Source organism: Avibacterium sp. 21-586 (assembly GCF_026226775.1).
In the GTDB taxonomy this organism is placed as follows: Bacteria; Pseudomonadota; Gammaproteobacteria; order Enterobacterales; family Pasteurellaceae; genus Avibacterium.
Map to the genome: position 1 here is coordinate 1,150,858 of NZ_JAKKOD010000001.1, position 57,671 is coordinate 1,208,528.

Below are 57,671 nucleotides of genomic sequence, written 5' to 3' on the forward strand. Positions count from 1 at the left end.
AATTTGTTGTACATTGATTTTCAACACCTTGCCGTTAAGTTTGCGTAAATAAATTTCGCTATGTGCGGTGCGTTTTAACAAATAATTTAGCAAGGATTCCAACGCCCCGTTGAGCCATTGTGGCAGCATTAATTGTTGCAGGAAGTTCATTTTTTGCTCGCTTAAAATTTATAACCACGGTGCAACGCCACGATGCCCGCGCTGAGATTGTAGAAACTCACTTGCTCAAACCCCGCTTGCTCCATCATTGTTTTAAGATCTTCTTGTTTTGGGTGCATTCGGATCGATTCGGCTAAATAACGATAACTATCGCCGTCATTTACTACCACTTCGCCGATTTTCGGCAAAATATTGAAAGAATAAAAATTATAGATTTTGCTTAGCGGATCTAAAATCGGTTTGGAAAATTCCAACACCAACAGCCGTCCACCGGGTTTTAGTACGCGAAACATTGAACGCAATGCTTTATCTTTGTCTGTGACATTACGCAGCCCAAAACTGATAATCACGCAATCAAAAGTGTTATCAGCAAAAGGCAAGGTTTCCGCATTGGCTTGCACATAATTGATATTGCCAATCACGCCAAGGTTACGCAATTTTTCTCGCCCTACATTGAGCATTGAAGAATTAATATCTGCCAAAATCACTTGCCCAGTTTCTCCCACCATACGAGAAAACTTGGCACTGAAATCCCCCGTTCCCCCTGCCAGATCAAGCACTTTCTGCCCTTTGCGCACGCCACTGCAATCAATGGTAAAGCGTTTCCAAACACGGTGAATGCCAAAAGAAAGCAAATCATTCATCAAATCATATTTGCCTGCCACAGAATGGAACACGTTGGCTACAAGCTTTTGTTTTTCTGCTTTCGGCACGGTTTGGAAGCCAAAATGGGTGGTTTCTCGCACATTATCCAAATGCGCTTGTTCAATGTTCGTTTGATCCATATCCATTTGCTCAAAGTGCGGTGTATTTTCTTGCTGTTTTTTTGGGGTAGTCATAGCCCTTGTCCGAGAAAAATGTGAATTATCCTAGAATAACAAAAAATAGCGGAGTTCTCCGCTATTTTGTTACACAATTACTGATTATTTTTTTCATCAACCTTATATAATTTCTGCTTATAGGCATAACTCCCCCATAATGCATAAGCCAACGCTTCCTTTTTCATCGTTTCAGGAATATCTGCCGGAATTAACTCATTTGATTTTGAATCATAATGAAACCCCTGCACCGGTTGATTTTGCTGTAAAATTGCTACTTTATCACCTTTGCGATATGCCATTGTTCGATCAAACTGCATTAACGCTCGGTTAGGGTCCTGCGGTTGGGTGAGATCATAGCCTAACATAGGATAATTACCACTAGCACCAATTAAAGAAAGTAGCGTTGTTGGCATATCAATTTGGCTCACTAAACGGTTATCACGGTGTGGTGCAATACCTTCCCCTAAAATCAGGGCTGGAATATGGAAATGCTTGATTGGCACTAAAGTACTGCCGTTTACTCGCGAATCGTGATCAGCTATCACCAAGAAAATGGTGTCTTGCCAATAATTAGATTTTTTCGCTAATTGGAAAAAATACCCCAAGGCATAATCGGCATATTTCGCGGCATTGTTACGGGTTTGCTTAGGCTGTTCATAAAGTTCAATTTTGCCATCCGGAAACTCAAAAGGATCGTGATTACTTGAAGTAAACACTAGGCTGAAAAATGGTTTTCCGCTTACTTGCCATTGGCTAAATTGCTCATTAGCTTTGGCGAAAAGATCTTCATCGCTCACGCCCCAAGTTGCCACAAAACTTGGATTTTTATAATCTTTCTCATCAATAATGGTTTCAAAGCCATTTCCATAGAAAAAACTTGCCATATTATCGAAATGTTTTTCTCCGCCATAGATGAACGAAGTGTGATAGCCTTGCTGCTTTAAGAAATCAGCAATGGTAAAGAAATTATTTTGCGAACCTGATAATTTTACCACCGAACGAGCAGGCGTTGGTGTAAACCCTGCTGTTACGGCCTCAATACCTCGAACTGATCGAGTACCTGTGGCATATAAATTTTCAAACAGCCAGCCTTCTTTCGCTAATTCATCAAAATAAGGAGAAAGTGGTTTGCCTCCCAAGGTATGAATAAACTGAGCGCCGAGGCTTTCCTCCAAAATAATCACAAGGTTTTTAGGTTTGCCTTGATAGCTCGCCACGTTTTTTGTCATTGTTGGCAAGCTGTCAGAAATATAGTCGCTTTCAGGGCGATCTCTCATTTGTTTCAACGTAGCGACCACTTCGTCTAGTGGCATTTTGCCGTAAATTTCAGAAGAGCGATCTTCATCTTTCATTTGCTGAATGGCAAACATTACGGAATAGCTGGAGTTCAATACCAAAGAATTCACTAAGGGATCGGAAGAAAATGCTACCATTGCAGGGTTAATACCGCGATGCTGAAAACTTGATCTCGCACCAATAAAGGTGAGTGCGCCGACAAGCAAGAACACCAGTGGCCGCCAATACCATTTTGGATAAGACAAATTTTTCCATAAATTAGCTGACAGTCGCCAGAAAGCATAAGCAAAAAGTGCGGTCAAAATTGGAGTTAAAATTAACGCCACAAAATGCCCGTTTGCTAGCATTGTGAAGACTTCTTTAGGGGTTACTAAATATTCTACAAATAAACGGTTTGGGCGGAAGTCATAGGTTTCAATGAAGGCCGGCGTTGCAATCTCCATGAAAATAATAAATACGCTACTTAGCACAAGCCATAAACGGATAAACGTATTAACTACTTTGCCTATCAAAGCATTACTAGAAAAAAAGCAAGTGAGTAAAATGGGTAAGGCAAACAACCAGCATAAGCTTGCTATATCAATTCTAACACCCTGCAAAAATAATGGAAACCAGCCATCAACCGCAGAAATACGTTGTGCTTGCCATAGGCCAAGCAATAATCGGCTGATTGATAACAGGGCTAAATTGAGCAGAAAGAAAACAACCAGTGGATAAAAAATGCCAAGATATTTTTTAAATATATTCATCGTTATTTAAAATAAAAGAATCAATGTCCATTAGAAAGGTGAGAATAAATAAAGTTCAATGTCTTTAAATCTATACTCTACTGATTGGTAAAATAACTGCAAAAACAACGCTTTTTTTAACTTTCACAATTATTAGGATAATTAAGCAGCTACTCCTAAATTACCAATTTTTACGCCTAAAAATCCTAATGCTACAGGATCAAGGTATTCGCCTAAAAATTTGAATAACTCGGTTAAATCAGTAAAAGTGCGGTTAATTTTTACTTGATCTTCCACTTTACGGGTGAATTCATAGGTAATTTTTTTACTATCAATATGGGCATCAAGAGTGATATAAATTTTCTCAAAAAAATGACTTTGTGCCCCCTCCTCACCTGGATCGCTGATTCGTACGTTCCATTCATTGCTAAATAAACGTTCTGTTCTGATTGACATAATGATCTCCTCCATTTGTTATTTTTGTTAAGAAAAACCCGATTATAAAATCTCTGTTGCCAAAAACTTGATAATCGGGCTTTTCAAAATATTTCCCTTGATGCTTTGCCTTACGCTGATAACTGCCTTTGCCTTTTCGTTTCTTCTCAATACGTTGACGAAATAATTTGTCGGATAATAATGCCTGAATGGCGTTATCTCGAATTGTCCCTTTGTTATGCTGATAGGTGGTGCAACCTTGCACGTCAGCAACGGACGCAAAAGATTTTTTCTTTTTCATCATTGCCTCTTAATTAATAAGTAAAAAATAATACCCGCTCAATGATTATGACGGAGCGGGCATTATTATAGCGAATAAATTATAAAATTGCTAAAACACTTTCTGGTGGGCGTCCAATTTGAGCTTTTTCACCATTCACCACGATAGGGCGTTCAAGCAAAGCAGAATGCTGTGCAATAGCTTCTAGCAACTGGATTTCCGTTACTTCAGGCGCATCTAACTGCAAAGTGCGGTATAAATCATCTTTGTTTCTCATCATTTCTCGCACACTGTTAAGCTGTAACTTTTGTGCTAGCTGTTGCAAGAACTCAACGGAATATTGCTTTTCTAAATAAAGCTCTATTTCTGGCTCAATCCCTTGCTGTTGTAACAAAGCCAGCGTTTCGCGACTTTTGGAACAACGGGGGTTGTGATAAATTTTAACTGTCATAAAAAATTCCTTTTATTAGGGGTTATTAGAGGCTGTTGATAATTCATTTTACATTTGAGCTGGTAGCTATTTTTTTGAGAATAAGGCGAACGTGGTAAAGTTTAGCCATTCTAAACAAGCCTCGTTCAACACAATTATCAGCAAAAATAGCCCCAGCCCTTTGGGTTAGGTTTAAAATTAGCACACTCTTTGTTATCGTTCTCATCAAGAAAAGTATTCTTGACTTGGAACACCACTACGATTGTGCTAATTTTAGACGATAACTTAAATATAAAATGAATTATCAATAGCCCTTAATATAAATCCCCCTGATTTTACCTTATAATCGGCAAAAATTCTCATCGAACGGAGGTTTTATGTTAGAAATGTTGAAAAATTGGTACAAGCGTAGGTTTAGTGATCCTCAAGCGATGGCTTTGTTCGCTATTTTATTATCCGCTTTTACTGCCCTTTATTTTTTTAGTGATCTACTTGCCCCACTTTTAGTTGCTCTTGTCCTTGCCTATTTATTAGAAATGCCAATTCGATTGCTAAATAAAAAACTTAAATTTCCACGCTTGCTCGCTATAATTATTGTACTTGGCGGATTTCTTGGCATTATGCTGATTATTGCTCTCGTTCTCATTCCAACATTAGTCAATCAAACGATTAAATTATTTGGTGAATTACCTCATATGTTTAACACACTCAACGATTGGCTACTTTCACTACCGGAACACTATCCAGAAGTTGTTGATTATCAAATGATTGACAGTTTTTTTACTAGTGTAAAAAGTAAAATTTTAGGAGTTGGAGAATCCGCATTAAAGTTCTCTATATCTTCCATCATCAGTTTAGTGAGCTTAGGTATTTATGCTTTTCTTGTTCCGCTAATGCTATTTTTTCTATTAAAGGATAAACAAGAATTACTGATCTATATCAGTAGATATTTACCGCGTAATCGCAAACTGGCCTATAAAGTTTGGCAAGAAATGCAAAAACAAATCGCCAATTATATTCGAGGCAAAATAATTGAGATCATCGTAGTTGGAGTGATTAGTTATGCAATATTCCTGTTTTTCGATCTACGTTATGCCCTATTACTTGCCGTTTCAGTGGGGTTATCCGTACTGGTGCCTTATGTGGGAGCTGTATTAGTCAGTATTCCCGTCGCATTAGTCGCGATGTCACAATTTGGCATTACGCCAACCTTTTGGTCTTTAATCGCCGCTTATGTGGTAAGCCAAATCTTAGACGGAAACTTGCTTGTGCCATTTTTATTTTCTGAAGCCGTAAACCTTAATCCGCTGACTATTATTGTCGCTGTACTGATTTTTGGTGGATTATGGGGATTCTGGGGCGTGTTCTTTGCTATTCCCCTTGCGACCTTAGTTAAAGCCGTGGTGCATTCTTGGCCTTCTGATGAAAGTATCGAGTAAATATAATCGCTTTATAATACCCCAAAATAATATAAAGAGCGGGTGAAGATTCTGATATTTTTTCATTTGCATATTTATGCAAAACATATTAATATTATTTCAAGTTTCAGTATAGAGCTAACAACAAAAATGACCATTAGTGTAAAAAATCTCAATTTTTTCTACGGTTCATCACAAGCCCTGTTTGACATTAACTTAACGGCAGAAGATGGTGATACTGTAGTTTTATTAGGACCGAGTGGTGCGGGGAAAAGTACGCTGATTCGCACCTTAAACTTATTAGAAGTGCCACAATCTGGTGAGTTGGTGATTGCCAACAATAGATTTGATCTTTCCGCAGCGAAGGCGAATCCAAAACAAATGCGGCAATTACGCCAAGATGTAGGAATGGTATTCCAACAGTACAATCTATGGCCGCATTTAACTGTTATTGAAAATTTAATTGAAGCGCCAGCAAAGGTGCTTGGATTAGATAAAGAAACGGCGAAAAAACAAGCCCTTGAATTGCTTGCCCGTTTACGTTTAGAAGAATTTGCTGATCGCTTTCCATTGCATCTTTCTGGTGGACAGCAACAGCGTGTAGCGATTGCGCGAGCATTAATGATGAAACCGCAAGTTTTATTATTTGATGAACCAACAGCAGCACTCGATCCTGAAATCACGGCACAAGTGGTGTCGATTATTCAGGAATTACAAGAAACGGGTATTACCCAAGTGATTGTAACCCACGAAGTTTCTGTAGCGCAGAAAGTGGCGACTAAAGTGGTGTATATGGAAAAAGGCCATATCATCGAAATGGGTGATGCAAGCTGTTTTATGCAACCTAAAACGGAACAATTTAAACAATATTTATCTCATTCACATTAAGGAATTACACAATGAAAAAATTACTTTTAGCAACCCTTTTAGCAAGTTCAGCAGTAATGGCACAAGCACAAGATATTACTTTTGCAATGGAGCCAAGCTATCCGCCATTTGAATTCACCAATGAAAAAGGCGAAATTGTGGGGTTTGATGTCGATATTGCCAACGCAATTTGTAAAGAAATCGACGCTACTTGCCACTTCAAAAGCCAAGCCTTTGACGCATTAATTCCAAGCTTAATTAAAGGTCGTGGGTTTGATGCCGCAATTTCTGCCATTGATATTACCGAAGCGCGCGCAAAACAAGTCGCATTCAGCCAACCTTACTACGAAAGCTCAGCAAGTTTCATCGCAGTGAAAGGCAAAGCCGATTTAGCTACAGCGAAAACCGTGGGCGTGCAAAATGGCACAACTTACCAGCAATATGCTAACGCAGAAGCGAAACAATACAGCGCAAAATCTTACGCAAGCCTGCAAGATGCCATTCTTGACTTAAAAAATGGGCGTATTGATTTAATCTTCGGTGATACCGATGTATTGCGTGATATGTTCGCCAAAAACCCAGAATTGGCTTTCGTGGGTGAACGTGTTACAGATAAACGTTACTTCAACAATGGTTTAGGTATTGCGGTAAATAAATCTAACACTGCTTTAGTAGAAAGCCTAAATAAAGGTATCGGAGCCATTAAAGCAAACGGCGAATACCAAAAAATTTACGACAAATGGATGACTAAATAATCGCTATGTTTGTGGATTATCTTCCTTTAATGTACACCGCAACCCTAATGACCTTAGGGTTAGCGGTGTGTTCCTTATTATTAGGGCTCGTTTTATCGCTCATTTTTGTTACCCTAGAAATGAGCAAATGGCAATGCGTGCGTAAACCCAGTACCGTTGTAATTACCCTTTTGCGTGGCTTACCTGAAATTCTTGTGGTTTTCTTAATTTATTTCGGTATTCCTGAAATATTAGAATTAATCACCGGAAAATATTTGGAACTTAGCCCATTCTTTTGTGGTGTGTTGGCGTTATCTATTATTTTTGCCGCCTATGCTTCACAATCCTTACGCGGTGCGATTCAAGCGATTCCCCTTGGACAATGGGAATCAGGCGCAGCCCTTGGTTTAAGCCGTAGCTACACCTTTTTGCATATCATTATGCCGCAAGTTTGGCGACACGCTTTACCAGGATTGAGCAACCAATGGTTAGTGCTATTAAAAGATACCGCTCTCGTTTCATTGATTGGGGTACACGATTTAATGCGTCAAGCAGAATTAATTAACACAAGAACCCACGAACCCTTCACTTGGTATGGCTTTGCCGCATTGATGTACTTAGTAATTACGCTTATCAGTCAAGTGCTCATCCGTAAGCTAGAATTCCGTTTTACCCGCTTTGAAAGAGGAGTGGAATAATGATTCACGATTATTTCATCACCATCGCTCAGGGGATTCCAACGAGCCTATTGCTCACTATTTCTGCGCTCTTTTTTGCGTTTATTTTAGCTATTGCCTTAACCTTTATTCTTGCGATGGAAAATAAACTGCTAAAAAGTGCGGTAAATATTTTCCTAACTTTATTCACAGGTACACCGCTACTAGTACAATTTTTCTTAATTTATTACGGCCCAGGACAATTCCAATGGATCGTGAAAAGCCCAGCGTGGGCACTATTGTCTAATGCGTGGTTTTGTGCAATGCTGACCCTTGCGTTAAACAGTGCGGCTTATTCCACACAATTATTTTACGGTGCAGTGAAAGCGGTCTCAAAAGGGCAATGGGAAAGCTGTGCAGCTCTTGGCTTAAGCCGTTGGCAAACACTGAAAATCTTAATTCCTTATGCCTTAAAGCGTGCCTTGCCGTCTTACAGCAATGAAATTATTTTGGTATTTAAAGGCACATCGCTTGCTTCAACTATTACTATTTTAGATATTATGGGATATGCAAAACAGCTTTATGGCACAGAATATGATGCTCTCACCATTTACGGTATTGCGGGCATCATCTATCTCGCCATCACGGGCATCGCTACCTTATTACTACGCAAATTAGAAAATAGTGTGCTGCAGTTTGAAAGATTAGAAATAGAAAAAAGTTAATTCTCAATAAAACGGATTTTAACAATCCGTTTTTAATCTTATCACTAAAATAGCTATCTTTGATTTTACGATATAAGAGATATCATCGTTCAACATACTCATCTTTATAGAAGTAAATTTTCTTCCCCCAGCTCCGTTAGGAATAAAAATGTTTAGGGCTATACTAGATAGCCTGCCCCCTAACCAATTTGTTTTAAAATAGAGATTGTAAATTTTATGTTGACGCTGTTAAAACACTACACAGTTCAAAATACTCTTTGAGAATACCACTAAAACTTGCTTGTTCCAAAAATTCTCAATTCCATTTATATAGTTATAATATTCAGCAAAACTCATGGCGAAAATAGCTAAATTCACTCATGCCAAGAACATCATGGCTATACGGTAAGTATATCAATGTAAACAAGGCTATCAGACTTAACTTCCTCGCGGATAATTCGCAATAATGTTGCTGATTGAGCATTAACGACGGTATAAACCTTACCACCTTACTTAAGAAATCCGAATACCGCGACCTTTCCGGCAACATCAATACCACGTTTGACTTTGCGAGAACCGCCTGCAATAGGTTTCATCAATTTCTATATAGACTTCTTGGGTTTACAATGAGTTATCTTCATTTTTATATGGCTAGCATAACTGCTAATTTAATACAACCCTTTATTTAAACCAAAGAGCTATATTTTTCTTCGTAATTAATTAACCATTTTTTTAAATCCGCTATTGAAATGTTATCTTTTTTAAATATAATAATGATAATGATTATCCTTTCCATGGTAAAGTATATGTTTAGAAAATCATCCATTGCTTATGCGATTCTTTTAGCCATCTCATCAGCATCAGCATCAGCATCAGCAAAAACAATACAATTAAGTACTATTGATGTTATTGCAAATAAAGCTCAAAATGACCAACAAACGCTGCTATCAACACCAAGCATTCAAGCTCGTAATGCAACTGATATAAAATCATTATTATCTCAACAAGTTGAAATTGAAGTAACCAATCTACAAAAAACACGTTCTGGAAATGAAAGTATTAATATTCGAGGCTTGCAAGGTAATCGCGTTTCAAGCAGTGTAGATGGCATTCAATTACCTGAATCACAAGAAAATAAACTCTTTACTACTGTTGGTATGGCATTTGGACGTGGCGATTTTATTGAGCCAAGTGCATTACGCTCGGTATCAATATTACATAATAAAGCGAGTCAAGCGTTATCAAACGCAGTTAATTTTTCTACACTTGAGCCAAAGGATCTTCTTGATGAAAAAGCTATAGCTGGCTTTTTATCAGGCAACTACAATAGTCTTGATCGCTCTACAACAGGTACTGTTGGTTTCGCTTTGCAAAATGAAAAATATCAAAGGCTATTACTCACCACATATCGACAAGGTAAAGAAACAACTAATCAAGGGAAAATAGGAGGTATTGGTAGTACACGCACACAACCTAACCCTGCCAATTATAAAAATAACTATATTTTAGTAAAAAATTATTATCAGGTGAATGATGCTCATCGTTTAGGTTTGATTTTTGAACATTTACAAAAGAAAAAAAATACAGAACAGCTTTCTCTACTCGGTGTATCTACCAATAATCATGGGGGCATTTCCACCACAACCAATAACCTCACTGATAATCTCAATGACCAAAATCAACGAAGCCGTTTATCTCTAACACATTCTTACACACAGGATAATTTAGATATCAATACTCATCTCTACTATCAAAATAGTAAAACTAATAACTTTAGAACGAGATATTATACAACTAATCAAAGAGCAGTAACGCGAATAGATCGGGCTGAAAACAGAGATCAAATATATGGCCTTCAAACAACAGTATCTCATTATATTGACACTAATACACCACAACTTTTACGTTATGGTCTAGATGTAAGTTATCAAAATCTAACCAACCAATTAATCACTACTTCTGCACCAAATAGAAAGCCATCAGCAGATACCAAGCAGATAAAAAGTTATGTATTTCTAGAAGATCAAGTTAATATCAATACTCTGGAAATTACACCTCATTTAGGTTTAACTTATTGGAAACTGAACCCTAATTCTAATAATGGTTATATCCAACGGGCAGAAGATTATGCACCGATTCTTGAACAACATAAATTTGCAGTTATTCCCAAATTAAGTGTTTATTGGAATGTATCAGATATAGCAAAACCTTACTTCCAATATTCAAAAGGTGTAAAACCAGCTTCAGCACAACAACTAACAACCTCTTTTGGCAATAGTAGAGGACCTTTTAGTTACTCCATCGTTGGTAATCCATACTTAAAACCAGAATCGGCAAACAATTTTGAATTTGGCTTAACTGGTGATATTCAACAAGTTAGTTACCGTTTGGCTGGCTACTATAATTTATACAAGAATTTCATTGATTATAAACAGCAAGTACAAACAAGGAATTTACTTGTAATTCAATATGAAAATATAGCAAAAGCAAAAATTTATGGTGTCGAGGCTAATTTAACTTGGCGTATCATGGACAATCTCAAACTTAATACCGCTTTTGCTTATGCAAAAGGTAAACGTACTGAACAGGATGGTAGCGTGCATCCAATTAATACAATTCAGCCATTAAAATTAAAAATTGGCCTTGCTTATGAAACAGAGCGTTGGGGAACAAGTGTACTTTTATCACATAGCCATGCGAAATCAAGTAACGATATAGATGGCACCATGTTCAATCCTAGCCGAAGCTACAATTTAGTCGATCTTGGTATCTACTGGAAACCACTTAAATCGCTTACATTGAATGCTAATCTAAATAATGTATTTAACAAAACTTATTGGAATTGGGCTGATATTTCCTACTTAGCTGGACGTTCAAATGAAACATCAAGCTATGATGGTTCTGTCTCAATCAATAAAGATAATGCCTCTGCCTATTCAGCTGCAGGCAGAACATTTAACGTTGGTATTCGTTACGAATTTTAATCATTATCTACCGCACTTTATATAAAGTACGGTCTATTTTACGAGAAAATATATGTCATTATTAGAAATTCCAGACCAATTAAAAAATGCTGTGGCTCAGCAACTACAACTTAATCCTCAACTATCAACATTAGAATTAGCCACTCAATTTCAACAACCAGAGGGGAAAATTATTCTCGCATTACCGACAGAGTTAGTCAGTATTCGTGATGGGAAATATGCCTATGAAATATTACAACAGCTGCCAAACTGGGGTGTTGTTGTGACGATTCTTGAAAAAGAAGGATCTATTTTTGAAATAAAACAACCATTTCCATTTGGAAAAAATGGTTATGGCTACTATAACCTTAATCTTGGTTCTAACACTGAAAGTGGACTTCATGGTCACTTAAAATTAGAAAATATCGCTAAAGTTGCCTTAATAAGTAAACCTTTTAAAGGAAAAGAAAGTTATGCTTTTGTATTTATCAGCCAAGCAGGAACTGTTATTTTCAAAATTTATTTAGGGCGCGATGAACATCGACAGCTTTTACCCGAACAAGTAAACAAATTTAAACAACTATTAACACAATAAGGAAAATAAAAATGTCAGAGACAATAGCTCAAGAACGCTTAACACGTTTACAAAATCGAATTGGCCCAGAGGTACAAGAGTTAAAACAGCAGTGCCGTACTGTTATGCTTGCAACTGTTGATGAACAGGGTAATCCAAATGTAAGTTACGCTCCATTTGTACTAAATGAGAAAGGTTACTATATTTTTATTTCAGATATTGCGAGACATGCTCGTAATCTGAAAAAAAATCCTAACGTCTCATTAATGTTAATTGAAGATGAATCAATATCTCGCCAAATATTTGCCCGTCGCCGTTTATCTTTTGATGCGACTGCTACCATTGTTGAATATGGTACTGATGAATGGAATATAGGTACTCAAGCAATCAAAGAGAAACACGGAGAAATTATGAATGAGCTCACTACAATGGAAGATTTTACTTTATTCAATTTAATTCCTAAAAAAGGACTATTCGTTAAAGGTTTTGGGCAAGCCTTTAGTGTTGATCCAAGTGATCTTGTCGGAATGGTGCATGTTGAAACAGGCCACCAACGTAGAACTTAATACCTATTGTTACACGCCACTTTATTCTAAGTGGCGTTTTCTTACCAAACTCTAACCTGCCCTGATTGCTGATAAATTTCTGCATGATATTGATATAAATATTGAATATTCGTTACTGTAAGAAGTTCTGCTGGTGTGCCATAAGCATAAAAACCACCTTGCTGCAGCAAGAATAATTGATCACAATAACGACTCGCTAAATTCAAATCGTGCAAAACAATTAATACAAGATGCCCTTGTTGAGCAAGCTGTCTACATTGTTGTAAAAATTGATGTTGGTGTTTAAGATCTAAAGCACTTGTAGGCTCATCAAGTAAAATGAGTTTTTTTTCTGTTGAAGCCAATACTTGCATCCATACTCTAGCAGCCTGTACTCGTTGCTTCTCTCCGCCAGACAGTGTTAAAAAATTCTTATTTCTTAATGCACTAATATCAAATATATCTAATATGTACTTAAGCATTACGTTTAATTTTTGTTTAGATATAGCATACATCATTGCCCCCATTTCAACAATTTCATACACTGAAAAAGCAAAATTTAGTTGAGTTTGTTGAGGTAAAAAAGCGAGCTGTTTAGCACGCTGTGTTAAGTTGAGTTCTGCTATATTTTTTCCTCGCCAAAGAATGGCGCCTTGATGGGGTAAATCTTGTCCAATCGCCTTTAACAAAGTTGATTTTCCTACACCATTTGCTCCTAAAATTCCTACACATTGACCCGCTTGTATTGATAAACTAAAGGGATGACATAATATATGCTGCTTTAATGTAATTGACAAATTTTGTAGAGATAACATTAAAGTTTCTCCTTATTTTTAATTAGTAAACCAATAAAGAATGGAGCGCCTAAAAGTGCGGTTAAAATACCGATTGGAATTTCTGCTGGAGCAGCAACAACACGAGCAAGAACATCAGCAACAAGTAGCAAAATCGCCCCCGATAAAGCACTAGCTGGTAATAACGTTCGATGATCAGCTCCCAATATTGTACGGCAAATATGTGGTACAACTAACCCAATAAAACCAATCATTCCAGCAATGGAAACTGAAACCCCTATGGCTAAAGCAACAGAATAGATACATCGTTTTTTTATTTTCTCAATATCAATACCGAGGTGACGAGCTTCTAAATCCCCTAATAACATTGCATTTAGTTTTAATGACTGACGATAAAAATAGTAAAAAACAATAAAAAAAACCACCGCACTTAGCCCCACAGCATATCTATCTCCATTTGCGACGGAACCAAGCTGCCAAGTTGTTAATGTTCTTAATGCTTGATCATCAGCAATAAATTGTAATAATCCAAGAAATGCAAACGCTAAAGAACCAATAGCAATACCACTTAACAAGATCAGCAACATTTTTGTACCATAACCTGTTTTGCCAACCTGATAGACAAGTAAAGTTGCAAACAGTCCACCTAAAAAAGCAAAAATAGCAATAAGATTTGTGCCATATCCAAGGAAAAAACCGGTTGGTAATAGGACTATTGCTATGCCCGCGCCTAATGCTGAGCCCGCGCTTACCCCTATAATTCCTGGATCTGCTAGGGGATTTCTGAATAATCCTTGTAAGATAGTGCCACAAGTAGCAAGTGTCGCTCCAATAAACATAGCTAATAACGTCCTTGGTAAACGTAGCTGTTGTAGAACAAAAACCGTACTGTCTTCTCCCCTACCAAATAAAGCATTCACTAAATCAACCAATGCTATTTTTATTGCTCCAACACTTAATGAAACAAAAATTATCAAACATAAGATAATAATGTTGCATAGCATGAAAGTATGATATACAGTTTTTTTATCTTTTTGCGCTATCATCTAATATTAACTAAAAACTTAATGGCATTTAGGATTTTGATTTATTAATTGAACTAAACGTTCACTTTCTCGTAATGATGTTAGATTAAAGCCACCTAATAACGCTTGCCCATCAATGGTAAAAACACACTGATTTTGTACCGCACTTAACTGCATCAAAAATGGATTTTTTTGTAAAATATTAGTTAAATTCTGAACTAAACTACGCTCTGAAATGAATAAAATTTTAGGCTGCTGTGCTAATAGAGCTTCAATAGAGTAAGGATAATAATCTTTTTTACCTTTCCCTCTATTTTCCATATTAATTAGCTGCAATATTCCATTTGCAGTGGTATCATCTCCGCCGGCAAAAAGTTGCCCCTTTTCACCAATAAATAAAAATAAGGCTTTTATAGCTTGCGTCGGTTTTGTTTGTTGAATATTTCTTTCTACCTCTTGCACTTGTTCAAATAGCTGTTTTGCTACTTGCTGTTTACCCAATATTTCACCCATTTTTATAATATGTTGCTGTAAATCTAGAATGCTATTAGTGGTATTCTGTAATACTTCTACTTTTATCCCAGCCTGTTTCAACTTCTGTAATACATTATCCGGTCCCATTTGCTCACTACCAATCAATATACTAGGCTTAAGAGATATAATTCCCTCGGCACTCAAATTACGTTGATAACCCACAATTGGTAACTTTCTGTCGCTTAAGAAACGTTTACTTGTAGAATCTAATGCAACTATTTCTTCACTACTATCTAAATTTACTAATAGCTCCGTAATACCTGCACCAACTGAAACAATTCTCTCTTTATTAGTAATTTGTGCAAAAGTACTATTAACAGTAAGAAATAGGGCACAACTGATCAAAATCGTTGAATACACTTTTTTCATTTTCCTTTCCTCATTTACGCTTTTTATGAATAAAAAAATCTACGCCAAAACTTATTTTTAAGTGTGTTTTTTGTCCCATAATTTCATACGGTGGTTTAGGTAGCGGTGATGCACGTCTTACGGTATTAACTGCTTCTGAATCTAACTCCTCATTACCACTACTCTTTTTCAATCTAGCGGATAATACTCTACCACTATGATCAATTTCGATTGTTACGATGGGCTTCCCTTCTATCTGATTTTTTAATGATTGTGCTGGATAACGTTGATAACGCTGTAAGTGAGCCATCAATAAAGATTGCCAACTTGCCCTATCCGTTTTTAAGTTACCACTACTATTAAATTCAGCAGCAATTTTATTGCTATCGCCATCTGGCGCAACCAATACTGCTTGACCAGTCGCTACAGAGTTAATATGATTTACCTGTTTTTTCTTTTTGTTCTCCTTTCTACTCGTTTTTTTAACCTTCTTAATAGGTTTTATTTTCTCTTTATTAACTGGTTTATCTTTTTTTTCAACAACTATCTCAGCCTGTTCCATTGATTCCGATTCATCTAATCTTGGTAATAAAACTTCTTTTTTAACTTCAGGTTCACTTACATCGGTTTTTTGACTGTCTTGAGTAATAATCTGTGGCGGTCCAATAGCAAATTCCTGAACACTCACTATTGATTGCGGAGGGTCAGAAAATTCAACCATAACAGCAGAAATATTATTAAACTTAGTATAAGCGTTTTTTTTAGCTAAAATATGAAATATAAATAAGTGCAAAACCACGACAAAAACCATGCCTACAAGCCAAAATAGATACCTTTTATTTTGCCACAATGATGGAACTTCAATAATCATTACACATTATTCTCTATCTGTTTCTAATCCAACTAAACCTATCTTAAAATAACCAGCACTGCGCAATTGATTCATCACATCCATTAACTCTTCATAAGGTACTCTTTTATCTATTTGAAAGAAAATAACCGTATCTCGTTTAGATTTTGTTAGTTTATCAATTTCACTTCCTAAATCCTTACCTAGTAATCTTTCATTACCCAAATATAACTCTTTTTCCTGATTTAATGATAAGACGATCGGCTTTTCAATATTAGGTTCAACCTTGGCTTTTGCCACTGGCAAATCAAGAGGAATAGTCACGGTAGAAATTGGAACTGTTACCATAAAAATAATTAACAATACCAACATTACGTCAATAAATGGAGTAACATTAATTTCTGATAATTCTTGCTCATTATATGAACTTTCATTATATTGAAACGACATAACTTTTTCCTATTTATCTATTGACACTAATCTTGATAGTGAAATATCACGTTTAACCATTAAACGTAACACGGCCACCAGATTACTAATTAGAACACTATAATGATTAACAGAACGTATAAAAATATTATAGATAACAACCGCTGGGATAGCCGCAGCAAGTCCTAACGCAGTAGCAAAAAGTGCTTCAGCTATACCTGGTGCAACCACAGATAGACTTGTCGTTTTCGCATTTACAATGCCAATAAAGCTATTCATAATACCCCATACTGTGCCAAACAACCCAATAAAAGGAGCAACAGATCCAATAGTTGCTAATGGGGAAATTCCGTAACGTATCTGCTGTGTAAAATTTTGAATTTGCCGATCTAAACGATAATCTATACGCTGTTTAAAATCTTCATCAAGGGAATAATTTGACTTAATTAATTCATCATTAATTTCATTAATTAAACGTGTTAGCACAATATTACTCTTTTTAGATCGTAACTCTTTATACACAGATAAAAAATCTTTCTGTTGAACTAACCAAACTTGTTGCTTTTGTAAAAAGTATTTTGAAATACTTATTTGAATAAATTTTATAATAAAAATAAGCCAGGTTAATATCGAACAAACAAACAATATCCAGATTACAACTTTAACTACCCAATGAGCATTAGTATACATTCCCAATGGGGACATATCTAATTGTGAAGATTCTACTTTAGCTAATGAATTTACTATATGAGCATTCTCATTTATACCATCTAAATTAGATAAGGTACTTTTTTGAAGTGATATTTCCTCATTATTTAATTGTTCTGATATACCATCTGAATAACTATTCTTAGCCAGAATATATTGGGAATTAAAGAAGAAAAGTATAATTAAAATCAGCTTTACTATTTTTTTGTGAAATAACATTAAATTTATTTTCCTTTATTATAAAGTGCGATAAAAATTTTTCATTTTAAACCGCACTTCTCCTTGTTAAATACTACTTTTTAGTTGCACCAAAAATAATTTTCTCTTCAGCATTACCAATGCTACCTACAACTTCTTCCGCCTTAGGTCCTGCAAATGCTCCTGAATAACCAGTGATAGCTTTCTCTTCACCATCATCAAGGATAACAACATTATCGTGAGCATCTACTCCAAAAACCATCGTACCATTTACTGATTCGATTTTAGTCGGTTTTAAAATCAAATCTTGCTTACTTAATTCAATACCTTTTGCCGTTGGCTGATCATCATCATCTGTAAATTTATAATTATATTTAACTAAACCATCTTGGCGATTTGATACACTTCCTGAAATTTCTTTATTTGAAAAATCAACCAATAAATTAATATTACCAACATAAGGAACTTTAGGTGTACTACCATTTACCCCATCTACATAGCCCAATGTATATCCACTATAACGGGCGGTACCTTCTAGTTGTGTAAATTCTGTTTCTTTAGTTGGATTAATGACAAACATTTCTAGATTCTGATAAGAACGTTCTTCAGGCCCATCTCCATAGTCCTCTGTGATCGTTTTTTCAGGTACAAATGTTGCATAACTAGAATAGGATTGATTAACAAATTTAAAAGTACCAACAGGTATGCCATTATCAGTTAAGACAAACTCTTGTACTGTATTAGGATCAATTTTACCATTGTTTAGGAAATCAGCATTTGGTATCAGCTGTGTAAGTTCTATCGTTTTGTTAGTCTCTGGATTGGCAAATTCATAATTTAAACCAGGATTAACAACCCAACCAACGGTAGTATCTGCATTTAGTGCTGGAGATGCAGAATACCCCTCTCCGTATTGTTTTCCTTGATCCGCACTTAAAGAAGCACTTGATGTTAATGAAACTGCTCTAGACGATGTTGAAAAGCCATCAATAGCTTCGACCTTTTTCTCTTCTGCTGCTTTTTCTACGTTACTCTCTGGTTTTGTATCCATATTTGTAGCTGATGTTGAAACATCATCGATAACTTCGACTTTTTTCTCTTCTACTACTTTTTCTACCTCATCATTTTGTATTTCATTTTTGTTTTGTGCTTTTTCTGCGTTACTCTCTGGCTTGGTATCCATATTTGTAGCTTTCTCTTGTGCTTTGTCATTGGTAAACGAAGTGTTACTAGATTGACAAGCGGTGAGAGATCCTAATAAACAAGCAATTAATGTAAATTTATATGAAGTTTTCATTTTAAATATCCTCTAGGTATTGGTTATATATTAATTATTAAAAACGAATTTCAGCTCCAATAAAGAACGTTCTACCACGTGCAATATTGCTAAAACTAAATACGTCATTTTCCTGCTCATCCACATCATACTGAGATGAAGTTGCATTTAATGAATTAAGGGCATCAACATAATTTTTATTCATCAGATTTTGTACTGACGCTTTAAGTAAAATATTTTTATTAATTTGATAATTAGTATAAAGATCTATGATAATTGGCATTTTAGGAATTTCTTGCGTGCCATCACCTTTTTCTTCAACCTGCAGGCCAGCTGGATTAACTCGTTTATTTTTACCTATATATTTAATTAGTGTACCAACCGTTAATTGTTTATCAAAAAAACGAGCTCCTAGCCCCAATGTGGCATAATGTTCTGGTAACATCGTAATAGACGTTGTACCAAATCCCGTGCCAACTGTTGAAGTTACATCTACCGGTAATTTTAGCTTTTGATGGGTATAAGATAATTCAGTAAAAAATGATCCCATATCATAATTTAAGCTCAATTCTACCCCCGTGGATTTTATTGGTTCTAACGCATTACGATAAATATGAGCTTGATAAGCTTTATCAGCCTCATTAAGATCTGTCGTTCTAGTACCATTACTGCGCAAATAGATGCTTTGACTATAAATACGATCCTTTTCATAATTTAGAAAACCAACCAATTTTATTCCCAAAAAATCACCACTAACAAAAGCATTCTCTTTCTCAGTATTAAAACCTACTTGATAGGTTTTCATTCGTTCTGGTTTTAAAAATGGATTAATTGATCCTGCGCCTTGGTTGTTGAAAAAAACTTCATTAATATTGGGTAGACGATTAGAAAAAGAATAACTAATAAAAGGCTTGAACCAATCATATTTCTGCCAAGTGAGCATTACTGACGGCAATAATGCTTGGCTTTTAATTTTAATATTAGCTGCGCCATACGGGAAACACTCAACATCTTCTCCATCACATGCTGGTTTGTAGCCACTAACATAACCATTGGTATATGTAACCCCTGTTGTTAAAGCAAAATCTTGCCAAATCGCTATATTTGTGAGATAAAGACTGCCTAGCCGTTGCTTACCAGTAGGTGAAAATGGCGTATACGCTAAGCTATTTTGATCAACCGCCGTAGCCACTTTACTATAACTATTAGTTAATAGACTACCACCAATTTCTGTTTCAAAATCAATATATTGCCAATTAAATTTTGTAGAATTAGAGAGTTGAATATAGCTTGATTTATTGCTAGTTCTACCATTAGAGAGTGTCCAAATATTGGCACCCTCATTATATTTTTGAGCATTTTTCGTATAGGCAGCTAACAAATTAAAATTAATAAAGGGAGAATCGGGTGTATAAGAATATTCGATACCATACGCACTGTTTGTCGTTTTTCTTCCCCCCACATTATTACTGTAATCCCTAGCACTCAACAATAAATAATGTGTACTATTAGGTTTTACTTCTAATTTTGCTAGCCAAGAACGAGGAGCTTGATCCAAGCGGCGCACATAGTCATTATCACTAGAATAACTACCATCACCTCGCTTATAATTTCCCTTCATTTTACTGCCACTATAAGCAAAAATTGCTCCTAGACTACCATCATTTTCTAAATGATATTTACTCCCTAAAGCCAACATTGCATTAGGTCCAACTCCATTTGAGCCATAATTCAACTTAGATAATATACCAAATTTATTTTCGTGAAATACAACGTCATCTACCCCGATCGTCCGAAAATTTGCACTTCCGGTTAATGCATTTACACCATGTGCGCCACTAGAAAATCCTCGAGTAATATCTGTTCTGACCAAAAAGTTAGGATCTATCATTACACCGTATTGACTACTTGGTCCATAACCTGCACCATCATTGTTATCTGTATGATATTTATTGGCTGAATTAGAAGACGTGCCATAGAAAGTCTGTGGCACCCCATCTATCATCGTATTTACTCTACCAAAGCCACTTTCACCACGAATATTAACGCTCACCGTTCCTTGTGTCGGATTTATATTAGTATAAGTTCCAGGTAAGGCGCGCACACTGCTATCCAAAGATTGAAAGGATTTCATTTCTCCAATGCTACTCACTGCACCTGCTATACCAAAAGTCTGTTGTTCTGCCGTACGAGTTACACCTTCACCAGCTACTTTCAGATCATCCAATTGCAATTCTTCTTGTTCTTCAGCTGCCCCCTGTAAACTCACTACAGAAAGGCAAGTCAAGGCAATCATTTGTGCTATTTTATTTACTTTCATTTACTTTCCTTATTTGATTGAATCACTTTTATCATTATTCGGTAGATAAAGTGCGGTCTATTTTTAATAAAAAACTATAAGCTTCTACATTGCGTAATATTCTTCCTAAGCGCCCATTTCCACTATGATGTCCAGATGCATTTTCAATGCGTACTAAAATAGGAGAAATCTCATTTTGTACTTGCTGATGCCGTACACTTGCAGCAAACTTTACACTTTGCCAATAAGGAACACGATTATCATTAAAACCAGCTGTTAATAGCATTGCTGGATAGCGCTGAGAACGAATATTTTGATAAGGAGAATAAGACTTTATTATTTGATATTCTGTTGGTTTATATATACTGCCCCATTCTTGAACTTCTTGTGATTTTTCATCCACCTCAGTGGCTAAGTTTGATAATAGATCAAGATATGGAACTTGTAGAACAACGGCACGATAAAGTGAAGGATTTTGATTAACTGCAGCAGCAATCAATAACCCACCGGCACTTTCCCCCATTGCGTAAGTGCGATGCTCTGCTGAGTAACCGTTCTGTTGTAAGTACTCCGTAACATCTATAAAATCATTAATACTGTTTTGTTTATGAATACCTTTACCGAATTTATACCATTTTGCACCCAATTCACCACCACCGCGTACATGAGCAATAGCTAAAACGAAACCTCTATCTAATAAACTTAAATAGCTCGTACCATAGGTTGCTTCAAAGCTAAATCCATAAGCACCATAACCAGTGATGAGTAATGGGTTTTTACCTTTTAAAAATAAACCGGTTTTATAAACCAATGTAACAGGAACCAAAGTGCCATCTCTAACAACAATCTTCAAATACTTTGTTGTATATCCCTGCACCATTTTCTGAATAGTCTGAGAGAATTGCCCTTTTATTAAATCAAACTCTAATAAAGTTGTTGGTGTCGAAACCGAGCTATAGGTGAAAGTTATGTGATTATCATCATTAATCCCTTGCAATCTAACTAGATAATTTTCTTCAGGAAAAGTAATATTATACTTCTGCTCTGGTTTTCTTTTATTCCAATAAATATATTGCACTACCCCATTTTTACGCAGTCGTACAAGAACCCAATTTTTAAGTACAGTAAAACTCTCTAATTCACTTGCCATTTGAGGAACGAAAATAGATTGCCAAGCAGACTTAAGTTCCGTAGCATAAAATAGAGTAAATTCTCTTGTTTTTAAGGTATTATCTTGTTGCCAATTACTGCGAATATAGAAGCCATCATCGGAGTGATCTACATAGTATTCTAAAGCCTCTTGCCTTCCTTTCACTAACTGTAACTCACTTTTCTCCTGATTAAGATCCAACACTCTCACTTCAGATTGTGTCGCATTATTCATTGACAAAATTAAGTAACGGCCAGATGACGATAAGGTAATATCAGCTAAAAAGCTATTATCAGATTCTTGATAAATTAGCGTATCTTGCTGTTGGTTGTGCCCAAGATAATGCAAATATAAAGAAATTTTTTGTTGTGAATCTTTAGCCAAATAATAAATCGCAAGGTTATCTTTTCGCCATACTGCATCAGGCAAAATATTACTTAATTCTTGCTGAATCTGACCAGTTTCTATATCTAAGAGTGATAATTGATACTGCTCATCTCCAGATGTGTCCTCTATAATCAAAGCTAAGTGTTGATTTGGGCTAATGACAGGTTTGTGCAACAAATAATAAGGAAATTGTCCTGCTCTTTGATTGCCATCAATAATTAACTGCCATGATTTATCTGCTCTTTGTCTCTCAATTATAGGATAACGGCCCGTATATGTTTGACGATAAATTCTATTAGAATCTTGCCAAGTCTGTATATTTACTCTTTTGGATAAACGCTCTTTCATTTCTTCTAGTAATCTTTCCTGCAGAGCCTTTTCCGAAGCAAGAAAAATATCCGTATAATGATTTTCCGCTTGCAAAAGTGATGCAACCTCTGAATTGTAGTTTTCTAGCCATTGATAAGAATCTGATATGTTTTCTAAAGGTAATACTAATTCACCTTGCTTACGTTGAATATCAGGATAACTAATAGCACTAGCACTACTTACTAAAATCACAAAATTAAGTGGTAACATAGCTAAATAAACTAAATAATGACTTAATCTCATAGCTATAACACCCAAATATAATCGGCTTCTTCAAAATTAATTGCATCTAACTTATCAGTTAGAATCACCACTTTATAATCAATATATTGATAATCATATAAATGTAACGGCACACCAAATAACTTACTTACATGGTAACGACCCGCAATCAATAAACTAGGCTTGTGATTTTTTATTAAAGTCTCTGCCATGCGTCTATCTTTAAACTGTTGAATTTCAATAAGCTTATCTATAATTTCAGGTTGTGAATTGCTATCAGAGTGTTGAGCTGTATAAGAATTCATTAATTTTCGTAAGCGCTGTTTAACAGTATTAGAAGTTGATAGCCTTCCCTGCAATGGATAAGCTCCGGCCCACAATACTTTAATCTCATTTTTATCAAGATTAGCTCCATACAAATTTATTGTAGAATTAGCAATCAAAGAGAGCAATTTACCATACTGTTGCCAATCCCATTTATTATCCCATTGCAATACGCGCTTAATAATACTGTCATCATTCTGATGATTCAGACGCAATAGTCTTTGAGCTTGAGATAACACAGCTTGTTGCGAAGAAGGAATCATTTCAAGCATAACTGACTTTAATTGATTATACTCAAATAGATCTAGAATAATTTTCTGTTCAGCTACATGATGAGATATTTGATCATGTATTTCACCGATCAGAACCATAGGAGTGTCACGCAACCGCATGAGTAAATCAGGATAAGAGATAAAAGTTCGCTGCTTAGTATCAAAAATCCCTTGTTGAACAGCCTTTACCGTCAAACTAGGCTGACTTACACAACCAATAATACTCCATCCTATAATCAAGAAAAAAGCTAAGACTCTCATCAAAAAACCAACAATAACAATAACCATTCTCATTATTAAATCATAAAAATAAATTTTTGCAAATAACAATTATTATTTTTTACATGTAATTGATAAAAGGGATGTATTATATTGACAATGATGTCAGCCTATAAAAATCATCTTAGCTCATTGTAAAAGGATAAATTCACACACAAACAACCAGAGCTCTTTGTATTTAACGTTGCAGTCCGTTCTGTAGTAAATTTACTAGAAATTGACCATAGTTCTACTGCTTTGTTTATCACAAAATGAGAGAGATAATTAGCTATCATTTAGCAGAAGATACCAATGAAATTTTCGCAGGTGAAATAGAACTTGATGAAAGCTATTTTAGTCGAAAAAGAGGACGAAACAGGATAAGGTCAAAACTCCGGTTTTGACATGCTGAAAAGAGAAGAAAAAGTCTATATAAATTATTGTTGAGAATACCAAGATTGACAGCCCGCGTTTAATATAAAAGCTTGAGTCTAAGCTTTTACAAAAACTACTACCAATCATACACTCTGCGAATGAGGCAACTGCCACAACAAGTGCTCGTATCATCAAGCTATTGAGTGAATCTACATTACTTCAAATGACCTATTTTCCAAATCTAGATGGAATCTGATACAGAGCCCAAAAAACTAATGGGCTTCGTCCCAGTTCTCCCCTACCCCCACATCAACAATCAATGGCACAACAAGCTCTGCAGCATTTTCCATTAGGGATTGGATTAACGCACTATAATTTGCGATATGCTCTGTCTTTACTTCAAACACCAATTCATCGTGAACTTGCATAATCATTGCGATATTCGGATCTTGCGCAATGGCGCTATCAATGGTGATCATCGCACGTTTAATAATATCCGCCGCCGTGCCTTGCATTGGTGCGTTAATCGCCACACGCTCTGCGCCTTTTCTACGCATTGCATTACTCGATTGAATCTCAGGCAGATACAAACGGCGTCCGAACAGGGTTTCCACATAGCCTTGCTGTTTGGCTTTTTCGCGAATATCAGTCATAAAAGTTTGCACGCCGGGGTAACGTTGGAAATACAAATCCATATATTTTTGCGCATCGCCACGCGAGATGCCAAGCTGACGGGAAAGCCCAAACGCGCTCATTCCATAAATGAGTCCGAAGTTAATGGCTTTCGCACTGCGGCGTTGTTCGCTGGTAACCTCATCAAGCGGCACGCCAAAAATTTCTGCGGCGGTAGAGCGGTGAATATCCTTGCCTTGTTGGAAAGCACTAATCAAGCCTTGATCTTGCGATAAATGCGCCATTATGCGCAGTTCGATTTGAGAATAATCCGCCGCAATAATTTTATACCCTTCGCGCGCAATAAAGGCTTGGCGAATGCGGCGTCCTTCTTCATTACGAATAGGGATATTCTGCAAGTTTGGATCACTGGAAGAAAGTCGCCCCGTTGCCGTTACCGCTTGATGATAAGAGGTGTGAATTCTCCCTGTACGTGGATTGATCATCAGCGGAAGTTTGTCCGTATAAGTGGATTTCAACTTGGCTAAACCACGGTGTTCAATGAGCAATTTCGGCACAATATGCCCTTGTTGTGCCAGCTCTTCCAACACGTCTTCATTGGTGGAGGGCGCACCTTTTGGCGTTTTGGCGATAATCGGTAAACCGAGCTTTTCAAACAGGATTTCTTGTAATTGTTTGGTGGACGCAAGGTTGAAATTTTCCCCTGCCGCCTGATGAACTTGGCTTTCAAGTGCGGTCAATTTTTCGCTAATTTCTTGTGATTGTTCAAGCAAAGTCTGGCTGTCCACCAACACGCCGTTGCGTTCAATGCGTGATAACACACCCACTAACGGCATTTCGATATCATCAAATAATCTCACCAAACTTTCTGTTTGTGCCAATTCTGGCCATAGGGTTTGGTGCAATTTCATTGTGATGTCCGCATCTTCTGCGGCATATTCACTGGCTTGCTCAATAGCAATTTTATCAAAAGTAAGCTGCTTTTTACCCTTGCCGGCAATAGCTTCAAATTCAATGGTTTGATGATCCAAATGGCGTTTGGCAAGCTCGTCCATATTGTGTCGCCCCGTGCTGTTTAGCACATAGGATTCCAACATGGTATCGAAACACACACCTTGCAGCGCAATGCCGTGATTGGCGAATACGGTGAGATCGTATTTGATATTTTGCCCCACTTTTTCAATCTGCGGATTTTCCAATAAAGGCTTGAGTGCCGCCAAACATTGCTGCTTGTCTAACTGGCTAGGCACACGTTCAAAATAGGTTTCCGTTGCGTCTGTGCTGCCGAACAAATCCCCTTGCGATTGACTTTCACGCGCCACTTCGTGCAAATGATCAAGGGGGATATAGCACGCCTCGCCATTTTCTAAGGCAAAAGAAATGCCCACTAAGTTCGCTTGCATTACGTCTAAATTATCGGTTTCTGTATCCACCGCAATGAGTTTGGCGTGCTGAATTTTATTCAACCATTCATCGAGCTTGGCTTGGCTATCTACGGTTTCATACAAAGTGCGGTCGATTTTTACCGAATTTTTCACCGCACTTTTTGTCGTCGCCGTTTCATTTTGCGTGGTAAATTTAGCACTTTGCCAATCTCCTTTGGTTAAACCGCTTTCGCCGTCTATCACTTCATTTAGCCAACGCTTAAACTCATAGCGCGCGAAATATTCCACCAACTCATCGCGCTGATTTTGCCCAAGCGTGAGTTCTTCTGGTTTCACCGCTAAGGGCACATCGGTTTTGATGGTCGCAAGAATGTAAGACAAATCCGCATCAGCTTTGGTGGCAAGCAATTTTTCGCCTAATTTTTTCGCACCACGAATGGGTAGCTCAGCCACCTTTTCCAAATTGGCATAAATCTCAGCCATACTGCCAATGCCCTGCAGTAAACCGAGTGCGGTTTTTTCGCCTACGCCAGCGACACCGGGGATATTGTCCGCGCTGTCACCCATTAAGGCCAAATAATCAATGATCAATTCAGGTGGAATGCCATATTTTTCAATCACGCCCTCGCGATCTAGCAGGCTGTTATTCATTGTGTTGATGAGCATAATGTTATCGTTCACCAATTGCGCCATATCCTTATCGCCTGTGCTAATCAGCACTTTTTTACCTGCCTGCGATGCCTGCACCGCAAGTGTGCCGATAACATCGTCCGCTTCCACCCCTTCAATGGATAAAAGTGGAATACCAAGGGCTTTGATAATGGCGTGCAAGGGCTGGATTTGCTTACGCAAATCATCAGGCATTGGCGGACGGTGCGATTTATATTGCTCAAATAATTCATCACGGAAGGTTTTCCCTTTGGCATCAAACACCACTGCAATATAGCTCGGCTGCACCTGTGCAATCAAACTTTTCAGCATATTCAACACCCCATACATCGCTCCTGTTGGCTCGCCAAGAGAATTGGTAAGCGGTGGAAATGCGTGGAACGCACGATACAAATAAGATGATCCGTCAACTAACACAAGCGGATTTTCTGCAATTTTAGCCATAAGATTCTCGATAACTGTGATGAAAAATAAGGGATATTATAGCGGAAAGTGCGGTGGAATTTTGAGATTTTTTGCTTTCGAATCGGATAAGTGGGTTAATTGAGCTGTCCTAGATAATCACTAAAATGCTATTTAGGTTCAAATAACCCTATGAGAATAAGTCGCCTACTTCAGTATAAACAACATAAACTTATTGTGCTGTTCGTACTCTAAACCAGCACTAACAGATTGTATTTACGATTAAAAATACCAATATTTTAATTTTTTACATCATCACTCCACTCAATAATTTGCTGACTGTGACAACAAGCTTGTCAGCTCATTATTATTGCTTTACACGTTTGAGAAATATTAGCTCATTTTTTCAGCTTGATTTAATAAATTATCTTGTGGTTAATCCGAGGGGTCATAAAATATGAGCGTTTCCTGCTTTGTTTAGATTGAATTTTGCACTCATATTCTAAACGGGAAACGCTCATTTTTTATAGTGAATTGTCAGATTAGATCTGATTTTCTACCACTAAGAGCCGATCACACCGCCATCTTCTTTCTGAATCACGACCGTACCTGAACGGGGTCGGGATTTTCCTGATGCATCAGGCCAAGTGGAAATGGCGGTAGCTTCGAGATGGTTTGTTTTTCCTGAGCCAGATTCACCTGGGTGCTGAATATTGATGAACATAGTTTTATTATCAGGAGTAAACGCAATACCTGTAATTTCACAACCTTTTGGTCCAGTTAAAAAACGTTTAAACTGGCCTTCTTCCGGAATAACGGCGAGCATTTGATTGTTCCCCATTCCTTCGTATTCTTTCTGGTTAATCGTGCTAGATGACACATCTGTTTGCACCCACAACACGCCATTTGGAGCAAAACGTAATCCATCTGGGCTACCAAAAGCATCTCCTTTTATGTTACCTTGACCTTTTTGATTATTCCCAGCTAAGGCGAAAATATCCCAAGTGAATTTGCTTGCAGTGCCTTTTCCTTCTGATTCTTGCCAGCGAATAATATGCCCAAAGACATTTTTATCGCGCGGATTAGCCGCATCTTTTCCCGCTTTCCCTTCACTTCCACGCTGCGAATTGTTGGTTAACGTACAGTAAACACTTCCTTTTTGGTAAGGATCTATAGCAATCCATTCAGGACGATCCATTTTTGTTGCTCCAACCTTATCTGCTGCAAGTCGGGTTTTTATTAACAGATCTCCTTGATTTTCAAATCCATTTTCATTTGTTAATCCATTTTCGCCATAAACTAATGGTAGCCATTCACCAGATCCATCTTCATTAAAACGAGCTACATAAAGCGTTCCCTCGCTTAAAAGACGCATATTATGTTTGCGATCATTAGCAATATATTTCTCTTTTGAAACAAATTTATAGATATATTCAAAACGTTGATCGTCTCCCATATATACAACAGCATGACCATCATCACTAATGCCTAACATTGCCCCTTCATGCTTAAAACGTCCTAACGCGGTATGTTTTACCGGGGTTGATGTTGGATCAAATGGGTCAATTTCAACAACCCAGCCAAAACGATGAGGTTCATTCGGTGTTTTGTCAGTATGAAATCTATCATCAAACTCATTCCAGCGATACTTATCCTCTTTTTCTTTTTTCATAATACCGTAGCGTTTGTCAAGTGCAGTAAATTCACCACTTTCACGCACAAAAATATCGCTCCAGTTTTCTTCGCAGGTAAGATAAGTCCCCCACGGGGTTTCGCCATTTGCACAATTTTGCATCGTCCCTAATACTAGTTCCCCTTTAGGATCGGCTGCCGTTTGCATTAATTTGTTTCCTCGTGCTGGGCCAGTTAATTGCATTGGTGTATGAGGCGTGATGCGACGAGCATATTTAGATGGACGGACAACTTCCCATTCCCCATCTTTTTTCTTTATTTCGATAATAGAAGTACCCATTGCGTTTTGAGATTTTTTCACTTTTTCAGCCGACCACGTACTATCACCATCAGGAAAGAGTAATCCATTGTCGACATATTCATGATTCATTACCAGTAAACCATGTTCATTTTCCTTGTCCTTTTCTAAAGGAAAATAAGCCATTCCATCATGATTCATTCCCGCTTGCACAGCTTGCTCCGTGCTGTTATTAGACGCATCACTCTTGAACAGCGGAGAGTTACCTTCAATACCAACAGGATCACCCCATAAATAGAATGGTGTAGCACGATATCCTTGTGGAACGATAACATTGTCACTTGTCGAAAGCGGTACTGAGGTGAAATTTAATGATGTCATTATTCTAGATGCGTTAAATGGCGCTGCGAATACGCGTTCAGAAATAAAAGCTGAAGGCAGTAACGCTATTGCGCTTGCTACACCACCTAGTTTTAATATTTTTCGACGTGATAGATGCAAATCTAATACTTCTGACATAGTCATATTATCTGAAGGATTAGTACTTGTATTTTCTTGTAATGAACGGGTCATACTGATTCTCCTAACGTAGTAAAGTAAATTTATCAAGAAGAAGTATAAAGAGATAATATGACAAATTGATGACAACAAATTGTGAATACTATGGATGAAAAAATAAGCATAGTACGATGAGATGAGAATAGCTGTAACTTGCTCGATGCCATTATTGCCTAAATTTAATCGCGTTTTATTTATGAACTATAGTCCTCTTACACTGTCAATACAAAATATAGATTGCATTGTAAAAAATAGGAGAATTGATGCGTCTGCGTTATTTATCATTAGCATTATTGGCGTTGCCTGTGGCTGCATTTTCAGCCGAACCGGTAGAAAAACAAAATGTCGTGAGTTTTTCAGTAGATGTTGAGAAAGAAATTTCTCATGATTTACTCAAAGCAAGTTTATTTACTCAAATAGAGAAAAAAGATTTGGTCACCGCCAATAATGAAGTGAGTAACAACATAAATCGTGCTTTTGATATTTTAAAAGCTTATCCAGATGTTATATTGCGTGACAATTCTCGTAGCTCGCAAGTCCGTTATGATGATAAAGGTAAACAAAACGGTTGGATTGCACGCGGTCAGATCGTTTTGCAAAGCGAGAACCCTGACTCATTATCAAAAGTGATAAATGTATTGAATGGTATTTTAGCAATTGACTATATGGATTCTCAGGTGTCTTCTGCGGCAATTAGCCAAGTGGAGGATGAAATGATTCAACAAGCACTTGAAAGATTAGCGCATAAGGCAAAATTAATTCAACAATCGCTTGGGGCAAAAGGCTATAAAATTGTTGATTTGAATATTCGGACACCGATGGAAGGTGGCTATGTTGTGGGACGCCCTTATGTAGCAATGGCCAAAATGGCAAGCCCAACAACTAGTGATGTTCAGCTTAATAATGGCAAAGCGAATATTCATACTAGTATAGAGGCAAAAATCCAGCTTATTCAGGAATAAAATGACAGCTTGTTTCATTTCCGATAGAATGATGACAATTTTTTAACTAGCAATTGAGGTCTAAAATGAAAGTTGCAAAAAATGTGGTAGTGAGCATTGCTTATCAAGTTCGCACTCAAGATGGCGTACTTGTAGATGAAGCACCTGCAAATCAGCCTTTAGCGTATTTACAAGGGCATAACAATTTAGTCATTGGGTTAGAAAAAGCCCTTGAGGGAAAATCCGTTGGTGATAAATTTGAGGTTCGTGTTAAACCAGAAGAAGGATACGGAGATTATAACGAAAATTTAGTACAACGTGTACCGAAAGATGTGTTTGTTGGTGTCGATGAGCTTGTCGCAGGAATGCGTTTTATTGCTGAAACGGATGTTGGTCCATTGCCAGTAGTGATCACTGAAGTGGGCGAGAATGATGTAGTCGTTGATGGAAACCATATGCTTGCTGGTCAAGAATTATTATTTGATGTGGAAGTTGTGGGAACCCGTGAGGCAACCTTAGAAGAAATCGCTCACGGTCATATTCACCAAGAAGGTGGCTGCTGTGGCGGACACGGTGATAGCGATGAGCAAGGTCACGGTTGTGGTTGTGGAAGCCATCACCATCATCACGAGCACGAGCATCACGGCGGTGGTTGTTGCGGTGGTAAACACTAATTTAGTTAGTTTTACAAAAAAAGAGCGGTGTGTTTGCACCGCTCTTTTTGCATAACAGACCATAACTGAGACTTAATATCAACAGCAAGGGACTTTCGCATCCCCTAAGGTACCATCATCAATGGTATCTCTTGGTGTACCAAGCACTTCGTAAACTTTATCGCCATCTTTAAAAAACACAAAACCACCGTGTTCCATTTTTGTCCAAGTTTCATTTTTGGTCAATGGGAAAGTAGTAATAATGGTAACCTTATCTTTCTCTGTGGTATGTTGGCGAAAGTCAATCACACCATCATCATCAATACGTTGTGCCGTGCCGAAAGGTGCTTTACGCGTAATGTAATGCAAATTCGTAGAGCAGTGAGCAATCATCCATTGTCCGTTAGAAAGAATAAAATTAAATGTCCCACCTTGCACTAATTCTTTCGTAATCTCTTGAATAACTCGGAAAATTTGTTCTTCTGTGGGCTTTTTACGAAAGCGATTTTTTAACTGTTCAGCCATATAGCAAAAAGCGGCTTCTGAGTCAGTTGAACCAATGGGCTGGCAGAAACTTTGCGACATATCAGGGATACTTGTAAGATTGCCGTTGTGCGCAAATACCCAGTTTTCACCCCAAATTTCACGAATAAATGGGTGCGTATTTTCAATAGTTACCGCACCTTGCGTAGCTTTGCGAATGTGGGCAATCACGTTGAACGATTTAATGTGATATTGTTTTACACAATCAGCAATGGGGGAGCTATGCCCGGCTTGGTTATCGCGAAAAATACGCACACCTTTGCCTTCAAAAAAGGCAATGCCGAAACCGTCAGAATGGCTATCGGTAAGCCCTGCACGGCGGCGGAATCCTTCAAAAGAGAACACAATATCTGTGGGGGTATTGCAATTCATTCCTAATAGCTGACACATAACGAAACCTTAACTGATTTTAACTTTCTAAATCTTGTTTGATTTAACAAAAAAATTTACAAAAATTCAACCGCACTTTTAGATTAAAGGTGCATATCACATAACTTGGCGTTATTTGCTTTATTGCACCACCATTAAGCCCAAGCAACCTTTGTCGGCCGCCATCAGATCTGCCGCACCAAAGGTGAAAGGATGGCCATTTGAAGAAGGCTGTTGAAAGCGCACTAAAATCTGTACTTTGCCTTCAATCCACAGGCTGTCTTTCCACGCAAGATCGCTTTCTGCCACAGATTTATCATTAATACTTTCAATGATAAATTTTGCCCCCTGAATTTTAAATCCTGTCGGCTCGTTGCTCGTGATTGTCCAGCGTTCCGTGCTGTTTAATTCGGCATTTACATCAATGCGTCTAGGATCGAAACGTTGTTGATTGAGCATTCCATTATTCGCATCAAGTTGGAACTGACGCTCACGGCGAATTTCCGCCTTTAACGCTTGCGCTGCATCGGTGTTAAACTGCATTTCGTTGTTTTGCGCAAAGGCACTGCTTAAGCCTTGTGGACGTAGCTCAAGCACCGTGTTATCAAGCAGCTCTTCATCACTGGCGAAAAAGCCAGTGAGCTTACTGAAGAAATTTCGTTTTTTCCCCACGATTAAGGTGGCGTTTTCCCCTTCATTGAGATTAACAAGAATTTCAGCACGTTCGCTCGGTGCAAGAAAAAGCACTTTTTGGGTTTTAGCTTGTGGTAAAAAGCCTTGATCAAGTGCGATGAGTTGGAAATCGCGATCGTCATCAAAGCGTAATTCATAACGGCGCGAAAGGGAAGCGTTCAGCAAACGTAAACGCACAACGCCGCGCGGCACCTCTAAATAAGGTGCTTCTTGTCCATTGACAAATAAACGATTGCCGAAAAAGTGCGGTCGATTTTGTTGGAATAATTGCACCCCTTCATCATTTAATTGCATATCTTGCAAAATCAAAGGAATATCATTTACGCCATATTTTTGTGGCAAGCTTGATTTACGGCTTTCGTTATCTTCAATAATGCACACCCCGAGCAAACCACGATAAGTTTGATAAGCGGAATGCCCTAAGGTGCAAGCGGAATACCAGCAGGTACAGGCAGGTTGCGTAATCGGCAGAATTGGCGACCAGCCTTGCCCTTGCTTGAAAGGATGAGAGGCACCACCTAGTGATTCAGCGCTCACTTGCAGCCCTTGAATAGCTAGCGCCACCAGTTGCGACAAACTATTACGATAGTTCAACTTGGCAAAATCCCCTTGGCGCATTTTCAATGTAGGCCCTAAATAATTGCCATTAAATCCCCAAACTTCGCTGGCTTTTCCCCGCTCTAATTGAGTTTGCGCACTATTCATTTCTAGAAAAACAGGCTTACCACGGCGTGTTTCCATTAATGGCGGAACGCGCAAAGGCTGGCGATCAGCCGCCCATAATGGCGCTGGAATGGCAGAAAAAGCCCCCGCAGTAAGGGCTGTTTTGAAAAATTGACGGCGAGAAAAATGATTCATTTTATTTTGTTGAGTCTTGTTTAACTTGGCTGGCAGCAATTTCCGCATCCAGTTCGTTGATTCGCTGCTGCATTAAAGCATGGCAATAGCTCGCCAATTCACGCACATTGTCTTTGGTGTAAGCCGAAGTATCCACTGGTGGCAACATTTCACAGATCACCTTGCCATTATCCCAACGGTTAAGGTCGATTTTATTTTGTGTAGTGGAACAAACCACCGGCACAATTGGCACCCCAGCGGCAATGGCGGCGTGGAACGCCCCTGTTTTAAATGGCAGCAAACCACGTCCACGGCTACGCGTGCCTTCAGGAAACATCCAAATAGAAAGTTTATCACGGTTAATGCGTTCAGCCAGTTGAGCCATTGTGCTATGCGCTTTGGAACGGTTATCACGATCTAAAAAAATGTTACCCGATGCCCAATATAAAATGCCAAAAAACGGTATCCAAATCAGGCTTTTTTTCCCTACACTCACCGTGCGAGGCATCACCATATAAGAAATGGTGACCATATCGTAGTTATTTTGGTGGTTGCCAATGTAAATACACGGCCCGATTTTTTCAGCATTTGCAGGGTAACGATGTTCCACTTGCAAACCAAAAAGCGGATATAAACGCCCAAACCAACGCGCCACATCACCCACGTTACTTGGGTTTCTGAAACGAATGAGAGAATAGATTGTACCAAGTAAGCAAATTAGAACACTACATAACACAACAACAAAAACACGCAGAAATTTTAGCATAAAGATATATCCTGAAAAAAATTTACACAAGTATAGCGAAAATCCGCAAATATTTGTATCAATCCGCTAAAAAAATGCTAGGCTATCAAGCAATTTCATTTTTCCCAAAGACATTCAACAATGGCAAAGACCTATTTTATTGCAGATTTACATTTAAGCGAAAATCGCCCAGATTTAACCGCACTTTTTGTGGATTTTATGCAAAATCAAGCTCAAGATGCCGAAAGTTTGTATATTTTAGGCGATCTTTTTGATTTTTGGATTGGTGATGATGAGCATTCCCCTTTGATTGATTTAGTGAAACAGCAAATTCACTACTTAACGGAAAAAGGTGTGAAATGCTATTTTATGCACGGCAATCGTGATTTTCTTATCGGCAAAAAATTTGCCCAATCTTGCGGTTTAATACTGTTGCCAACCTATCACGTGATTGATTTGTACGGCACCCCCACTTTACTTTGCCACGGCGACACCCTTTGCATTGATGATGTGGCTTATCAACGCTATCGTAAAAAAGTGCATCAAAAATGGCGCCAATGGCTTTTTTTACATCTCCCTTTAAAAGTGCGGTTAAAAATTGCCGAGAAAATTCGTGCTAAAAGCAAACAAGATAAGCAGCATAAATCCCATCAAATTATGGACGTGAACGCTGATTTCGTGCTACAAACAATGCAACAATTTAACGTGCAACAACTCATCCACGGACATACGCATCGACAAAATTTGCATAAAATCCCACCGCACTTTGAGCGAATTGTGCTAGGCGATTGGGGGGAAACATCTTCAATCTTACAAGTTTCACCAGAAGGAAATCAGTTTATAAACCATCATCACAATACTTGATTTATTATGGCAATTGATGAAAATTGCACCGTATAACCGTTGCATTCTAGACTTTACTCCCACTTTCCCTTATAATTCGGCCCATCATCGACGCCCCCATAGCTCAGTCGGTCAGAGCAGTCGACTCATAATCGATTGGTCACAGGTTCAAGTCCTGTTGGGGGCACCAGCCAACTTGTAAAATAATGCTTACCCAGTAAAAACATAGAATTAATGTTTTTTGATATGTGCACCTAGTAAATAAAAGGTTTGTCATTGTAAACGTATTTATATCCCCAATAGTTCCCCTGAGTAACCATTTTTCAGTTGTGGTGGAAAGATTTTGGGATACACCACTTAAAGCTGTTGTCGTTTTTTATATAACTCATCAATGCTATCCTTATTTTTTCAAACCTTCAACCATTTTATCCGCTGTCATCTCCCCCTTATCAACTACTCATACAGGCTGAACTGATTTGGATTGAAGACAATTCTACAATGGGCAATGCAAATCAATTCCGCCTATGCTAACAGTTGATAATAGTACGCCACTACATCAGTTGGACAACCTTTAATGCTTTGGCTCCCCAGCGTAGTATCGTCTACTTTTGCTTCTCGCTTGAACAGAATTTTACAGATAAGTTCCTAGTTACGTTTCATTTTTTCTACTATAACCGTACTACTTAAACTAAAGTATACTCAGTTTTGGTTGAGTTTTTAGAAATTAGCTAAACTAGGCAAATCACGTCAAAGTGCCTTTTAGACACGACAAAACTTGATGCTGAGAATGATATTTTGGGTGGGGATCTAGAAAAGAAAAAAGCCTTAAGTTATTGATTTGAAAGGCTTAACTTACGACTTAATACAACATTCTTAATGGTGCCCGAGGGCGGACTTGAACCGCCACGACTCGAAAGTCGAGGGATTTTAAATCCCTTGTGTCTACCGATTTCACCACTCGGGCTGAGTGATATTGCTGACTGCGGTTGCATTATGGAGGCGTGTCCCGGAGTCGAACCGAGCTACATGGATTTGCAATCCAGTGCATAACCGCTTTGCTAACACGCCGTAGCGTAATTTGGAGCGGGAAACGAGGCTCGAACTCGCGACCCCGACCTTGGCAAGGTCGTGCTCTACCAACTGAGCTATTCCCGCTTTCGCTGCAACACATTCGCTGTCAGTGGCGTGCATTTTACTGACTTATTAAATGCTGTCAATTAAAAATATGCAAAAACATTATTGATTGATGAAAAAAAATGCAAGATAACAAAATATGTGCTAACACAGGGGCATTTATAGATAAATCTAGATTGGCTTTAGCTTGTTAGCTATCTCGAAACTAAATTTAAAATCTACTTTAAACAGGCGATCCTTTGTGCCAAAATGTGGCAATGCTATTTATCCATACTGCACTGCAACGTTCTCTGGCTGAATAAAAGTGCGGTGAAATTTTTTGCAATTTTTACGAGGAATAATATGACACAGCAATACAAAATCGAAACGCTACTTGCGCAAGCAGGTAATCGCACAGATGAAAGAACAGGTGCAGTTTCCACACCTATTTTCCTTTCTACCGCTTATGGTCATCACGGTATTGGGGAAAGCACGGGCTATGATTACACGCGCACGAAAAACCCAACACGCACGGTGTTAGAAGAAACGATTGCTAAATTAGAAGGCGGTGAGCGTGGTTTTGCTTGTGCCTCTGGTATGGCGGCAATTCAGTTAATTATGCAATTATTTGCCTCACCTGATGAATGGATTGTGTCTAGCGATGTGTATGGTGGCACTTATCGTTTATTAGATTTTGCCTATAAAAATACCCATGGGGTGAAGCCTGTTTATGTGAATACTGCTTCTATTGATGCCATTGAGCAGGCGATTACACCAAATACCAAAGCGATTTTTGTGGAAACGCCGTCAAATCCATTAATGGAAGAATGTAATGTGCCAGCCATTGCAAAATTGGCGAAAAAGCACAATTTATTACTTATCGTAGATAATACATTCTTAACGCCGGTGCTATTCCGTCCTTTGGAATGTGGCGCGGATATTGTGATCCACAGCGGAACAAAATATATCGCAGGGCATAATGATGCCTTAGTGGGCTTGGTGGTAGCCAATGGACAAGAGCTTTGTGATCGTCTGTTTTATATTCAAAATGGTGCGGGCGCAGTGCTTTCGCCATTTGATAGCTTTTTGACGATTCGTGGAATGAAAACCTTGGCGTTGCGTATGGAACGTCATCAAAAAAATGCGCAAGAACTCGCGAAATTCCTTGCTGAGCAGCCACAAGTGAAAGATGTGCTTTACCCAAATAAAGGGGGAATGCTCTCTTTCCGTTTGCAAGATGAATCTTGGGTTAATCCATTCTTGAAAGCGATTAAACTCATTACCTTTGCAGAAAGTCTTGGTGGCACAGAAAGTTTCATCACTTATCCTGCGACTCAAACCCATATGGATATTCCTGAGGCGGAGCGTATTGCGCGTGGTGTGTGTAATTGTCTGCTACGTTTCTCGGTGGGATTGGAAGATGTGGAAGATCTCAAAGCGGATCTGTTACAAGCTTTCGCCCAATTAAAATAACAAAACAGGGAGAATAAAATGAGAGTCGCTGTTTATAGTACAAAAAGCTACGATCGCAAATATTTAGAATTAGTCAATGTGAAGTATGGATTTGAGCTGGAGTTCTTTGATTTTATGCTCACGGAATCTACTGCCAAAATGGCAGAGCATTGCGATGTGGTGTGCATTTTTGTGAATGACGATGGCAGCCGAAAAGTATTAGAAAAATTGGCCGCACTCGGGGTAAAAATGGTTGCATTACGCTGCGCCGGTTTTAATAATGTAGATCTCAAGGCGGCACAAGAATTAGGTATTCAAGTTGTTCGCGTGCCAGCATATTCTCCAGAAGCGGTGGCAGAGCATACTGTAGGTTTAATGCTCACACTAAATCGGCGCATTCACCGCGCTTACCAACGTACTCGCGAGGCGAATTTTTCCCTTGAGGGATTAGCTGGATTTAATATGCACGGACGCACGGTTGGAGTGATTGGTACAGGGAAAATTGGCATTGCAGTAATGCGTATATTAAAGGGATTCGGTATGCATATTTTGGCCTACGATCCATTTAAAAACCCTGTTGCACAAGAATTAGGGGCAGAATATGTTTCTCTTGATGAATTATATGCCAGATCGCAAATTATCACCCTGCACTGCCCTGCAACGCCTGAAAACTATCATCTGCTCAATCGTGATGCTTTTGCCAAAATGCGCGATGGCGTGATGATTATTAATACAAGCCGTGGTACCTTAGTTGATACTCAAGCTGCCATTGATGCATTAAAACAACGTAAAATTGGTGCATTAGGAATGGATGTGTATGAAAATGAACGAGAGTTATTTTTTGAAGACAAATCCAATGAGGTTATTCAAGACGATGTCTTCCGCCGTTTATCTTCGTGCCATAACGTATTACTCACAGGACATCAGGCCTTCTTAACAGAAGAAGCGCTAACGAGCATTTCTAATGTTACTTTAGAAAATATTTACAGCCTAAAAACAGGCAAACCTTGCCCGAATTTAGTACTGCCATCTTAACTTTTAACAATTACATTGATTAGTGATGATAGCTTGAATTTGTGCTATCATCGCCTCATATTCAGGAAAACGCCATAACCTATGGCAAATTAGACAATAGACAAGACAAATAAGGAAAATAAAATGAGTGAAGTATTACATACAACTGATGCCACTTTCGAAGCTGATGTTTTAAGATCAGATGTGCCTGTATTATTAGATTTCTGGGCACCTTGGTGTGGTCCTTGCCGTATGGTTGGCCCAATTCTTGATGAATTAGCGGCAGAATTAGGCGATCAAGTGAAAATCGTGAAAATCAACATTGACGAAAACCAAGCAACACCAGCTCAATTTGGCGTTCGTAGCATTCCAACTTTATTAATGTTTAAAGAAGGAAAAGCCGTTGCTTCGCAAGTAGGCGCATTGCCTAAAAATCAATTAGCGGCATTTATTACAAAAAATAGCTAATTTTTATAATGTCAGGCATCCCGATAGATTTATCGGGATGTTTAATGATTCGTATCCTTTCTCAGCAATTGTAAAATTTGTTTTAATTTCTCTTCTAAAGGCGCAATAAAAGATAAGGCTTCTTGTGTTTTAGGATGTGCTAAGCGAATGGCATAAGCGTGCAAAAACAACCTGTCTAAGCCCAATTCCGCCATTTGGCTGTCAAACTGTTTATCACCATATTTGCTGTCTAAAGCAATGGGGTGACCAGCATATTGTGTATGCACACGAATTTGGTGAGTTCGCCCTGTAATGGGTGATGCTTTCACTAATGTTGCATTGCTGTATCGTTCTTCAATGCGAAATAAGGTTTCTGACGGCTTGCCCTGCTCGCTCACTCGTACAATCCGTTCACCGCCAGCTAATTCATTTTTCAGCAACGGCGCTTTAATCGCTTTGCAGTGAGATTGCCATTGCCCACGCACTAAAGCGAGATAATCTTTGCGCACGGTTTTATTCCGCAGCTGCTCGTGTAAATGTCGTAACGCAGAGCGTTTTTTCGCCACTAATAAAATGCCTGAAGTATCACGATCCAAACGATGTACCAATTCTAGAAAGCGTGCTTCAGGACGCAATGCTCTTAGAGCTTCTATCACGCCAAAATCTAATCCGCTGCCACCGTGTACCGCAATACCGGAAGGCTTGTTTAGCACCAATAACGCATCATCTTCAAAAATAATCTGCTGCTCTAATTGGGCCACTTTGTTGAGTTTTTTGGATACTGGTGCCTGCGTTTTCTCACTCACTCGTACAGGTGGTACACGCACAAGATCACCACTTTGTAGCTTATATTCAGGCTTAATTCGCCCTTTATTTACTCGTACTTCACCCTTACGTACAATCCGATAGATTAAACTTTTCGGCACGCCTTTGAGCTTATTTAACAAATAGTTATCAATGCGTTGGCCTGCTTCATCTTCGCTAATCTGCAACATTTTTACGCTAGGATTTACAATTTTCTCATCAGTGTTGTTAGACATTGGTTTCATTCTATCATTTGCAAAATTGGGCGGATTATAGCACAAATGCACGGATTTACCTTGCTAAAAAATCCCTATCGTTAGATAATAGAATCAATTTTTGCCAGCTTACTGGGAAAAATGAAGCAACCTCAAAGAATAACGCTGCAAATGGCATAAGACGTTGTTTTATAAAATAAATTTGTCTTTTTTGATTTTGTTACTGTGATAACAGAATAAAAAGCGGACAATTAAGTGTGATAAAAATCACCCACGCTTGCAAAAGAATTATTTCAGTCATTTTGTTTGTATCGAAAATAGCTCTTCGATAACGCAATCAATGCACCCAGCAACTGACAGTCGAGAGAATGACATTTTGCGACAGACACGAGGTCGATTGCGAAGCCAAAGTGCGGTGGTTTTTTATGACAAATTTAAGATGAAAATATAAGAGAAAATCGAATGAAAAGAATGTTAATCAACGCAACCCAAAAAGAAGAGTTGCGTGTTGCCCTCGTTGATGGGCAACGTTTGTTCGACTTGGATATTGAAAGTCCAGGCCACGAACAAAAAAAGGCTAATATTTATAAAGGCCGTATCACCCGTGTTGAACCTAGCCTTGAGGCCGCATTTGTTGATTACGGTGCGGAACGTCACGGTTTCCTTCCTTTAAAAGAAATTGCTCGTGAATACTTTCCTGCGGATTATGTATATCAAGGTCGCCCAAATATTCGTGATATTTTACGCGAAGGGCAAGAAGTAATTGTTCAAGTAAACAAAGAAGAACGTGGTAACAAAGGCGCCGCACTTACCACTTTCATTTCCTTGGCGGGCAGCTATTTGGTAATTATGCCAAATAACCCAAGAGCAGGTGGGATTTCTCGCCGTATTGAAGGTGAAGAACGCTTAGAATTAAAAGAAGCCTTGAGTTCGCTTGATGTGCCAGAAGGTGTGGGTTTAATCGTGCGTACCGCAGGCGTCGGCAAATCTCCTGAAGAATTACAGTGGGATTTAAAAGTGCTGTTACACCATTGGGAAGCCATTAAACAAGCCTCAGAAAGTCGTCCAGCCCCGTTCTTGATTCATCAGGAAAGTGATGTAATTGTACGTGCAATTCGTGATTATTTACGCCGGGATATCGGTGAAATTTTAATTGATAGTCAGAAAATTTACGAAAAGGCCAAAACACATATTAAATTAGTACGCCCTGACTTTCTCAATAGAGTCAAGCTATATCAAGGAGAAGTACCTTTATTCAGCCATTATCAAATTGAATCACAAATTGAATCAGCATTCCAACGTGAAGTGCGTTTACCCTCTGGTGGTTCTATTGTTATTGATGTCACTGAAGCACTTACTGCCATTGATATTAACTCGGCCCGCTCAACTCGTGGCGGTGATATTGAGGAAACAGCGCTCAATACCAATCTTGAAGCGGCTGATGAAATTGCACGTCAATTGCGTTTGCGTGATTTAGGGGGGTTGATTGTAATAGATTTCATCGATATGACACCAATTCGCCATCAACGTGAAGTGGAAAATCGCATTCGTGATGCCGTACGTCAAGATCGTGCACGTATCCAAATTAGCCGTATTTCGCGTTTCGGGTTGTTAGAAATGAGCCGTCAGCGTTTGAGCCCGTCTTTAGGGGAATCTTCTCACCACGTTTGTCCTCGTTGTCAAGGTACTGGGAAAATTCGTGATAATGAATCGCTCTCGTTATCCATTTTACGCTTATTGGAAGAAGAAGCGATCAAAGAAAATACCAAACAGGTCTATACCATTGTGCCGGTGCAAATTGCCTCTTACCTACTGAATGAAAAACGCAAGGCTATTAGTAGCATTGAAAAACGTCATAATGTAGACATTGTAGTTGCACCTAATGAGGAAATGGAAACGCCTCATTTTAGTGTTTTTCGTGTTCGCGAGGGAGAGAATTATCAGCATTTAAGCTATAACCTTGCTAAATTACACCGTGAGCAAGAAGATAACTTTGATGCAGAAGAATCTTTAGTAAGTCGTAATGTTGAAGCTGCGGCAGTAACGTCTGAACATGTACTAAAAGATGCAGCCGTATCCCTAGCAATTGAAACCCCAGCACCAATGCCTACAGAGTCCAAAAGTGCCGGATTAACAACTGTTATTGCAGGTTTTATAGCTAAACTTAAACGCTTTTTCACCTCAAAACCGGAACAAAAGAAAACTGCCCCACGCAATAAAAATAATCGTCGCCGCAATAACGAACGACGCAATACTAGACGTAATCGTAACGAGTATAAATCTGGTGAGGAGTTAAATAAACGTAATGAACGTGTGTCTGATAATTTAGATAACCGGTCAGGGCAAAATAAAACTAATAAGAAAGTATTACCGATCATTGAGGATACGATCGCACAGGCAGAAAATCTGACTACTGAAAATACTGCTCTTCCAGTACAACAGCGCCGTCAACGTCGTGATCTCCGAAAAAAAGTACGTATTGAGGAAAATCTAACTGATCCAGTAATAGCACAAAAGCAACAGTCAACTACCTTCCCTGCGATTGATGCAACAACAGAAGAAGTGGTTCAATCAACTATCGTTGTTGATGCTGAGGATTCAACTAGCGAAACTACGCAAAATGAGAACAAAAAGCGTCGTGATAATCGCCGCCGTTTACCTCGCCATTTGCGTATGCGTAAATATCGTACTGCAGATGAAAAATCACCAATGCCATTATTTGCAGCGGTGGCTTCACCTGAATTAGCAAGTGGTAAAGTTTGGATTGATAGTAGTGCATTTACAACAAATAAACCTAGCCATTTCTTATCGGTTGATGAATTACTGGAACAGCAAAACGCTACCGATGAGATGGCAATAACTACACCAGCAACAGAATTATTAGTTCAACAAGCTAGTGATGATCCTAAACCATTAACAGGCTTTGTCGCTCAGCCAGCCAATGCTTCTGTAGAGAAAAAAGTTCAAGCTTCCTTACAACGCTTGCAGAGCGAATGTAGTGCTGAATCTCACATACCGACAGAAACACAAAGTGAGCTAACTCAGTGTAATGCTCCAGTAGAAATCTCAGAAAAAATAGATCGTGATTATACATTTAACGGTCGCTTAGGAACCATTTCTGCGGTACCACACACCCATGCCGAAATGACTTTAGCTAAGACAATTGAAAGTATAGAAGGGGACTATCCTATAGTAGAATGGCGCGAATCACGTTACTATTTCTACGGTAAAGGGCCAGCAGGACATCACAACGCAATTAGCCACGTTTATGCCGAAGCGACTTCAGCTAAGATAGCTGAATAAGGTTCGTTCAAATGACTAATACGAATGCACCTTACCTTTCGGTAAGGTGCATTTTTATGAATATTATTTATAAAATTTTATGAGAATTTAATATGGCAACCTATTTAGTAGGCGATCTGCAAGGCTGTTATGATGAATTGCACGCGTTGTTGGAAAAGGTGAACTTTGATCCAAGCCAAGATGAGCTTTATTTAGTAGGCGATCTAGTGTCGCGTGGGGATAAGTCGCTTGAATGTTTACGTTTAGTCAGATCCCTTGGCAACGCAGCACATACCGTGCTTGGCAATCACGATTTGCACTTAATTTCCACCGCACTTGGAATAAAAAAAATCAAACCAAAGGATCGCGTGGATGCCATTTTCAACGCCCCTGATTTCCACGAGTTGATTGATTGGCTGCGCCTGCAACCCTTACTCATTCATAACCAACAGGCAGGATTTTTACTCACTCATGCTGGGATCTCGCCTGATTGGGATCTTGCCACCGCGAAAGCCTGTGCTGCCGAAGTGGAGCAAGTGCTATGCCACGGTGATTATTATACAATGATTGAACAGATGTATGATAACCAACCCGATCGCTGGTCGCCTGATTTGCAGGGTATTGATCGCCTACGTTACATTATTAATGTTTTTACCCGTATGCGTTTTTGTTACTATGATCACCGTCTTGATTTCACTTGCAAGGCCCCTGTTGACGAAGCACCTGCTGAGCTAACGCCTTGGTTTAGGCTTAATAATCCCCTATTGAAAACGGAAAATATCGTCTTTGGACATTGGGCAAGTTTAGTCGATACACCTACACCGACCAATATTTATGCCCTTGATACAGGCTGTGTGTGGGGTAATCGAATGACAATGCTACGCTGGGAAGATAAACGTTATTTCACCCAACCTGCAATCAAACAATATACTTAAAAATGAAAGAAAAACTGATTACTTCTGCCAGTTGCGAACTATTCAATCTTCCTTTTTTTCAGTTCGCCCAAATGAAAAAATTCTGTCCTGAACAAATCCCTCAAATTAAAGCAGATTACAAACGGGAATGGAATTTATGGAAAACGGCGATCTTGCAAGTGGCGCAGCGTCTTGGTACGCCTTTTGCAGAACCTCATATCGAAAAATGGTGCAATGGCTGGCAAGTGCGGGCGCATTTTTTTGCTTATTTCAAATATGAGTTTAATAAAAATTCAGCTGCCATTTTCTCGGTTATTTTAAACCGTCGCCGTTTACAAGTAAGCCTTGATTGGCACTGCTACCGCGCCGACCGCTCGCAAATTAATGTACAACAATACAATCAATGGTTCGAACAGCTGGATCAAACACAGTATGCCGATTTTGATTTTTGGAGCAGTAAGGAAAGCGAATACGCCGATTTTCGCAAAGTGCAGGATCTTTCTGAGCAGGATTTTGTGCTCCATAACGCAGAGGATTTTTTCTGTATTGGTAAAAATATTGAAAAAACTAAATTAGATCAAATTGATTCGCTAAAGTTTATTGTACAAGCAATCCAAGATTTACAGCCGTTATATGAAAAATGTCACTTAAAATAGCAACGTAACGGGTAAAACTATACAACAGTATTGAAAACGGGTAAATTCCTCGTAGCTCAGATATGTAGAGTGAAATAATCTCCACGGCAACATTACTTGATAGAAAAATTTGTACTGAAAAGAATTTAAGCTCACATACATCTAAAAGATGCATCTTATTCTATCGATTACCAGCTTGAGTTCCCTCTTCCACAATCAATGCTATGCCTATGTACAGAGTCGTATTTATATTTTATACTTTTCTAATCACATTCAGATACAAATAAAGCAGAAAAACAAATACTCTTTGTCATTTTCAAAGAATCATTTATTCCCAAAATAAAAGCTACTGTAAATTATGCAAATATCCATTACCCCCCACCAATCCCAAATCATTGCTTGGCAGCTATCCCGTAAAGCAGGCAGCAGTGAAGCGGACTTTTTTGGGCAAACGCTTGCCGATGCACAAGTCGATTTAAACCCGCACCAAGTGGAAGCGGCGATTTTTGCCTGTCAAAATCCGCTCTCCAAAGGCGTATTGCTGGCTGATGAAGTGGGACTTGGCAAAACCATTGAAGCAGGCCTTGTCATTGCCCAGCGGTGGGCGGAGCGTAAACGGCGGATTTTGATTATTGTGCCTGCCAATTTGCGTAAACAGTGGCATCAAGAATTGCTGGATAAGTTTGGTTTATCCTGCCTGATTTTAGAGAGTAAAAACTACAACGCCTTACAAAAATCTGGCGCGCCCAATCCTTTTTGCTATGAAGCAGGGCCTGTAATTTGTTCTTATCCGTTTGCCAAAGCAAAAGCCGATAATTTACAAGCCATTGACTGGGATTTGGTGGTGATGGACGAAGCGCACCGCCTGCGTAACGTTTATAAACCCAGCAATGTGGTAGGCAATACCCTAAAAACGGCGTTAGCACACGTTTCTGCCAAAGTTTTGCTCACTGCCACGCCGCTACAAAACAGCTTATTGGAATTGTACGGCTTAACCAGCTTGATTGATGAACGCATCTTTGGCGATTTAGATAGCTTTAAGACGCAATTTGGTGCCAAAGCCAGCGAAGCCGACTTAACACGATTACGCACTCGCCTTGCCCCCGTCTGCAAACGCACTTTACGCAGCCAAGTGATGCCGTATATTAACTACACCGCCCGTCACGCGATGGTGCAAGAATTCACCCCATCAGACCAAGAAAAAACCTTTTCTGACTTGGTGGCAGACTACCTACGCCGACCGCAACTGCACGGTTTACCCAACAATCAACGCCACCTTATTTCCTTGATATTATGGAAATTATTGGCATCCAGCAGCCGTGCTATTGCTGGCACCTTACAAACCATCGTCAACCGCTTAGAAGCCATCATCAACGAGGGCAAAGACAACGATCTTGCCTTAGACGATTACGAAAACTTTGACAACACCCAAGAAGAATGGGAAGAAGACAGCAATGAAGCAGAGGCAGAACAGCCCATCGGCAAAATTGAAGATGAAATTGCCGAACTCAAAAACTTCATCGCTATGGCACAAAACATCAAAGACGACGCCAAAGGACAAGCCCTGCTCACCGCCTTAGACCGCGCCTTTGCCGAACAAGCCAAGAAAAACGCCCCACAAAAAGCCATCATCTTCACCGAATCCCGCAAAACGCAAGACTACCTTTTAGAACGCCTACTCGACAGCCCTTACGGTAAAGACCCAGATAACATCGTCCTATTTAACGGCGACAACAGTGGCAAACAAGCCACGAAAATTTACCGCACTTGGCTAGAAAAACACCAAAACAGCGACAAAATCACAGGTTCCAAAACCGCCGACACCCGTGCCGCCTTAGTGGAACATTTTCGTGATAAAGCCAGTATTATGATAGCCACCGAAGCCGGTGCCGAAGGGATTAACCTACAATTTTGCTCCCTTGTTATCAACTATGACCTACCGTGGAATCCCCAGCGAGTGGAACAACGCATCGGACGCTGCCATCGTTACGGACAACAGCACGACGTCGTCGTTGTCAATTTCCTTGACAACAGCAACCCTGCCGACCAACGCGTTTATGAACTATTGGCAGAAAAATTCCAGCTTTTTGACGGCGTCTTTGGCTCCAGTGATGAAATCTTAGGCACCATCGGTTCAGGTGTTGACATTGAACGCCGTATCGCCGACATCTACCGCCATTGCCGTGAACCCAAAACCATTCAGGCAGCCTTTGATACCCTACAACAAGAACTCAAAGACCAAATCGACGCTGCCATACGCCAAACACGCGGACAAATCCTAGAAAACTTCGACGAAAGCGTCCAAGAACGCCTAAATTTCAGAGCCAACCAAAGCGAGCAATCCCGCAACCGCTACGAACAACGCCTACTCACCCTCACCCGAGCAGAATTACACGGCTATGCCGACTTTGACAACAACGGTTTTACCCTGCACAGGCTACCTGAAAACCTGTCAGATATTCCCCTAGGACGCTACGAACTCCCACGCCGTAACCCAGAAGCACATCTTTATCGCATTAGCCATCCATTGGCTCAAGCCATTATTGCCCAAGCCAAAAACCGCACTTGCCCTTATGCCACGCTTACCTTTGACTACCAAGCCTATCCGAGCAAAATCAGCTCCCTAGAGCCCTACATCGGGCAAAGCGGACAACTGATTGCTAAATTGATAACGGTAAGTGCTTTTGACCAAAGCGAAGAGCATTTGATTATCAGTGCGGTAACAGACAATGGTGAAGTGTTAGTGGAGGACGACCCTGAAAAAATGCTGAAACTCCCCGTTAGCACAATACAAAACCCGAGTCAGGCGATACAAATCACGCCTGCCCTTGCCACCGACAGCGAGCAACGGCAGAATGACTTGTTACGCAGTATCAACCAACAAAACCTAAGCTATTTTGATACCGAAATCCAAAAAATCGACGGTTGGGCAGACGACCTCAAACAAGGCCTAGAGCAAGAAATCAAAGACATTGACCGACAAATCAAAGAAATCCGCAAAGCCGCTGCCATCGCCCCAACGCTAGAAGAAAAACTGAGCTGCCAACAACAGCAACGCCAGCTGGAAGGCAAGCGCAACAAAAAACGCCGTGAATTATTTGATAAACAAGATGAAATAGACGCCAAGCGTGATGAGCTAATAGCACAGTTACAAGCACAACTTGAGCAGAAAGTGGATGTGGTAGAATTGTTTAGGATTGGATGGAAATATTTATTTCGTGACATCAAGTTAAAATCTAATGTATATAACACACTGTTACTTGATGAGTTATCGTTGAGCTTTAATTACTCATCAGGTTCTATAACTATTATTTTAAATTTTTACTATAGTTAAAGTTTTGGAGTTTTCTGTGATAAATAATATAAAAAAGAGACCAAAAATTCTATCCTTATTTTCAGGTTGTGGAGGATTAGATTTGGGATTTCACTTAGCTGGATATGAAACTATTTGGGCAAATGATTTTTCACATTGGGCATGCGAGTCGTTTCGCAAAAATTTTGGAGATGTTATTGTCGAAGGTGATATTGAAAAAATTGACCCAAGTTCCTCCAATATTCCTGATTGCGATATTATCTTGGGTGGTTTTCCGTGTCAGGATTTTTCAGTTATATGGAAACAGCCAGGCTTAGATGGTGAACGTGGTAATTTATATAAAAGTTTTCTACGATTTGTTGCTGTAAAAAAACCCAAGGTTTTTGTTGCAGAAAATGTTAAAGGTATATTAACTGCTAATAAGAAACGCGCAATTCAACAAATCATTGAAGACTTTGAATCTTGTGGTTATTACGTTCAGGCGAAATTATATAATTTTGCTGAGTTTGGTGTGCCTCAATTTAGAGAGCGTGTACTGATTGTAGGTGTACGTTTAGATACAGGATTTAATTTTAGGCATCCCGACCCCACTCATTCTGATGATCCTAATAGTCATTTAAAACCTTTTGTTACAGCAGGAGAAGCTATTGCCAATATTCCACAAGATGCGCTTAATAATGAGTTATTAAAAATTAGCGATAAAACCAAAAGAATGCTGGAAATGATCCCCGAAGGTGGTAATTTTACTGATATTCCCAAAGATCACCCATTATACGTTAAGGGTATGATTAGCCATGTTTATCGGCGTATGCACCGCAATCAACCCGCAAAAACTATTATTGCAGCTGGTGGTGGAGGGACCTGGGGCTATCATTATCCAGAGCCAAGAGCATTTACCAATCGTGAACGTGCTCGTTTACAAAGTTTTCCTGATAGTTTTGAATTTATCGGTTCGACTACTGAAGTACGTCGTCAAATTGGTAATGCTGTACCACCACAAGGTGTTGTGGCTTTAGCAAAGGCAATTCTTCCTATTTTTTCAGATAATTATGAAAAAGTAGATCTATATCAAAAATTGCAAGAAGAAAAGGATATTTTATTTCATCATCGATTGAATAAAATTCGTGGAGGCAAGTAAATGGATACTGTGTTTTCAAATATTGCTGGTGCAAAAATTACCACAAAATCTCTCAACCAAGTATGGATGAATTTATTTCGCCATTCTGATGAAGTGTTGATGGCAACTGGATATGTATCAAATGATGCTGTTCAAGAATTGCATAAGATATTAGAGCAAAACCAACAAATTGCCAAAGTGAAGCTGTTAGTAGGTATGCACTATTTAGAAGGTTTTAGCAAACCACAGTACCAAAGTTTATGCGAGCTTAATGCTTTCTTACAAGAACACAATAGAGGTACGGTTTATGTTACACCATTTGTCAAATTTCATGGAAAAATGTATGCATTTAAATCAGGTAGCTCGTTAGATGGTTTAATCGGTTCAGCAAATTTAACTTGTTTTTGGGATAAAACCGAGCGAACTTATGAAACTATGATTCATTTAGATGACCACATCAATGCACAAAAGCTTCATGATGATATTCACAAAACCATACAATCTTTAGGGAAACCAATTAATCAAGTCGATGCTCCAACAGAGTTTAAAGCACATAATGTTCACTTAGAACAGTGTCTTGGTGTAGAGAAAATCCCTCCTGAAGAGACAGCCACTTTATTTAGTCAGAAATCGAAATATATTTTTAATATTCCAGCAAAAACAGAAGAAAAAAGCAATTTAAATGTCTTTTTTGGTGAAGGCAGAAAAGACAAAAGGGGATTTGTTAAATCCTCGCCCATGGTATGAAGTAGAAATTATTGTACCAAGTGATATAACCAATAAGGATGGTTACCCCTATCATGAAACTTTTATGGTTATCACTGATGATGGCTGGAAATTCCAATGTAAAACATCAGGAGACTATGCTAAAAATTTACGTTCTGAAAATGATTTAAAAACCCTAGGAAAATGGATTAAAGGGCGATTAGAAATTTCAGGCTGCTTGAAAACAGGAGAAAAAATTACTAGAGAGACTTTAGACCAGTATGGTAATCATTTTTTCACACTTCGCTCCACAGACGTTCCAGACCTTTGGTTATTATCTTTTAAGGGGAAATAGATGTTACAAGCCTATTTAAATAAACTAAGCCCACCTGAATTAGTTGCTTCAGTACAAGAAACTGTAGATGGTTTTATGGAAAAATTTACTGCATTAGAGCTAAAGAAAACACAAAATGTATTAATGCTTGGCAATGTGCAAAGTGGTAAGACAGCACAAGTGTTGGGGATTTTGAGTGCGCTAGCAGATGATGGCGACCATAAAATTTTTTTGTATCTCACTACGGATAGTGTTGATCTACAGGATCAGACTTTCGAGCGTGCTAAAGACAGCTTAGATAAATTTATTGTTTTATCTGAAACCGATGATAGCAGTTTCACTCAAATAATGAAGGCAGATAATCCTATTTTAGTGGTCATTAAGAAAAATGCTAACATTTTAAAACGTTGGCGCAATTTGTTTGCCAGTCAAGAGAGTTTGAAGGGTTATCCATTGGTTATTGTTGATGATGAGGCAGATGCTGCCAGTTTAAATACCAATGCCGATAAACGAAATAAAGATGCCAGTACAATTAATAATCTATTAAATGAGATTAAAAATACTTGCTGTCAAAGTCTATTTATTCAGCTCACTGCTACACCACAGTCTTTGTTTTTGCAGCACGAAGAATCAAATTGGAAACCAGAGTTTGTTCATTTTTTTGAAGCAGGAGAGAAATATATTGGTGGAAACTTTGTATTTTCTGATCCACCAAGCTATATTGTTCGCTTTATTGATCCAGAATTAGATACGATGCAAGATGAAAGCAATGAAATCGCTAATGGCGTTAGCCAAGCCTTACAAAGCTTTTTACTAACTTGTGCAGAATTTGACTTATGTGGCAAAAGTAACTGTAATTTTGCCTTACATCCAAGTTATAAAATTCAAGACCACAAAACTTTTGCTCATAAAATTCAGGCTTGTTTAAATGATTTAGTACAGGCTGTGAATAATGATGAAAATTTTGCAAATAGTTTTTTTGATAATTATCAGGACTTAAAACAAACCAAGCCTGATATTCACCATTTTGAAGATATATATAAAAGGCTAACCACAATTCTAGAAAATAAACAAATAAATATTGTAGTATTAAACTCCAAAACAGAAAGTAATTTTAAACTGGATCAAGGGTTTAATATTATTATTGGCGGTAATGTTATTGGGCGCGGTTTAACCATCCCAAAACTGCAAACTGTTTATTATAGTCGTACCGCAAAAAAACCAAATGCTGATACCTTTTGGCAACATTCTAGAATCTTTGGTTATGATCGAAATCCGATGTTATTGCGTCTTTATATACCTGTTGATGTATATCATTTTTTTACAGCACTCAATCAAGCTAATAATTTGATTATTGAGCAAGCCAAACAAGATAATGGACAAGTCCAAGTTATTTACCCTAAAAATATTAGTCCAACACGAAAAAATGTACTAAAAACAAGCCAACTAAATCAGCTTGTCGGCGGTGTGAATTACTTTCCATCTAATCCTGATGAACATAATCTTGCTGCAATCAATAGATTATTGCCAAGTATTTTTGAGAGTAAACAAAAAGGTGGTGATTTATATCAGATTGATTCTGAAGTCTTATTTTTAATACTAGATAACTTAGGGCAGTATGCACCAGAAGATTGGGATAAAGAAAAAATTATCAGTAGTATTAAAGCATTGCAGTCCCAACGCCCAAGTTTTAACAACTATGTATTGATTAAACAACAACGAAAATTAGCAAAGGGCACAGGAACTATGCTTTCTGAGGATGACCGTAAACTTAGTAATCAATATCCTGATGATCTATTTTTAACACTCTATCAAATTGTTGGTGATAAAAATAAAGGTTGGCAGGGTGATAATTTTTGGCTAGCAAACATTAAGTTACCACATAAAGGATTAGTTTACTGGAGTGTACTAGATGATTAGTTTGCCTGCATTCATCTCATATGTAAGCCCTTAGATATGATTAAAATGATCTATTAATAATATTGTAAAAAAGACTTAAAACTTACAATATATCAAAGATTTGGAGCTATCTGGCTTTCAAGCCATTATTTTTGATAAAAATAACACTAATTCAAAACAAGGTAAGTTTAATTTTACAAAGAACGATATTCAAATAATTGATGGCGATAAAACCGTTGCTACTGCCGCTTTTGCTGGGCATAACTTGGTGTTGGTGGATGAGGGGCATCGTGGTGCATCGGGTGATGCGTGGATGGCACGGCGTGAACAGCTGGTGGATAAGGGATTTGCTTTTGAGTATTCCGCCACTTTTGGGCAGGCGGTAGCCAGTGGCAAAACCGCTTACGAGCAAGAAGTAGAGCTGCAAAAGAAAAAGGCGAAGCTGTTATTTGGTTCTGCGAGCTTGAAAAATTTGGATGAAGGGCAGCAGGCACAGCTTGTTTTATCCGATTTGGAGAAGCAACAAGCACGGCAAACCGCGATGTTTGAGGTGTATGCCAAGGCGGTATTGTTCGATTATTCGTATAAATTCTTCTATGCCGATGGCTATGGCAAAGAAAGCCAGATTTTAAACCTGAAAGACGACGATTATCGCGAGCATGGCGATTTGTACCTAACCGCTTGTTTGCTGAACTTCTATCAACAGCTGTATTTGTTTGAGACACACAGCCATGCCTTGCAAGCATGGAATATTGAAAAACCGCTATGGGTATTTGTGGGTAATAAAGTCGCCGATGATGATAGTGATGTATTAAAGGTGCTCAATTTCTTAGCCAAATTTCTCAATGAACCCAACACAATACAAAACTGGCTACACGATTTGCTTAAAGATACCGCAAGACTGACCGACAATAAAGGTAATAATATTTTCTTTGGGCAGTTTTCGCCGCTGATGGATTTTTTAGGTAAAGAGGCGGATTTATATGCTGATGTTTTGCAAAGATTATTCAATGCCCGTGTACCGGGACGCTTACAACTAACTCATCTAAAAAAATCAGACGGTGAGCTGGCGTTAGCAGTAGGTGGTGCAGAAGCGTTTGGTGTCATTAACATTGGTGATGCTAAAGGATTTTATAAAACGGCGAGTAAGCAAAGCGCATTTGATTGCAGCGAGAATGATTTTGCCGATGGTTTATTCCACAAAATTAACCACAAAGAGAGCAAAACCAACTTATTGATTGGTTCGCGTAAATTTAGCGAAGGCTGGTCGAGCTGGCGAGTGGCGACGATGGGCTTACTCAATATGGGTAAAAAAGAAGGTAGCCAAATCATTCAGCTTTTTGGTCGTGGCGTGCGCTTAAAAGGCGAAAACTTTTCACTCAAACGCAGCCTGAAAGACAATCGCCCTAAAGGCATTCATTTAGAAAAACTGGAAACCTTAAACATCTTTGGAATTGCCGCCGGCTATATGGAGCAGTTTAAGGCGTATTTACGCGAGGAAGGCATTACGCCGCCAGATGAATTGCTAACCGTTGATTTTAAAGTACAACCTAATTTACCCACGCATACCAAACTGCGGACATTGCGCCTGAAAGATGGTTATAAAGACAATCAAAAACTCGGGTTTAAGCGGATAGAGAAAACTATTTATCTGTACGAGATTCCAGAAAAATGGCAGGGAAAAGTCAAAGTCATTCACGCTGAGCTGGATTATTATCCCAAGATAGAAGCGTATCAAACCAAACAAAAAAACAGATTGGATAATGATAAACGAGAAACCCATTACCTAGACAAACAGCTGTTTGACTTTTTTGATTGGGATAAAATTTATTTGGATTTATGGCATTATAAACTCAGTAAAACTTGGTTTAATCTGCGGATTGACAAAGCGAAACTGCGCCAATTTGCCGAGCAGGACGGCTGGTATACGCTCTATATTCCAAAGGAAGCCTTAGCAGTAGAATCTTTTGCCGATATCAATAAACAACAAAGTATTTTGATGGATTTATTGCATAACTATACCGATCGTTTTTATCAAGGCTTAAAGGCTGCCTATGAAGGGCAGTTTTATGAAACAGTGGAAGTGGATGAAAATCATCCATCACTGCAAAACAGCTATTTATTCACGATAGAAGCGAGCGATGAAGGCAAGGATTATGAAAGCAAACTCACGGCATTAAAAACGATTATTGAGCAAGGTATGCTAAAAGAAGCTTTGGCGTGGCAGGCTCCGAATATCACCGCCATTTGCTTTGAACGGCATTTGTACTATCCCATTATGAGTATTGATAATCTGAAAGAATTACCGCTGAAAATGCAGCCACTGGATATGAAAGATGGTAGTGAGATTAAATTTATCAATGATTTACAAGCCGCTTATAAAACAGGCAAATTACGCGAGTGGATTGGCGATAAGGAGCTGTATTTACTGCGTAATGCGGCAAATAAGTCTAAAGGCTTGGGCTTTGCTTTAGCGGGTAATTTTTATCCTGATTTTCTGTTATGGCTAGTGGATAATAACAGCGGGCAGCAATGGCTGAGCTTTATCGACCCGAAAGGCATCCGCAATATGGATTTGCATCATCCCAAGTTTGATTTGCAGACGGAAGTGAAAAAATTGGAGCAGGAGTTAAATCTGGATATCACTCTAAATGCGTTTATTTTATCCATTACCAAGCAACGAGAATTAATCAATGCTTCTGCTATGACCCAGCAACAGTTTGAGGATAAACATATTTTGTTTATGGAAGAGCGGGATTATTTGCAGAAAATGTTTAATAAAATCCTGTTATAATTAATTATAGTCATTTAAACTAAAATCAAAATCTGGCAGACGCACGTTATTTTAAACTAGGTCTGCCAGATTGAATTTGTCATACTTATATTTTCTAGTATGCTATATCTAATATATTATTCATCAAGAAATTTTTTAGCTTTATAGCGTGGATTCATTAGATTTTCTAAGGATAGAATATCATCTAGTTGATCTTCTGTGAGCAAACCACGTTCTAGCACCACTTCGCGTACACTTCTTCCTGTTTCTGCGCAAATCTTACCAACAATATCACCATTGTGGTGTCCGATAAACGGATTGAGATAGGTGACAATACCGATAGAATTTAATACATAGTTTCGGCACACGTCTGCATTGACAGTAATGCCATTCACACATTTATCACGCAAGTTCACGCACGCATTGCTGAGAAGTGAAATGGATTCAAACATTGCTTGGCCAATCACAGGTTCCATTACGTTAAGCTGTAATTGTCCGGCTTCGGCTGCAAAGGTAACAGTAGTATCGTTGCCGATCACTTTAAAACACACTTGGTTCACCACTTCAGGTACAACAGGGTTTACTTTGGCAGGCATAATAGACGAACCAGCTTGTAGTTCTGGCAAGTTAATTTCATTTAAACCAGCTCTTGGGCCTGAAGATAAAAGACGTAAATCATTACATACTTTGGATAATTTCACTGCAGTGCGTTTTAAGGCGCTGTGAACCATTACATAAGCACCGCAGTCGGAAGTGGCCTCGATTAAGTTTTCAGAAGGCACACAAGGCAGTTGGCTGACTTCCGCAAGGTATTTCACCGCCAGTTCAGCATAGCCTTCAGGGGTGTTTAAACCCGTACCAATGGCAGTTGCGCCAAGATTGACTTCAAGCAATAACTTTGCCGTACGTTTTAGGTTGCGTACTTCTTCTTCCAATAGCACTGAGAAGGCCTTAAATTCTTGCCCTACGGTCATTGGCACGGCATCTTGTAATTGGGTGCGGCCCATTTTTAGCACATCAGCAAACTCTTTGGCTTTGGCTTCAAAACCTTTTTGTAGATAACGGATATTTTTCAGCAAGTGCATAATGCTGTTATATACCGCAATGCGGAAACCTGTTGGATAGGCATCATTGGTGGATTGGCTGGCATTAACGTGATCCATTGGATCGATAATGTCGTATTCCCCTTTTTTATGCCCGAGCAATTCCAACGCAAGGTTGGCAATCACTTCATTGGTGTTCATATTCACTGAAGTTCCCGCGCCACCTTGATATACATCGGTTGGAAACTGATCCATACAGCGTCCATTCTCTAGCACTTCATCACAGGCTTTCACAATGGCATTGGCAATTTTTTTTGGAATTGCCCCTAGCTCACCATTAGCCAGCGCCGTGGCTTTTTTCACCATCACCATCCCGCGTACAAATTCTGGTACGTCAGAGATGGTATTGTCTGAAATGTTGAAGTTTTCCATTGCTCGTAAAGTGTGAACGCCCCAATAGGCTTCATTAGGTATTTCGCGTTCGCCGATTAAATCTACTTCTATACGAGTATTTTTCATAATAATTTCCTTATGCTTTATTATTCTGGACTCATTATAGCTATGCCACTGTGTAAAAATATTGCGTCAGATCACATTATGAAAAAAGCATTTAAGATATTAATTTATCGCTAGAATTAGATTTTTTTGTGCTTCAAGCTTGAGCATATGATCTTGTTAAGACGGCAACGAAAAAATTTTCCTCAAACTTAACGCAATACCCTCTTCATCATTGCTTGTGGTGATTTGTTTAGCACAGCGTTTAATTTCATCTGGTGAATTTCCCATTGCAATGCCTAAGCCTACATATTGCAACATATCGAGATCATTAAAATTATCACCAAAAGCAATAATCTCTGATTTATCTACTGCAGATCGTTGTGCCATAAATTGAATAGCCTTGGCTTTGGTCGCCGCGTTATTCATTATTTCTAAATATTCTTTTGGGTGATGAAGTAGTAACAACAGTACAAAGCGTGCTTAA

47 protein-coding genes, 4 tRNA genes and 2 pseudogenes (2 of these 53 only partly in view) are annotated in these 57,671 nt (G+C 38.7%); 25 read left to right on the forward strand and 28 right to left on the reverse strand.

Annotation, left to right across the window (positions count from 1 at the left end; translation table 11 throughout):
- The 6 genes from L5B71_RS05220 to arsC form a co-directional block, all read right to left on the reverse strand.
- On the reverse strand, window positions 1-150 hold the 5' end (the start) of the coding sequence (locus tag L5B71_RS05220; protein ID WP_265757318.1) for a ubiquinone biosynthesis accessory factor UbiJ. The gene continues 480 nt to the left of window position 1, outside the view; 150 of the gene's 630 nt are visible here — the first part of the coding sequence; the start codon lies at window positions 148-150; its stop codon lies off the left edge, out of view.
- 11 nt (window positions 151-161) lie between these two features.
- Window positions 162-944: a bifunctional demethylmenaquinone methyltransferase/2-methoxy-6-polyprenyl-1,4-benzoquinol methylase UbiE gene (gene ubiE / locus L5B71_RS05225; RefSeq protein ID WP_265757785.1), complete on the reverse strand. Its 783-nt coding sequence runs from the start codon at window positions 942-944 to the stop codon at window positions 162-164.
- A gap of 131 nt (window positions 945-1,075) precedes the next feature.
- Window positions 1,076-3,025, reverse strand: coding sequence for an LTA synthase family protein (locus L5B71_RS05230; RefSeq protein ID WP_265757319.1), 1,950 nt, complete (start codon window positions 3,023-3,025; stop codon window positions 1,076-1,078).
- A 141-nt stretch (window positions 3,026-3,166) separates the two neighbouring features.
- Window positions 3,167-3,460 carry a DUF5377 domain-containing protein gene (locus tag L5B71_RS05235; protein ID WP_265757320.1) on the reverse strand — a complete coding sequence of 98 codons (294 nt, stop codon included), beginning with the start codon at window positions 3,458-3,460 and terminating at the stop codon, window positions 3,167-3,169.
- A complete protein-coding gene (locus tag L5B71_RS05240) occupies window positions 3,432-3,743 on the reverse strand; it encodes an alternative ribosome-rescue factor A (RefSeq protein WP_265757321.1) in 312 nt (103 codons plus the stop codon). The genes L5B71_RS05235 and L5B71_RS05240 overlap by 29 nt, the downstream gene beginning before the upstream one ends.
- A gap of 76 nt (window positions 3,744-3,819) precedes the next feature.
- Window positions 3,820-4,170 carry an arsenate reductase (glutaredoxin) gene (gene arsC, locus L5B71_RS05245; protein WP_265757322.1) on the reverse strand — a complete coding sequence of 117 codons (351 nt, stop codon included), beginning with the start codon at window positions 4,168-4,170 and terminating at the stop codon, window positions 3,820-3,822.
- 356 nt (window positions 4,171-4,526) lie between these two features.
- Here arsC and L5B71_RS05250 point away from each other — a divergent pair, with 356 nt between their 5' ends.
- From L5B71_RS05250 to artM, 5 genes are all read left to right on the forward strand, one after another.
- Window positions 4,527-5,588, forward strand: coding sequence for an AI-2E family transporter (locus tag L5B71_RS05250; RefSeq protein ID WP_265757323.1), 1,062 nt, complete (start codon window positions 4,527-4,529; stop codon window positions 5,586-5,588).
- 129 nt (window positions 5,589-5,717) lie between these two features.
- Window positions 5,718-6,455 carry an arginine ABC transporter ATP-binding protein ArtP gene (gene artP / locus L5B71_RS05255; RefSeq protein ID WP_265757324.1) on the forward strand — a complete coding sequence of 246 codons (738 nt, stop codon included), beginning with the start codon at window positions 5,718-5,720 and terminating at the stop codon, window positions 6,453-6,455.
- Window positions 6,456-6,466: 11 nt separating this feature from the next.
- Window positions 6,467-7,189: a transporter substrate-binding domain-containing protein gene (locus tag L5B71_RS05260; RefSeq protein WP_265757325.1), complete on the forward strand. Its 723-nt coding sequence runs from the start codon at window positions 6,467-6,469 to the stop codon at window positions 7,187-7,189.
- A 5-nt stretch (window positions 7,190-7,194) separates the two neighbouring features.
- Window positions 7,195-7,866 (forward strand): arginine ABC transporter permease ArtQ, encoded by a 672-nt coding sequence (gene artQ / locus L5B71_RS05265; protein WP_265757326.1) that lies wholly within the window; start codon window positions 7,195-7,197, stop codon window positions 7,864-7,866.
- Window positions 7,866-8,549, forward strand: a complete 684-nt coding sequence (gene artM / locus L5B71_RS05270) for an arginine ABC transporter permease ArtM (RefSeq protein WP_265757327.1) — start codon at window positions 7,866-7,868, stop codon at window positions 8,547-8,549. Before artQ ends, artM begins: the two co-directional genes overlap by 1 nt.
- A 179-nt stretch (window positions 8,550-8,728) precedes the next feature.
- Here the strand turns inward: artM and L5B71_RS05275 are convergent.
- Window positions 8,729-9,134 (reverse strand): annotated as a pseudogene (locus tag L5B71_RS05275) (transposase); the annotation flags it as partial.
- A 200-nt stretch (window positions 9,135-9,334) separates the two neighbouring features.
- On the opposite strand from L5B71_RS05275, the gene L5B71_RS05280 reads away from it, so the two are divergent.
- From L5B71_RS05280 to hutZ, 3 genes are read left to right on the forward strand one after another with little or no spacing between them, the layout of a single operon-like run.
- Window positions 9,335-11,512 carry a TonB-dependent receptor domain-containing protein gene (locus L5B71_RS05280; protein ID WP_265757328.1) on the forward strand — a complete coding sequence of 726 codons (2,178 nt, stop codon included), beginning with the start codon at window positions 9,335-9,337 and terminating at the stop codon, window positions 11,510-11,512.
- A gap of 52 nt (window positions 11,513-11,564) precedes the next feature.
- Complete coding sequence (gene hutX, locus L5B71_RS05285) at window positions 11,565-12,086, forward strand: heme utilization cystosolic carrier protein HutX (RefSeq protein WP_265757329.1); 522 nt, start codon at window positions 11,565-11,567, stop codon at window positions 12,084-12,086.
- 11 nt (window positions 12,087-12,097) lie between these two features.
- Window positions 12,098-12,631 (forward strand): heme utilization protein HutZ, encoded by a 534-nt coding sequence (gene hutZ / locus L5B71_RS05290; protein ID WP_265757330.1) that lies wholly within the window; start codon window positions 12,098-12,100, stop codon window positions 12,629-12,631.
- Between the two features lie 41 nt (window positions 12,632-12,672).
- Here hutZ and L5B71_RS05295 read toward each other — a convergent pair whose 3' ends face one another.
- The 12 genes from L5B71_RS05295 to L5B71_RS05355 form a co-directional block, all read right to left on the reverse strand.
- Window positions 12,673-13,425 (reverse strand): heme ABC transporter ATP-binding protein, encoded by a 753-nt coding sequence (locus L5B71_RS05295; protein ID WP_265757331.1) that lies wholly within the window; start codon window positions 13,423-13,425, stop codon window positions 12,673-12,675.
- Window positions 13,425-14,450 carry a FecCD family ABC transporter permease gene (locus L5B71_RS05300; protein WP_265757332.1) on the reverse strand — a complete coding sequence of 342 codons (1,026 nt, stop codon included), beginning with the start codon at window positions 14,448-14,450 and terminating at the stop codon, window positions 13,425-13,427. The genes L5B71_RS05295 and L5B71_RS05300 overlap by 1 nt, the downstream gene beginning before the upstream one ends.
- Before the next feature lie 18 nt (window positions 14,451-14,468).
- Complete coding sequence (locus L5B71_RS05305) at window positions 14,469-15,332, reverse strand: heme/hemin ABC transporter substrate-binding protein (RefSeq protein ID WP_265757333.1); 864 nt, start codon at window positions 15,330-15,332, stop codon at window positions 14,469-14,471.
- A gap of 10 nt (window positions 15,333-15,342) precedes the next feature.
- The gene (locus L5B71_RS05310) at window positions 15,343-16,182 is read right to left on the reverse strand and encodes an energy transducer TonB family protein (protein ID WP_265757334.1); all 840 of its coding nucleotides are present in this window, start codon (window positions 16,180-16,182) and stop codon (window positions 15,343-15,345) included.
- 6 nt (window positions 16,183-16,188) lie between these two features.
- Window positions 16,189-16,611 carry a biopolymer transporter ExbD gene (locus L5B71_RS05315; RefSeq protein WP_265757335.1) on the reverse strand — a complete coding sequence of 141 codons (423 nt, stop codon included), beginning with the start codon at window positions 16,609-16,611 and terminating at the stop codon, window positions 16,189-16,191.
- Window positions 16,612-16,620: 9 nt separating this feature from the next.
- Window positions 16,621-17,517: a tonB-system energizer ExbB gene (gene exbB / locus L5B71_RS05320; RefSeq protein ID WP_265757336.1), complete on the reverse strand. Its 897-nt coding sequence runs from the start codon at window positions 17,515-17,517 to the stop codon at window positions 16,621-16,623.
- 73 nt (window positions 17,518-17,590) lie between these two features.
- Window positions 17,591-18,793: a hypothetical protein gene (locus L5B71_RS05325; protein WP_265757337.1), complete on the reverse strand. Its 1,203-nt coding sequence runs from the start codon at window positions 18,791-18,793 to the stop codon at window positions 17,591-17,593.
- A gap of 37 nt (window positions 18,794-18,830) precedes the next feature.
- Window positions 18,831-21,092 carry a TonB-dependent receptor domain-containing protein gene (locus L5B71_RS05330; protein WP_265757338.1) on the reverse strand — a complete coding sequence of 754 codons (2,262 nt, stop codon included), beginning with the start codon at window positions 21,090-21,092 and terminating at the stop codon, window positions 18,831-18,833.
- Window positions 21,093-21,126: 34 nt separating this feature from the next.
- Window positions 21,127-23,220, reverse strand: coding sequence for a prolyl oligopeptidase family serine peptidase (locus L5B71_RS05335; protein ID WP_265757339.1), 2,094 nt, complete (start codon window positions 23,218-23,220; stop codon window positions 21,127-21,129).
- A gap of 2 nt (window positions 23,221-23,222) precedes the next feature.
- Window positions 23,223-24,089, reverse strand: a complete 867-nt coding sequence (locus L5B71_RS05340; RefSeq protein WP_265757340.1) for a ChaN family lipoprotein — start codon at window positions 24,087-24,089, stop codon at window positions 23,223-23,225.
- Window positions 24,090-24,700: 611 nt separating this feature from the next.
- A complete protein-coding gene (gene polA, locus L5B71_RS05350) occupies window positions 24,701-27,559 on the reverse strand; it encodes a DNA polymerase I (RefSeq protein ID WP_265757341.1) in 2,859 nt (952 codons plus the stop codon).
- A 520-nt stretch (window positions 27,560-28,079) separates the two neighbouring features.
- Window positions 28,080-30,020: a PhoX family protein gene (locus L5B71_RS05355; RefSeq protein ID WP_265757342.1), complete on the reverse strand. Its 1,941-nt coding sequence runs from the start codon at window positions 30,018-30,020 to the stop codon at window positions 28,080-28,082.
- Window positions 30,021-30,268: 248 nt separating this feature from the next.
- On the opposite strand from L5B71_RS05355, the gene L5B71_RS05360 reads away from it, so the two are divergent.
- Entirely contained in the window at window positions 30,269-30,967 is a 699-nt protein-coding gene (locus L5B71_RS05360) for an SIMPL domain-containing protein (RefSeq protein WP_265757343.1), read from the forward strand.
- Between the two features lie 65 nt (window positions 30,968-31,032).
- Complete coding sequence (slyD, locus tag L5B71_RS05365) at window positions 31,033-31,620, forward strand: peptidylprolyl isomerase (RefSeq protein ID WP_265757344.1); 588 nt, start codon at window positions 31,033-31,035, stop codon at window positions 31,618-31,620.
- Window positions 31,621-31,698: 78 nt separating this feature from the next.
- Here the strand turns inward: slyD and L5B71_RS05370 are convergent, their stop codons facing one another.
- From L5B71_RS05370 to L5B71_RS05380, 3 genes are all read right to left on the reverse strand, one after another.
- Window positions 31,699-32,532, reverse strand: coding sequence for a class II glutamine amidotransferase (locus L5B71_RS05370; protein ID WP_265757345.1), 834 nt, complete (start codon window positions 32,530-32,532; stop codon window positions 31,699-31,701).
- 120 nt (window positions 32,533-32,652) lie between these two features.
- Entirely contained in the window at window positions 32,653-34,062 is a 1,410-nt protein-coding gene (locus tag L5B71_RS05375) for a multicopper oxidase domain-containing protein (protein ID WP_265757346.1), read from the reverse strand.
- Window position 34,063: 1 nt separating this feature from the next.
- Window positions 34,064-34,807, reverse strand: a complete 744-nt coding sequence (locus tag L5B71_RS05380) for a 1-acylglycerol-3-phosphate O-acyltransferase (protein WP_265757347.1) — start codon at window positions 34,805-34,807, stop codon at window positions 34,064-34,066.
- Window positions 34,808-34,927: 120 nt separating this feature from the next.
- Here L5B71_RS05380 and lpxH point away from each other — a divergent pair, with 120 nt between their 5' ends.
- Together lpxH and L5B71_RS05390 are read left to right on the forward strand one after the other, a co-directional pair.
- A complete protein-coding gene (gene lpxH / locus L5B71_RS05385) occupies window positions 34,928-35,650 on the forward strand; it encodes a UDP-2,3-diacylglucosamine diphosphatase (RefSeq protein ID WP_265757348.1) in 723 nt (240 codons plus the stop codon).
- Between the two features lie 92 nt (window positions 35,651-35,742).
- A tRNA-Ile gene (locus L5B71_RS05390) sits at window positions 35,743-35,819 on the forward strand.
- A gap of 687 nt (window positions 35,820-36,506) precedes the next feature.
- Here L5B71_RS05390 and L5B71_RS05395 read toward each other — a convergent pair.
- From L5B71_RS05395 to L5B71_RS05405, 3 genes are all read right to left on the reverse strand, one after another.
- Window positions 36,507-36,593, reverse strand: a tRNA-Leu gene (locus L5B71_RS05395).
- Window positions 36,594-36,623: 30 nt separating this feature from the next.
- Window positions 36,624-36,697 (reverse strand) — tRNA-Cys (locus tag L5B71_RS05400).
- An 11-nt stretch (window positions 36,698-36,708) separates the two neighbouring features.
- A tRNA-Gly gene (locus L5B71_RS05405) sits at window positions 36,709-36,784 on the reverse strand.
- Between the two features lie 321 nt (window positions 36,785-37,105).
- Between L5B71_RS05405 and L5B71_RS05410 the strand changes: the two genes are divergently transcribed.
- From L5B71_RS05410 to trxA, 3 genes are all read left to right on the forward strand, one after another.
- A complete protein-coding gene (locus L5B71_RS05410; protein ID WP_265757349.1) occupies window positions 37,106-38,215 on the forward strand; it encodes a methionine biosynthesis PLP-dependent protein in 1,110 nt (369 codons plus the stop codon).
- A gap of 18 nt (window positions 38,216-38,233) precedes the next feature.
- Window positions 38,234-39,229, forward strand: a complete 996-nt coding sequence (locus tag L5B71_RS05415; protein WP_265757350.1) for a 2-hydroxyacid dehydrogenase — start codon at window positions 38,234-38,236, stop codon at window positions 39,227-39,229.
- A gap of 123 nt (window positions 39,230-39,352) precedes the next feature.
- Window positions 39,353-39,676 carry a thioredoxin gene (gene trxA, locus L5B71_RS05420; protein ID WP_265757351.1) on the forward strand — a complete coding sequence of 108 codons (324 nt, stop codon included), beginning with the start codon at window positions 39,353-39,355 and terminating at the stop codon, window positions 39,674-39,676.
- Window positions 39,677-39,717: 41 nt separating this feature from the next.
- Here the strand turns inward: trxA and rluC are convergent, their stop codons facing one another.
- The gene (gene rluC, locus L5B71_RS05425; RefSeq protein WP_265757352.1) at window positions 39,718-40,695 is read right to left on the reverse strand and encodes a 23S rRNA pseudouridine(955/2504/2580) synthase RluC; all 978 of its coding nucleotides are present in this window, start codon (window positions 40,693-40,695) and stop codon (window positions 39,718-39,720) included.
- Between the two features lie 441 nt (window positions 40,696-41,136).
- Between rluC and rne the strand changes: the two genes are divergently transcribed.
- The 9 genes from rne to L5B71_RS05470 all read left to right on the forward strand — a co-directional run bounded on the left by rne (window position 41,137) and on the right by L5B71_RS05470 (window position 55,667).
- Entirely contained in the window at window positions 41,137-43,977 is a 2,841-nt protein-coding gene (gene rne, locus L5B71_RS05430; RefSeq protein ID WP_265757353.1) for a ribonuclease E, read from the forward strand.
- A 92-nt stretch (window positions 43,978-44,069) separates the two neighbouring features.
- Complete coding sequence (gene apaH, locus L5B71_RS05435; protein WP_265757354.1) at window positions 44,070-44,891, forward strand: bis(5'-nucleosyl)-tetraphosphatase (symmetrical) ApaH; 822 nt, start codon at window positions 44,070-44,072, stop codon at window positions 44,889-44,891.
- A gap of 2 nt (window positions 44,892-44,893) precedes the next feature.
- Window positions 44,894-45,526 carry an HI_0552 family protein gene (locus L5B71_RS05440; protein ID WP_265757355.1) on the forward strand — a complete coding sequence of 211 codons (633 nt, stop codon included), beginning with the start codon at window positions 44,894-44,896 and terminating at the stop codon, window positions 45,524-45,526.
- A 334-nt stretch (window positions 45,527-45,860) separates the two neighbouring features.
- The gene (locus L5B71_RS05445) at window positions 45,861-48,839 is read left to right on the forward strand and encodes an SNF2-related protein (protein ID WP_442780741.1); all 2,979 of its coding nucleotides are present in this window, start codon (window positions 45,861-45,863) and stop codon (window positions 48,837-48,839) included.
- Window positions 48,840-48,855: 16 nt separating this feature from the next.
- On the forward strand, window positions 48,856-49,956 hold the full coding sequence (locus L5B71_RS05450; RefSeq protein WP_265757357.1) for a DNA cytosine methyltransferase: 1,101 nt from the start codon (window positions 48,856-48,858) through the stop codon (window positions 49,954-49,956).
- A complete protein-coding gene (locus tag L5B71_RS05455; RefSeq protein WP_265757358.1) occupies window positions 49,957-50,682 on the forward strand; it encodes a restriction endonuclease PLD domain-containing protein in 726 nt (241 codons plus the stop codon).
- Complete coding sequence (locus L5B71_RS05460; RefSeq protein WP_265757359.1) at window positions 50,618-50,995, forward strand: restriction endonuclease PLD domain-containing protein; 378 nt, start codon at window positions 50,618-50,620, stop codon at window positions 50,993-50,995. The genes L5B71_RS05455 and L5B71_RS05460 overlap by 65 nt, the downstream gene beginning before the upstream one ends.
- On the forward strand, window positions 50,996-52,894 hold the full coding sequence (locus tag L5B71_RS05465; protein WP_265757360.1) for a Z1 domain-containing protein: 1,899 nt from the start codon (window positions 50,996-50,998) through the stop codon (window positions 52,892-52,894).
- Between the two features lie 100 nt (window positions 52,895-52,994).
- Window positions 52,995-55,667, forward strand: coding sequence for a type III restriction endonuclease subunit R (locus L5B71_RS05470; protein WP_265757361.1), 2,673 nt, complete (start codon window positions 52,995-52,997; stop codon window positions 55,665-55,667).
- Window positions 55,668-55,783: 116 nt separating this feature from the next.
- On the opposite strand, the gene aspA is transcribed toward L5B71_RS05470, so the two are convergent.
- Together aspA and L5B71_RS05480 are read right to left on the reverse strand one after the other, a co-directional pair.
- On the reverse strand, window positions 55,784-57,208 hold the full coding sequence (aspA, locus tag L5B71_RS05475) for an aspartate ammonia-lyase (protein WP_265757362.1): 1,425 nt from the start codon (window positions 57,206-57,208) through the stop codon (window positions 55,784-55,786).
- A gap of 156 nt (window positions 57,209-57,364) precedes the next feature.
- Complete coding sequence (locus L5B71_RS05480) at window positions 57,365-57,613, reverse strand: HAD family hydrolase (RefSeq protein WP_265757363.1); 249 nt, start codon at window positions 57,611-57,613, stop codon at window positions 57,365-57,367.
- A gap of 17 nt (window positions 57,614-57,630) precedes the next feature.
- Between L5B71_RS05480 and L5B71_RS05485 the strand changes: the two are divergent.
- Window positions 57,631-57,671, forward strand: a pseudogene (locus L5B71_RS05485) (PTS system mannose/fructose/sorbose family transporter subunit IID); its annotated part runs 142 nt beyond the window's last position; the annotation flags it as partial.

Coding starts and splice junctions, on each gene's coding strand:
- ubiE (WP_265757785.1), bottom strand. CDS start 944: ATGGATCAAACGAACATTGAACAAGCGCATTTGGATAATGTGCGAGAA.
- L5B71_RS05230 (WP_265757319.1), bottom strand. CDS start 3,025: ATGAATATATTTAAAAAATATCTTGGCATTTTTTATCCACTGGTTGTT.
- L5B71_RS05235 (WP_265757320.1), bottom strand. CDS start 3,460: ATGTCAATCAGAACAGAACGTTTATTTAGCAATGAATGGAACGTACGA.
- L5B71_RS05240 (WP_265757321.1), bottom strand. CDS start 3,743: ATGATGAAAAAGAAAAAATCTTTTGCGTCCGTTGCTGACGTGCAAGGT.
- arsC (WP_265757322.1), bottom strand. CDS start 4,170: ATGACAGTTAAAATTTATCACAACCCCCGTTGTTCCAAAAGTCGCGAA.
- L5B71_RS05250 (WP_265757323.1), top strand. CDS start 4,527: ATGTTAGAAATGTTGAAAAATTGGTACAAGCGTAGGTTTAGTGATCCT.
- artP (WP_265757324.1), top strand. CDS start 5,718: ATGACCATTAGTGTAAAAAATCTCAATTTTTTCTACGGTTCATCACAA.
- L5B71_RS05260 (WP_265757325.1), top strand. CDS start 6,467: ATGAAAAAATTACTTTTAGCAACCCTTTTAGCAAGTTCAGCAGTAATG.
- artQ (WP_265757326.1), top strand. CDS start 7,195: ATGTTTGTGGATTATCTTCCTTTAATGTACACCGCAACCCTAATGACC.
- artM (WP_265757327.1), top strand. CDS start 7,866: ATGATTCACGATTATTTCATCACCATCGCTCAGGGGATTCCAACGAGC.
- L5B71_RS05280 (WP_265757328.1), top strand. CDS start 9,335: ATGTTTAGAAAATCATCCATTGCTTATGCGATTCTTTTAGCCATCTCA.
- hutX (WP_265757329.1), top strand. CDS start 11,565: ATGTCATTATTAGAAATTCCAGACCAATTAAAAAATGCTGTGGCTCAG.
- hutZ (WP_265757330.1), top strand. CDS start 12,098: ATGTCAGAGACAATAGCTCAAGAACGCTTAACACGTTTACAAAATCGA.
- L5B71_RS05295 (WP_265757331.1), bottom strand. CDS start 13,425: ATGTTATCTCTACAAAATTTGTCAATTACATTAAAGCAGCATATATTA.
- L5B71_RS05300 (WP_265757332.1), bottom strand. CDS start 14,450: ATGATAGCGCAAAAAGATAAAAAAACTGTATATCATACTTTCATGCTA.
- L5B71_RS05305 (WP_265757333.1), bottom strand. CDS start 15,332: ATGAAAAAAGTGTATTCAACGATTTTGATCAGTTGTGCCCTATTTCTT.
- L5B71_RS05310 (WP_265757334.1), bottom strand. CDS start 16,182: ATGATTATTGAAGTTCCATCATTGTGGCAAAATAAAAGGTATCTATTT.
- L5B71_RS05315 (WP_265757335.1), bottom strand. CDS start 16,611: ATGTCGTTTCAATATAATGAAAGTTCATATAATGAGCAAGAATTATCA.
- exbB (WP_265757336.1), bottom strand. CDS start 17,517: ATGTTATTTCACAAAAAAATAGTAAAGCTGATTTTAATTATACTTTTC.
- L5B71_RS05325 (WP_265757337.1), bottom strand. CDS start 18,793: ATGAAAACTTCATATAAATTTACATTAATTGCTTGTTTATTAGGATCT.
- L5B71_RS05330 (WP_265757338.1), bottom strand. CDS start 21,092: ATGAAAGTAAATAAAATAGCACAAATGATTGCCTTGACTTGCCTTTCT.
- L5B71_RS05335 (WP_265757339.1), bottom strand. CDS start 23,220: ATGAGATTAAGTCATTATTTAGTTTATTTAGCTATGTTACCACTTAAT.
- L5B71_RS05340 (WP_265757340.1), bottom strand. CDS start 24,089: ATGAGAATGGTTATTGTTATTGTTGGTTTTTTGATGAGAGTCTTAGCT.
- polA (WP_265757341.1), bottom strand. CDS start 27,559: ATGGCTAAAATTGCAGAAAATCCGCTTGTGTTAGTTGACGGATCATCT.
- L5B71_RS05355 (WP_265757342.1), bottom strand. CDS start 30,020: ATGACCCGTTCATTACAAGAAAATACAAGTACTAATCCTTCAGATAAT.
- L5B71_RS05360 (WP_265757343.1), top strand. CDS start 30,269: ATGCGTCTGCGTTATTTATCATTAGCATTATTGGCGTTGCCTGTGGCT.
- slyD (WP_265757344.1), top strand. CDS start 31,033: ATGAAAGTTGCAAAAAATGTGGTAGTGAGCATTGCTTATCAAGTTCGC.
- L5B71_RS05370 (WP_265757345.1), bottom strand. CDS start 32,532: ATGTGTCAGCTATTAGGAATGAATTGCAATACCCCCACAGATATTGTG.
- L5B71_RS05375 (WP_265757346.1), bottom strand. CDS start 34,062: ATGAATCATTTTTCTCGCCGTCAATTTTTCAAAACAGCCCTTACTGCG.
- L5B71_RS05380 (WP_265757347.1), bottom strand. CDS start 34,807: ATGCTAAAATTTCTGCGTGTTTTTGTTGTTGTGTTATGTAGTGTTCTA.
- lpxH (WP_265757348.1), top strand. CDS start 34,928: ATGGCAAAGACCTATTTTATTGCAGATTTACATTTAAGCGAAAATCGC.
- L5B71_RS05410 (WP_265757349.1), top strand. CDS start 37,106: ATGACACAGCAATACAAAATCGAAACGCTACTTGCGCAAGCAGGTAAT.
- L5B71_RS05415 (WP_265757350.1), top strand. CDS start 38,234: ATGAGAGTCGCTGTTTATAGTACAAAAAGCTACGATCGCAAATATTTA.
- trxA (WP_265757351.1), top strand. CDS start 39,353: ATGAGTGAAGTATTACATACAACTGATGCCACTTTCGAAGCTGATGTT.
- rluC (WP_265757352.1), bottom strand. CDS start 40,695: ATGTCTAACAACACTGATGAGAAAATTGTAAATCCTAGCGTAAAAATG.
- rne (WP_265757353.1), top strand. CDS start 41,137: ATGAAAAGAATGTTAATCAACGCAACCCAAAAAGAAGAGTTGCGTGTT.
- apaH (WP_265757354.1), top strand. CDS start 44,070: ATGGCAACCTATTTAGTAGGCGATCTGCAAGGCTGTTATGATGAATTG.
- L5B71_RS05440 (WP_265757355.1), top strand. CDS start 44,894: ATGAAAGAAAAACTGATTACTTCTGCCAGTTGCGAACTATTCAATCTT.
- L5B71_RS05455 (WP_265757358.1), top strand. CDS start 49,957: ATGGATACTGTGTTTTCAAATATTGCTGGTGCAAAAATTACCACAAAA.
- L5B71_RS05460 (WP_265757359.1), top strand. CDS start 50,618: ATGTCTTTTTTGGTGAAGGCAGAAAAGACAAAAGGGGATTTGTTAAAT.
- L5B71_RS05465 (WP_265757360.1), top strand. CDS start 50,996: ATGTTACAAGCCTATTTAAATAAACTAAGCCCACCTGAATTAGTTGCT.
- aspA (WP_265757362.1), bottom strand. CDS start 57,208: ATGAAAAATACTCGTATAGAAGTAGATTTAATCGGCGAACGCGAAATA.
- L5B71_RS05480 (WP_265757363.1), bottom strand. CDS start 57,613: ATGAATAACGCGGCGACCAAAGCCAAGGCTATTCAATTTATGGCACAA.